Source organism: Streptomyces cyaneus, assembly GCF_004028635.1.
In the GTDB taxonomy this organism is placed as follows: domain Bacteria; phylum Actinomycetota; class Actinomycetes; order Streptomycetales; family Streptomycetaceae; genus Streptomyces; species Streptomyces cyaneus.
On sequence record NZ_RQJW01000009.1, the window covers coordinates 342,368 to 397,976 of the forward strand.

The following is a 55,609-nucleotide window of genomic DNA, read 5'->3' on the forward strand; positions in this document are numbered from 1 at the left end:
GCGAGCGCGCAGGGCAAGGCGTACCGCTGCCCGGGTTGCGACCAGCTGATCCCGGACGGCGTCCCGCACGTGGTCGCCTGGCCGGACCACGCGGGCGTCGACGACCGCCGGCACTGGCACAAGGCGTGCTGGAACGCGAAGGACCGCCGCACCACGCGGGTGCAGCGGTCCCGTAACGCGCCGAAGTTCTAGAGGTTCTGGCCGGACCGGCTCAGACGTCCCGCTTCTCCAGCAGGCCGTAGGCGCCGGCGAACGCGGCGGCCGTCACGCCGAGCATGATCCACAGCGGGTCCCAGCCGGACGGGCCGGAGTCGCTCAGGGACTGGGAGTAGAACACGCTGAGCTGGTTCGGGATCGAGTACTCGAACAGGGCCTGCTGCAGGTCCTGCAGCGACTCCGCGAACATGAACAGCGCGATGACCAGCGGTGCCAGCACGAGGCCGATCATGATCGTGATCGCGCCCGCCGAGTGCCGGATGATCGAGCCGACGACGAGCGAGAGCAGGCCGAGCAGCGCGATGTAGAGCGAGATGCCGACCGTGCCCTTCAGCCACTCCTGGCCGGTGGGCTCCCGCGCGTCCAGCATGGCCACGTCCACGAGGGCGACGAGGAGGGCCGACGCCAGCGTCACCACGAACGCGACCACGAAGAACACGATCGCCTTCGCCGCCAGCACACGGCCGCGGCTCGGGCACGCGGTCATCGTGGTTCGGATCATGCCGGTGCCGTACTCCGAGGCGGTGGTCAGCACGCCGAGCGTGATGATGCACATGCTGCCGAGCAGCAGCCCGAAGACGCCGAACGACAGCGGGTTCTCGTTGTTCAGGCTGCCGTCCGAGGAGTTGCCGGCGACCAGCGCGGCGGTCGCCAGGCCGAGGCCGACGACGAGCAGCACGAACACGCCGAGCGTCCACATCGTGGAGCGCACCGAGCGGATCTTCGTCCACTCCGAGGTGAGCGCGTGCCCGAGGTGCGTGCGCACGACAGGGATCGGCGAGGTGTAGGTGGGGTACGACGAGCCGGGTGCCGCCTGCCAGTTCGGTGCGGCGGTCTGCGGCATCGGGGGCTGGGGCGTGCTCATCGGGCGTCCTCGGGCTTGGTCGGGGCGGCAGGGGTGGCGGGTGCGGCGGGCGGCTGGGCCGGCTGGGCGGGGCTCTGCGGGGCCGGGGGCGCGGGCTGCGCCGGGGCCGCCGGAGCCGGGGCCGCCTGAGGCGCCTGGGGGGCCGTCTGCGCGTACGGGTTGGGCATCCCCGCGCCAGGCGCCGCCGAGGCGCCGTACGCCCCCTGCGGGCCCGGCTGTTGGCCCTGCGGTGCGGCGAACGGCTGCCCGCCCTGCTCGGGTGGCGGCGGGGCGTACCAGCCGGGCTGGCCCTGACCCGGGACCGGCATCGGCGGCTGCGCGCCCGGCGGCAGCTGCTGCATCAGCCCTGCCTTCTGGTCGACCGTCGAGCGGTAGTCGACCGCGCCCTGCGTCATCCGCATGTACGCCTCCTCCAGCGAGGCCTGGTGCGGCGACAGCTCCCACAGCCGTACGTCGCAGTCGTGCGCGAGGTCGCTGATGCGGGGGAGCGGCAGCCCGGTCACCCTGAGCGCGCCGTCCTGCTCGGGCAGCACATGCCCGCCCGCCTCGGTGAGCGCGGACGACAGCTTCTCGCGCAGCTGCGGCTCGGTGTCCGGCGTACGGACCCGGGCGAAGCCGGCGGAGTTCGCGGCGATGAAGTCCTTGACGCTCATGTCGGCGAGCAGCTGGCCGCGGCCGATGACGATCAGGTGGTCGGCGGTCAGCGCCATCTCGCTCATGAGGTGCGAGGAGACGAAGACCGTCCGGCCCTCGGCCGCCAGCGACTTCATCAGGTTGCGCACCCAGAGGATGCCCTCGGGGTCGAGGCCGTTGACCGGCTCGTCGAACAGCAGCACCTGGGGGTCGCCCAGCAGCGCGGCGGCGATGCCGAGCCGCTGGCCCATGCCGAGCGAGAAGCCCTTGGAGCGCCTCCTGGCCACGTCCTGGAGGCCGACCACGCCCAGCACCTCGTCCACCCGCCGGGCCGGGATGCCGGACAGCTGGGCCAGGGACAGCAGGTGGTTGCGGGCGGCCCGGCCACCGTGCACGGCCTTGGCGTCCAGCAGGGCGCCGACCTGGCGGGGGGCGTTGGGCAGCCTGCGGTACGGATAGCCGCCGATCGTCACCTGCCCCGCGGTCGGGTTGTCCAGGCCGAGGATCATCCGCATCGTCGTCGACTTGCCCGAGCCGTTGGGGCCCAGGAAGCCGGTGACGGCACCGGGCCGCACCTGGAAGGACAAGTTGTACACAGCGGTCTTGTCGCCGTAGCGCTTGGTCAGGCCGACTGCCTCGATCATGCTCCGCACCCATCGAAAGGTTCAGGACAGCGGGGCACACGCCCCCCGTAAGGGTTAGGAGGATACCGAGGCGCTGACGGTTCCACCCAAGGGCGAGTAAAACCTCGCGCCGACGGTGACCTCGGGCGTGCGCCGACCGTCCCGGGCCTCTCGCTAGGCGTCCCTCTTCTTGAGCGTGACGTATCCGCCCGCGAGCGCCGCGATCACCCAGAGCGCCATGATGCCGAGCCCGCCCCAGGGGCCGTACGGGGTGTCGTCGTCGATCGGGGCGACCACCTGCATGATCTTGCTGCCGGCCTGGTCGGGCAGATAGCGGCCGATCTTCTCGGTGGCCGGGACGTTGCCCAGGATGTTCGAGATCAGGAAGAAGAACGGCATCAGGATGCCCAGCGACAGCATCGGTGAGCGCAGCATCGCGGCGACGCCCATCGAGAACATCGCGATCAGGGTCATGTAGAGCCCGCCGCCGATCACCGCCCGCAGCACGCCGGGGTCGCCGATGGCCGCCTTGTGCTCGCCGAGCATCGCCTGCCCGAGGAAGAAGGTGACGAAGCTGGTGGCCATGCCGACGACCAGCGCGAGGCCGGTCGCCACCGCGATCTTGCTGAACAGGAAGGTGCCGCGCCGCGGCACGGCGGCCAGCGAGGTGCGGATCATGCCGGTGCTGTACTCGTTCGAGACGACGAGCACTCCGAACACGATCATCGCGAGCTGACCGAGGGTCATCCCGGCGAAGCTGACGAAGGTCGGGTCGAAGGACAGCTGGTCGCGTCGGCTCATGTTGTCGAACTCGTTCTTCGACAGGGCCGAGATCAGCATGCCGAGGGCGATCGTGACCACCACGGAGAGGGAGAGCGTCCACACGGTGGAGGCCACGGACCGGATCTTGGTCCACTCGGAGCGGATCACCTGGGTGGCTGCCATGTTCAGCTCCTCCTCCAGCCTTCGCCCCAGGGCCTCTGCTGCTCCGCGGGCGGCGCCCCGGAGTGCGCGTGGTACTCCACCGACTCCGCGGTCAGCTGCATGAATGCCTCCTCCAGCGAGGCCTGTTGCGAACTCAGCTCATGCAGCACCACCCCGTGCCGCGCCGCCAGCTCCCCGATCTGCTCCGCCTTGCCGCCGTCGACCTCGAGCGTGCCGTTGCCCGTCTCCACGGCCGTGATCCCGGCCGTGTGCAGCACGTCGAGCAGCAGCTCCCGCTGCGGGGTGCGGATCCGGACGTACGACTTCGAGTTCCGTGCGATGAAGTCGGCCATGGACGTGTCGGCGAGCAGCCGGCCCTGGCCGATCACGACGAGGTGGTCGGCGGTCAGCGCCATCTCGCTCATGAGGTGCGAGGAGACGAAGACCGTACGGCCCTGAGAGGCAAGGGATTTCATCAGGTTGCGGATCCAGTGGATGCCCTCGGGGTCGAGCCCGTTGACCGGCTCGTCGAACATCAGGATCCGCGGATCGCCCAGCAGCGCGCCCGCAATGCCGAGCCGCTGCCCCATGCCCATCGAGAAGCCCTTGGTCTTCTTGCGCGCGACCGCCGTGAGACCCACCGTCTCCAGCACCTCCCGCACCCGTTGCTGCGGAATGCCGTTGCTCTGCGCGAGGCACAGCAGGTGGTTGTAGGCGCTGCGCCCGCCGTGCCAGGCCTTCGCCTCCAGCAGGGCGCCGATGTAGGTCAGCGGGTCCTTGAGCTGGTCGTAGTGCTTGCCGTCGATACGGACATCGCCGGCGGTGGGGTGGTCGAGGCCGAGGACCATCCGCATGGTCGTGGACTTCCCGGCGCCGTTGGGGCCGAGGAATCCGGTGACGATGCCGGGTCTGACGGTGAAGGTGAGGTTGTTGACCGCCACCTTCTCGCCGTACCGCTTGGTCAGCCCCTCGAGCTCGATCATGCCGCCCACGCTAAAACGGGACAAAGCCCTCTGCCACCCCAGTGGCAGAGGGCTTTGCCAAAATTCAGCAGACGTGTGCCGGATCGTTACCGGGTCTGCTGGGCGGGAACCCCGCGGGAGATCGGCTCGTCCTCGGCCGGGGTGCCGGCGGCGGCCACCGCGGCGCCCGTGAGGGTCGCCAGCATCTCGCGGACGTTCGTCAGCTGAGCGTTGATCGAGTCGCGGCGGTTGGTGAGAGCCGCGAGCTCGCGCTCGGATTCCGAACGGATCCGGTCGGCCTTGGCGTTGGCGTCGGCCACGATGTCCTCGGCCTGACGCTGAGCCGTCTCCACCGTCTGGCGGGCGCGGCGCTCGGCGTCGGTGCGCAGCTTCTCGGCCTCCAGGCGGAGCTGCTCCGCGCGGTGCTCGATCTCCGCGAGGCGCTTCTCGGCCTTGGCCTGACGAGACGCCAGGTCGCGCTCGGACTGCTCGCGGCGCTTGGCGAGGTTCGTCTCGAAGTCGGCGGCGGCCTGCGCGGCCTTGGCACGGGTCTCCTCGAAGAGAGCGTCCGCCTCCTCACGCTTGGACTGCGCGTCCTTCTGCGCCTCGGCACGCAGCTGCGAGGCGTCGCTCTTGGCCTTCTCGACGATCCGGACGCCTTCGTCCTCGGCCTTGGCCTTGCGCTCCGCAGCGAACGATTCTGCGTCGTTGCGAACCTGCTGGGCCGCCGACTCGGCGAGCTCGCGGTGCTGCTCGGCGGCGCGGCGGGCCTCCTCGCGCAGATCCTTTGCCTCTTCCTCGGCGAGGCGGAGGATCTTCTCGACACGCGCGCCGAGACCGGCGTACGACGGCTCTGCGTCGGTTACCTGGGCCTGGGCGTTCTGCGTTTCGAGGTGGAGCTCCTCGATGCGCTTTTCCAGAGCGGTGATGCGGGCGAGAGCGCTGTCACGGTCGGAGACGAGCTTGGAGATTCGTTCGTCCACCTGAGCGCGGTCGTACCCACGCCGCACAAGCTCGAAGCCGTAGGGGGAAGTGTCGCTCATGGGGTTCCTGTCGAATGAGACCGGTGAGGTGATAAGTGGAATCCTAGGGGCCGAAGCGGTGTGTCATCGAGCGGATACGTGTTTGATCTGGAGAATGAGACCCCTTTTGAGTGGCTAACCGTCGGACGGCTTGCCAAAAACTTGGTCAAAGGCCCCAGGAGACACCGGAACCCGGCCGTTGCGCTAGCTCTCTGACGACTTGCCACCCGAACGGGGGGCACCCACCGTCGCACCGGCCTTGACCCCGCCGTCCTTGCCCGCGGTCGGTGCCTCGAAGGACTCCAAGGCCTCCAGGACGTCCTGCACGCGCGAGATTTCGGCGTTGATGTCCTCGCGGCGCCGGACGAGGACCTCCAGCTCGCGCTTGCCCTCCTCGACCGTGCGCCGGGCCTCGCGGATCGCCTCGGCCTTGAGCTCCTCGGCCTCCTTGATCAGCGTCGACCGCTTCTGCTCGGCCTCCTTCAGCAGGCCCTCGGCCTTCTTCACGGCGGCGATACGGACCTTGCCCGCCTCGGAGTTGGCCTCCGAGACCAGCTCCTTGGCCTTCGCCTGGGCCTTGGCCAGCTGCTCCTCGGCCGCCTTGATGAGCGCGTCGCAGCGGTCGCCGGCCGACTTCATCGTCTCGGCGGACTCGCGGCGGGCTCGCTCGTGCAGCTCCTCGATCTCGCTCGTGATCCGGTCGCGCAGCTCCTCGGCGCGCTCCCGGATCGACGTGGCGTCCCGGCGGGCGCCGACGAGCAGCTCGTCCGCGTCCGTGCGGGCCTTCTCCACCATGGAGTTGCCCTCGACCGTCGCCTCGGATACCAGCCGGTCGGCCTCCTTGCGGGCGGCGCCCACCATGGTGTCGGCCTGTCCCTCGGCGTCCGCGGTCGTCTTGTGCGCCTGCGCCTGCGCCTCGGTGAGCAGCTTGTCCGCCTCGGCCGTGGTCTCCGTGATGAGCTTGTCGACCTGCTCGGCCACGTCCTGGCGCCGCTTGTTGGCGTCCTTGCGGGCCTCGTCGAGGGTGCGCTCGGCCTCCTCGCGCGCGGAGGACACCAGTCGCTCGGCCTCCGCGGCCGCCTCGGCCTTGACCCGCTCGGAGTCGCTGCGGACCCGCTCGGCGTGCTGCTGCGCCGACCCGACCGTCGCCGCGGCCTCGGCGCGCAGCCGCTCCGCCTCCGACGTGGCGTCGCCGACCAGCTTCTCGGCCTTGGCGAGCGCGTCGGTGCGCACCCGGTCGGCCTCCGCGATGGTCTCCGACTGGAGCCGCTCCGCCTCGGACCGTGCCTCGGTGATGAGGGTGTCGGCCTGCGTCGCCGCGTCCGAGCGGATCCGGTTGGCGTCCTCACGGGCGTCCGCCCGGGTGCGCGACGCGGCCTGGTCGGCCTCGGCGATCGCGTCGGAGGCCTCCGTACGCACCCGCTGGGCGTGCTCGGCGGCGTCCGACCGCAGCCGCTCCGCCTCGGCGATCGCCTCCGCGACGGTGCGCTCGGCGAGGGACTTGGCGGCCTCGGACTCGTCGTTCGCCTCGCGCCGGATACGGCCCGCGTCCTCGCTGGCCCGCTCCCGCTCGGCGTAGGCGTCGGAACGGACCCGGTCCGCCTCCTCCTGCGCCTCCCGGCGGGTACGGTCCGCCGCGTGCTCGGCGGCACTGCGCAGCCCGGTGATCTCCTCCTGGGCCTGCTCGTGCAGCCCGGACACGGAGTCGCGGACCTGCTGGGCGTGCTGCTCGGCCGCCGACACCATCTCGGTGGCGCGCCGGTCGGCCTCCTCGACCAGCCGCACCGCCTCGGCCTGCGCCTCCTCGACCCGCTTACGGGCGGAGGCCAGCAGCTCCTCGCTCTGCTCGCGGGCCCGCTCGCGCTCCTGGTCGGCCTCCTGGCGGGCGGAACCGAGGAGTTCCTCGGCCTCGCGGCGGCGCCGGGCGGCCTCCTCCTGGGCGGCGGCCAGCGTCTCGGACGCCTCGGTGGCGAGCCGCTCGGCAGCGGCCTGCGCCTCCGCACGGAGGCGATCGGCGGTGTCCTGCGCCTCCGACTTCAGCCGCTCGGCCTCGGCCGCGGCCTCCGACCTGAGGCGTACGGCGATGGCCTCGCCCTCGGCACGCGACGCGGACGCGTCCGACGCGGCCTCGTCCCGCAGCCGGTCGGCCTCGTCCTCGGCCTGCTGCTGCAGCGTGCGGATCCGCTCGGCGGACTCCGAGCGCAGCCGGTCGGTCTCCTCGGCGGCCTCGCGCCGGATGCGCGCGGCCTCCTCGCGGGCATCGGTGAGCGCCTGCTCGGCCGCCGCGAGCCGCTGCTCGGCCTCGGCGTGAAGGCGCGTCAGCTCCTCGGCGGCCTCGGTGCGGCGGGCCTCTATGGCCCGCTCGGTCTCCTCGTGCAGCTCCCGCGCGGCCCGCTCGGCGTCGGACTTGATGCCCTCGGCCTGCTCGACGACCTCCTCGCGGTGCCGCTCGGCCTCCTGGCGGGTGCGCTGGAGGGTCTCCTCGGCCTGGCGGCGCAGCGTCGTCGCCCGCTCGATGGCCTCGGTGCGGACCTTCTCGCTGTCCGTCGTGGCCTTCTGGCGCAGCTCGTCCGCGTCCTGCCGGGTCTTCGCCAGCAGCTCCTCGGCGGTCTTGGCCGCCTCCTCGATCTGCTGGACGGCCTCCTTGCGGGCCTCCGCGCGGATCTTCTCGCCCTCGGCGACCGCCTCGGAGCGCAGCTGCTCGGCCTCGCCGCGCAGCCGGCGGGCTTCCTCCTGCAGCTCGACCGTCTTGGCGCGGTACTCCTTGGTGTCGTCCTTCGCCGCGCCCTTGAGCTGCTCGGCGATGTCGTGCGCCTCGGCGCGCAGCCGGTCCGCCTCGGCCTCGGCCTCCGTGCGGATCCGCTCGGCCTCCTCGGCGGCGGCCTTGGTGGTGTTCTGGGCGTCCTCCTGCGCCTTGTTGAGGACGTCCTCGGCGGTCTTGGCCGCCTTGGACAGCTGGGTCGCGCTCTCCTCGGCGGTGATCGTGCGGGCCTTCTCGGCGGCCTCGGCGACGATCTTCTCGGCCTCGGCGCGGGCGTCGGCGACGACCTGCTCGGCGTCCGACTTGGTGGTCTCGGCCTCCTTGGTGGCCTCGCTGACCAGGCGGGCGACCTGCTCCTTCGCCGTACGCATGCGCTGCTCGTTGGCCGACTCGGCGCTGGAGAGCGTCTTCTCGGCGGCCGTCTTGGCCTCGGCGACCAGCTTCTCGGCCTCGGACTGCGCCTTGCGCAGCGCCTCCTCGGCCTCCGCCATGCGCTGCTCGGCGGCCCGGCTGAGCTCGGTGGCCTGACGGCGGGCGGCGTCCGACTCGGTCGCGGTGGAGCTGCGCAGCTGCTCGGCGTGGTCGGTGGCCTCCTGGGCCTGCGTCGAGGCGGCGTTCAGCAGGCGCTCGGCGTCCGTGCGGGCGCGGCGCAGGATCTGCTCGGCCTCCGCGCGGGCCTCCTCGGCCGCACTCGTCAGGCGCTGGCGGGCCTCGCTGGTCAGGCGCTCGGCCTCGGCACGCGCGGCCGACATGGCCTGCTCGGCCTCGGCACGCGACTCGTCCAGGAGCCGGCGGGCCTGCGACTCGCTGCGGGCGCGCAGCTGCTCCGCCCACGCCACGTTCTCGTTGACGTGCGACTCGACGGTCTGGCGGCGCTCGGCCAGCTCCTGGTCGAGCTGCTGGCGGCGGGTCACCGCCTCCTGGTGCAGCTCGGCCTGCAGCCGGGCCGCGTTCTCCGCGTGCTCCTGCAGGATCCGCTGGGTCTGCGCGCGGGCCTGGCTGAGCTCCCGCTCGGCCTCCTGGCGCAGCTGGTCGGCCTGGACCTGGGCGTTGCGCAGCAACTGCTCGGCCTGATAGCCGATGTCACCGCCGTCGAAGGCCGGCCGGGACATGATGGTGCGCCGCGCCTCGTGCAACTTGGCGCGCAGCACCTCGACCTGGTAGCCGAGGTCCTCGGCGTGCTGGATCGCCTTTTCCCGCTCGGTCTTCAGCCGATCCATCTCGGCCTCGAACCGAGAGAGGTGGTCGACGTCAGCCGCCGGCTCTCGCTCCTGGCGTTCGTAGCCCCGCACTGCGCGGTCCCATCCGTCCCCTGGTCGCAAGTCTCTCCATACGGGCACCGTCCATCCGCCGAACGGGGCCCCCGGGGAATGGTGTCAGATCAACGGCGGAGCACGGGCTGTTGCCCCACCCTCGTCCCCCGAAACCCGGACCCCGGACGGTCCCCCCGTCAGGACGGAGGGGCCGGGTCACCCTGGAGTGAGCGGCGACCGCCCCCAACCCTACCGGCCCATATGTACGAGGGTCAGTGCTCAGGTGACTCAACAGGCGCCGAAGTGACCAGTTCTGTCAGTACGCCGTGGCAATCCTTCGGGTGCAGGAAAGTGATTCGTGACCCCATGGAGCCGCGCCGGGGCTCTTCGTACAGGACGCGTACGCCCTTGTCCTTGATGTCGGCGGCGTCGCCGTCCACGTCCGCCGTACCGAAAGCGATGTGGTGGACACCCTCGCCGTTCTTGTCGAGCCACTTCGCGACGGTGGAGTCCGGGCGCGTAGGCTCGAGAAGCTGCAGGTAGGAGGCGCCTCCGTCGGAGGTTTCGTTGATCTTGAGCATGGCCTCGCGGACGCCCTGCTCCTCGTTGACCTCGGAGTGGAACACCTCGAAGCCGTATGTGGCCCGGTAGAACTCGACGGTCTTGTCGAGATCGAAACAGGCGATTCCGATGTGGTCGATTCGCGTCAGCATGTTGTTCAGTGCAGCGCTCCCGAGGTGGTTACGCAACGTGCGCGCGATCACACCGACGGCCCGGTGACGGCACGGAGTGCCACTCAGTACATTCGAAGTAAACCCTCGTTCACTCCTCGGCAGTGCAGCCGGAAGGGGATCGCACCTCATGTCTGGAACGAACAGCACAACCTCGGTGATCGTCGCGGGCGCCCGTACGCCCATGGGACGGTTGCTGGGCTCGCTGAAGTCCTTCTCGGGAGCCGACCTCGGCGGCTTCGCGATCAAGGCCGCCCTCGACCGTGCGGGGATCGGCGGCGACCAGGTGCAGTACGTGATCATGGGCCAGGTGCTGCAGGCCGGCGCGGGCCAGATCCCGGCCCGCCAGGCAGCCGTGAAGGCCGGCATCCCGATGAACGTCCCGGCGCTCACCATCAACAAGGTGTGTCTGTCCGGCCTCGACGCCATCGCCCTCGCGGACCAGCTGATCCGCGCCGGCGAGTTCGACGTGATCGTCGCGGGCGGCCAGGAGTCCATGACCAACGCCCCGCACCTGCTGCCGAAGTCCCGCGAGGGCTTCAAGTACGGCGCGGTCGAGATGATCGACGCGATGGCGTACGACGGTCTGACCGACTCCTTCGAGGGCATCGCCATGGGCGAGTCGACGGAGAAGCACAACACCCGCCTCGGCATCCAGCGTCCCGAGCAGGACGAGATCGCCGCCCTGTCCCACCAGCGGGCCGCGGCCGCGCAGAAGAACGGCATCTTCGAGGCCGAGATCACCCCGGTCGAGATCCCGCAGCGCAAGGGCGAGCCGGTCGTCTTCAGCAAGGACGAGGGCATCCGCGCGGAGACCACGGCGGAGTCGCTGGGCAAGCTGCGTCCCGCCTTCTCGCGGGACGGCACGATCACGGCGGGTTCGGCGTCGCAGATCTCGGACGGCGCCGCCGCGGTCGTCGTCATGAGCAAGGCCAAGGCGCTGGAGCTCGGCCTGGACTGGATCGCCGAGATCGGCGCCCACGGCAATGTGGCGGGTCCGGACAACAGCCTCCAGTCCCAGCCCTCCAACGCCATCCTGCACGCCCTGAAGAAGGAGGGCCTGGAGGTCTCCGACCTCGACCTGATCGAGATCAACGAGGCCTTCGCCGCCGTCGCGGTGCAGTCAATGAAGGACCTCGGAGTGTCATCGGAAAAGGTGAACGTCAACGGCGGAGCCATCGCCCTGGGTCACCCGATCGGTATGTCGGGTGCGCGGCTCGTTCTGCACCTGGCCCTGGAGCTGAAGCGGCGGGGCGGCGGCGTGGGCGCGGCCGCGCTGTGCGGTGGCGGCGGCCAGGGTGACGCGCTGATCGTGCGGGTACCCAAGGCCTGAGTTCTCTTTGTAGGACCTCTCTGTGAACGGAGCTGTGATGCAGGACGTCTCCACCCTGGTGGCCCAGGCCAGGGAAGGCCGGCCGCGGGCCGTGGCCCGGCTGATCTCCCTGGTGGAGGGGGCGTCCCCGCAGCTGCGGGAGGTCATGGCGACGCTGGCCCCGCTGACGGGCAACGCGTACGTGGTGGGGTTGACGGGCTCACCGGGTGTCGGCAAGTCCACCTCGACCTCGGCGCTGGTGACGGCGTACCGAAAGCAGGGCAAGCGGGTCGGCGTCCTGGCCGTCGACCCGTCCTCGCCCTTCTCCGGCGGCGCCCTGCTCGGCGACCGCGTCCGGATGTCGGAGCACGCCTCCGACCCCGGCGTCTACATCCGCTCGATGGCGACGCGCGGCCACCTGGGCGGTTTGGCCTGGGCCGCCCCGCAGGCGATCCGCGTCCTGGACGCGGCGGGCTGCGACGTGATCCTGGTCGAGACGGTGGGTGTGGGCCAGTCGGAGGTGGAGATCGCCTCCCAGGCCGACACCTCGGTGGTGTTGCTGGCGCCGGGGATGGGCGACGGCATCCAGGCCGCGAAGGCGGGCATCCTGGAGATCGGCGACGTGTACGTCGTCAACAAGGCCGACCGCGACGGCGCCGACGCCACGGCCCGCGAGCTCAACCACATGCTGGGCCTCGGCGAGTCCCGCGGTCCCGGCGACTGGCGCCCCCCGATCGTCAAGACGGTCGCCGCACGCGCCGAGGGCGTCGACGAGGTCGTGGAAGCGCTGGAGAAGCACCGCGCCTGGATGGAGGAGCGCGGAGTCCTCACGGAACGCCGCCGCGCCCGCGCCGCCCGCGAGGTCGAGACCATCGCCGTCACCGCCCTGCGCGAACGCATCGCCGACCTGCACGGCGACCGCCGCCTCGGCGCACTGGCGGAGAAGATCGTCGCCGGCGAACTGGACCCGTACCGTGCGGCGGACGAGCTGGTGGCGGGTCTCACCCAGACCTGAGAGCCCTGCACCGCCCTGCTTTGCGCTCGGCGCGCTTGGCGAGGGCGGACGGCCCGCGGGTGCGGCCGGGGGTGGTGCGTGCGGGTGGCCGCGAGCGCGGGCTTGCATGCGTCGGGGTCCTTTCAGGTGTGCGGTCCCGGGTGGGCGTTGGCGGGTGGGGTGAGACCTGTTCGCGTGGCCGTACTCGGGTGGCCGTCTTGCGGGTGGGGGCAGTTCGTGCGGTTGGCTGCGGGCCGGCGGGGGTGTGGGTTGACGTCCCTTGCGAGGCTGCTGGCTGCAGGCGCGGGGCTCGTGGGGGCGTCAGCGTCCCTTCGGCCAGCTGGTCCCGAGCGCCGGCTTGCATGCGTCGCGGTCCCTTCAGACATGCGGCCCCGCGTGGGGGTTCGCCGGGGTTGGCCGAGGGGCGGCGGGGTAGGTCGGCGTCCGATGTGAGGCTGTCGGCTGCAGGTGTGGGGCTCGTCAGCGGGCTTCGGCTCGTCGGTCCCGCGCGGGCGGCACGCGGTTCGGTGGGGCACTTGCGCGGAGTTGGCTCGTGGGTGTGTGGGGCAGGCCGTCGCGCGTGGGGCTGGTGGATTCCGGAGTAGGGCTGGCAGGGCCTTCGGGGTAGTCGGCTTCCGGGCATTCTGCGTGGTCAACTTCCGCTTCCCGCTGCTAGGTTGAACCGCATGTATCTCCTCTTGGCATAGGGCACGCCTTGCCCGCGCGCGGTGGACGGCCGGTCGGTCGTGACCGGCGCGGCGATCAGGTGTCCCCTTTTTCGCCTCGAGTCGAGGAACTTCCGTGTCTTCCACGTCTGTCGTGCGGCCTTCGTATGCCGCCGTTCTGCGGATCCCGTACGCCCGCAACACCTTCGCCGCCGCCCTGCTCGGCAGGCTGTCGTACGGCGTCGTCCCGCTGGCCGTGATGCTCGCCGTGACCCGGGCCTCCGGGTCGTACGCGGTGGCGGGCGTCGTGATGGCGCTGTTCTCGGGGACCAGCGTCTTTCTGTCGCCCGCGAGGGCGGCCCTGATCGATCGGTTCGGGCCGCGCCGGGCGCTCGTGCCGATGGTCGCGGCCTATACCGCGCTGCTCGGGCTGTTGACGGTGATCGTCTGGCGGCCGGGGGTCGCCTCGCCGCTCGTGCTGGGCGCCGTGACCGCCGCCGCGGGCGCCTGCACTCCGCCGCTGGGGCCCACCATGCGGGCCGTGTGGGGCAGGATCGCCGGCGACCGGGCGTTGGTGCAGCGCGCCTACAGCCTGGACGCCGTCGCAGAGGAACTGCTCTTCGTCTCGGGGCCGTTGCTGGTCGGCGTGCTCGTCGGGTTCGCTCCGCCCGCGCTCGGGATCGCCGTCGGGGCGGTGCTGATCGCGGCGGGCACCGCGGGGTTCGTGTCGTCGCCCGTGGTGCGGGACCTGACGCCCGGCGCCGGGGAGGCCAAGCCGCGCGGCAGGAGTCGGCGTCGGGTGCTGCGCGGGCTCGGGCGGCCCGTGATCGCCGCCGCGGGCGTCGGGCTCGCGCTGGGCGCCGTCGAGCTGCTGGTCGTGGCGTTCACCGAAGGGCGCGGCCACGGCAGTGACAGCGTGGCCTGGGTGCTGGCCGCCCTGTCGGCCGGAAGCGCCGTCGGCGGGCTCGCCAACGGGGCCGTCGCGTGGCGTATTTCGGCAGGGCTGCGGCTCCCGTTGCTGGCCGCAGGGCTGGGGCTGGCCCTGCTCGGCGCGGGGTTGGCCCCGGGCCTCGGCACGCTCGCGTCGGCCATGGCGGTCGCCGGGCTCTTCGTGGCCCCGGCCATCACCACCGCGTACCTCATCGCCGACGAGGCCGCCGCGCCCGAGGCCCGGGTCCAGGCCGGGGCCTGGGTGAACACGGCCGTCAACGCCGGGGGTACGGCGGGCACCGCGGTCGCCGGGGTGCTGGTCGGACGGCTGTCGACGGGGTGGTGTTTCGCCGTGACCGGCGCGGTGGCGCTGCTCGCGGCCGTGGCAGTGGCGAGGGGCGCCACCCGTGACGGGGGCGCCCCTGAGGAAGCGGAGGAGATGCGGGACGGGGGTGCCGTCCAGGAGGCCTGAGGTCAGGCGTCGTCACCGTCGCGGTCGTCCTGGTCGTCGTCGTGGTCCTGGGTGACCTTGCCCGTCTTGAGGTCGACCTTCCACTCGCCCTTCGTGGTCTCCACGCTCCAGGCCGCCGGACCGTCGTCGTCCAGGTCGACGTCGGTGACGGTGCCCTTCGCCGCCGCGGCCTGGGCGGCCTCGCGGGCGTCCACGCCCGCGCCCTTCAGCGCGGCGAGGTCCTCGCGGCCGTCGTTGTCGTCGTCGGCGTCGCGCTGGGCGCCGAGGACCTTGCCGGTGCTCGGGGAGACCGAGACGGTGTACTCGGTGCCGTCGGACTTCACGACGTCCACGTCCCAGGCGTCCTTGCCGTCGTCGTCCAGGTCGGCGGCGACGGCCGTGCCCGGTGTGTGCTTCAGCGCGGCCGCGATCGCGTCGGCGGCGGTGACCTTGGAGGCGGCGGCTGCCGAACGGGCCTCGGTGGCGTCGTCGTCGGTGGCGTCGTCCGCGTCATCCCGGTCGTCGGCGACCCGGACGTTCGACTGCTGCTGCGTGGGCGCGCTGTCGTCGTCACCGGACGCGTAGGCCGCGACGGTGCCGCCTCCGATCAGTGCCGCGGCGGCGACGGTGGCGATGACGATGTTGCGCTTCATGGGGTTCCCTCCCGGGTCGTTGCGGTTCACAGCGTTCCGTGCGGCTTCGTGCCGCTTCGTGTCGCTTCGTGTCGCTTCGTTTCGACGGGAACCAATCTGCCGAAGCGACGCTGAGAGGAACCTGAAGCCCCCTGAAGAGATCTTCAGCTCCGCTTTGCCAGTCTTTACGCATGCGCCTGTTGATCGTGGAGGACGAGAAGCGGCTGGCCCTGTCGCTCGCCAAGGGCCTGACGGCCGAGGGGTACGCCGTGGACGTCGTCCACGACGGCCGGGAAGGGCTCTACCGGGCCTCGGAGGGGTCGTACGACCTCGTGATCCTCGACATCATGCTGCCCGGCATGAACGGCTACCGCGTCTGCGCCGCCCTGCGTGCCGCCGGTCACGACGTGCCGATCCTGATGCTCACCGCCAAGGACGGCGAGTACGACGAGGCCGAGGGGCTGGACACCGGCGCCGACGACTACCTCACCAAGCCGTTCTCGTACGTCGTCCTCGTCGCCCGCGTCAAGGCGCTGCTGCGGCGCGGGGGACAGGGCGCCGGGGCCTCTCCCGTGCACGTCCACGGTGACCTCAAGGTCGACACCGCCGCCCGCCGTGTCTTCCTCGGCGACGACGAAGTGACCCTCACCGCCAAGGAGTTCGCGGTCCTGGAGCAACTCGTGGTGCGGGCCGGGGAGGTGGTGTCCAAGGCGGAGATCCTGGAGCACGTCTGGGACTTCGCGTACGAGGGCGATCCGAACATCGTCGAGGTGTACGTCAGCACCCTGCGGCGCAAGCTGCGCGCCGGGCTCATCCGGACGGTGAGGGGCGCCGGTTACCGGCTGGAGAGAGTGGAGGCCGCGCGATGAGAGGCCGCCTCTTCGGCTCCGTCCGGTCCCGGGCGACGCTGGCCGCCACCCTCGTGGTCGCCGTGGCGCTGGTCGCGGCCGGGACCGCCGTACTGCTGTCGCTCCGGTCCAACCTGGTCGGACAGGCCGGCACGGAGGCGGAACACACCGCACGGGCTGTCGCCACCGACATCGCGATCAAGAGGCCTGACCAACCGCTGTCGGTGGACAAGGACGAACCCGTCCAGATCGTCGACGAGAACAACAACTTGCTCGCGGCCAGCGAGGACTTGGAGCGGATCAGCGGCACGGGCACCGACGCGGTGCGGCCACAGCCGCAGACCTCGCCCGGTGGGGCCGGCAGCGGTGAGGACTCCGACGACGACGCGGACGACGACTCCGCCCTGGAGCCGGGCGAGATCAGCGACCACACCACCTTCACCAGCGGCACCGCCACACTCGACGGCGAGAGCGACGACTACCGCTTCGCCAAGGTCCACGTCGAGGTCGAGGGCAGGGGCACGCTCACCGTGTACGCGGGCGCCCCGCTCTCCGCCGAACAGGGCGCCGTCAGGACGGCGCTGACCGTCATGCTGATCGGCTTCCCGCTGCTGCTCGGTGTCGTCGCGGCCGTCACCTGGCTGGTCACCCGGCGCGCCCTGCGCCCGGTCGAGGGCATCCGCAGCGAGATGGCCGCGATCACCGCCTCCGAGGACCTCGCGCGCCGCGTACCGGTGCCGGACACGCACGACGAGGTCGCCCACCTCGCGCTGACCACGAACGAGACGCTGGCGGCCCTGCAGACCTCGGTGGAACGTCAGCGCCGCTTCGTCGCCGACGCCTCGCACGAGCTGCGCAGCCCGATCGCGTCCCTGCGCACCCAACTCGAAGTGGGTGCCGCACACCCCGAGTTGCTGGACCTCGACGGCGCCGTGGAGGACACCGTACGACTGCAGGGCCTGGCCGCCGACCTGCTGCTGCTGGCCCGCCTGGACGCGGGGGAGCGGCCCGGTGAGACGCGGTTCGACCTCGGCGCGCTGGCCCGCGAGGAGGCCGAGGGGCGGGCCGGTGTGACGGTTCAGGCGCAGGTCGTGGAGGTGGCCGGGTCGCGGGGGCAGGTGGGGCGGGTGCTCACCAACCTGCTGGACAACGCCCAGCGGCACGCCCGCTCGGCGGTCACTGTGACCGTCCGGCGGGAGGAGAAGCGGGAGGAGAAGGGGGAGGGCGCCTGGGCCGTCGTGGCCGTCGCGGACGACGGGGACGGGGTGGCCGAGGCGGACCGGGAGCGGATCTTCGAGCGGTTCGTACGGCTCGACGAGGCCCGCAGCCGCGACGACGGTGGCGCCGGGCTGGGCCTGGCCATCGCCCGCGACGTGGCCGTACGGCACGGTGGCACGCTCGGCGTGGGCCGGGCGCCGGCGGGCGGAGCCCTGTTCGAACTCCGCCTGCCGCAGGCTCAGTAGGTACCGAGCGGGTCCGCCCGGGTCACGGGCGTCCCCGCTGACCGCGCAGGTGCTCCGCGATCGGCTTGAGGGCCTTGTCGAGCTCCGTCAGGGACTCGGGGGGCAGCAGATCGATGAAGTGCCTGCGCACGGACGCCACATGGTGCGGCGCGACCTTCTTCATCGTCTCCATGCCGTGCTCGGTGAGCACGGCGTAGAGCCCGCGGCGGTCGGACTCGCAGTTCTCCCGCCGGACCAGGTTCGCGTTCTCCATCCGGGTGATCTGGTGGGAGAGGCGGCTCTTGGACTGGAGGGTGGCCGACGCGAGGTCGCTCATCCGCATCCGGACGTCCTCCGACTCGGAGAGATTCACCAGGATCTCGTAGTCGTTCATTGTCAGGCCGAACGGCTGCAGGTCCCTTTCGAGCTGGTAGGTCAACAGCCTGTTGACCTCCAGGTGGGTGCGCCAGGCGCACTGCTCCGCATCGGTCAGCCAGCGGGTGGCCGTCTCGGTCTCCATAAATGAAGTCTACCTAAAATGTTGAAAGGCGAACTAGTGAGGGTTTTCTGTGACACATCTGTGTGCGCACACGTTCGATGTCACACTCCGCAGACTACCGCTCACAGCCCGAAGCGACGCTGGAGGTCTCCCAGCTGTCCGGGAAGGCGCGGTGTCCCGGCCGTTTGTGAAGGGCCTGTGTGGGGCCCGCCGGTACCGGGTACTCCGGGCTCCGGCGGAACGGCCCCCGTGGCCTGCTCGGCCATGAGGGTCTCGGTCGACTGGAGCAGGACCGTGCCGGCTCCGACGAACTCGAACTGATGCTCCTCTCCGGAGGCCCCGCCGAGGCCTGTCAGTGCACGTAGACCGCCCATCACGCCGGTCATGTAGCCATGGTCGTAGTGGTGGCACGGCGACGGGCAGTCGGCCCAGCCGACGAGTGCCTGCGGGTCCACCCGGATCGGGGGTTCCATGAACACCACTGGACCGTTAGATGCGGCCACGAACTTTCCGGTTCCGATGAGCGTCAGAAAACCCGGCACGATCGATTGCTTGAGCGCGAGACTTGGCTGAAAAGCGAGCAGGTTGCCCGAGCGAATGGTCAGGTTGCCGTCTTCGAGGTCGTACGAGTTCACGTCGAAGGCCCGGTCGGCCAGCAGCATCTTGCCCGAGCCCTCCGCCACGACCCAGTCGCTCGCGTGCAGAGGCGAATGAAAGGACGTACGGACAAGTCGGTCGAGTCGGCCGTGCCCGACGCCGTTGAAGTCGATCGAGCCGTAGTAGGCGATCATCTTCCCCTTCTGCAGGAACCACTGGCTCCCTTTGAGCTCCACGCAGAAGGTGTAGGCGTTGACGTTGTCGTCCGAGGGCAGCGTCGCCGGGTCGAAGACCGTGGGGCCGGCGGGGGTGCCGTAGCCGCCGGGGGTTCCGTAGGGGCTCACAACTTCTCCTCCGACGCCTGGACGTACACCGCACCGCTGCCGCTGAGCTCCAGCTGGAAGGCCTCGCCGGAGCCGCGGCCCACCATGTCGCGCCAGCCGAGCGCGGTGGACAGCTTGTTGCGTACGTCGCCGTGGTGGGCGACGTAGGCCTGGGGGTCGACGTGGACGGGCCGCTGCGGGGTGATCGGGATCTCGAAGACGCCGCCGTGCGCCATGACCGCCACGGCCCCGTGCCCCTTGAGGGTCGTGGTGAACAGCCCCTGCCCGCTGATCTGTCCCCGGACCATGCCCATGACGCCGCCCTGCGAGCCGAGGAACATGGTGCCCTGCTGGAGGGTGCCCTCGAAGGCGAGGAGGCGGTCGGCCTCGACGCACAGGGTGTCGCCGGAGAGGTTGATCACCTGGACGTGGTGGCCGCCGTGCCCGAAGAGGACGGTGCCGCTGCCCTCGACGGTCATCAGCGGGGTGTCCTCGTTCGCCACCCGGCGCCCGATCATCGACATGATGCCGCCCTGGCCACCGGCCGTGTTGGGGGTGAAGGACACCTCGCCCTTGTAGGCGAGCATCGCGCCGCGCTGGCTGAACAGCCGCTGACCGGGCAGGACGGTCGCCTCGATCATCTTGGAGTTGATCTCGCGGAAGGTCATCTCACACGTCCCCCGCGATCGTGTTCCGCTCGCTCGGCTGTACGTACACCAGCCCGTCCCCCTCGAACCGGATCTGGAAGGCCTCGCCGCCGCCTTCGCCCATGAGCGTGCGGAAGGTCACACCGGACTGGAAGGACTGCCGCAGATTCCCCTGGTGGGCCACATAGGCCCCCGGGTCGACGGTCAGCGGGTACTGCGAGCTGACCCGCAGCACGACCGCCGGCCCGTGCGACATGATCGCCGCCTGTCCGTGCCCCTCGACGGTGGTCGTGAACAGCCCATTGCCCTGCGAGGCGCCGCGCAGCCCCGTGAAGGACGTGCCGGTCCGCAGCCCCGCGTCGGTCGCGAGCAGGTTGCTCGACTCGACGTAGAGCTTGTCGCCCTGGAGGTTCACGAGGTTGATCTCGGAGGCCCGGTCCGCGAACCAGCACGTCCCCTGCCCCTTCACCTCCATCACCGTCATCTGCTCACCGGTGAGCCGCCGGGTCACCATCCCCCGGATGCCCTCACCGCCACCGCTCATCTTCTTGAAGGCCATCTGCCCGTCGTACGCGACCATCGAGCCGTTCTTCGCCTTGACGGCATCCCCGGTCATGTCGACGGCGAGCACCTTGCTGCCCTGAAGTCGGAACATCGCCACGCAGCGAAAGGTAGCCCGCGGTGACTGCCGCCAACAGGTCCTGGAGGTGGACATCACCCCTGACGGCACCCCGAGCCGAACCCTCTCCCGGCGTTTGCCACAATGGGTGAGCGTTTGTGCTTGCGTTCACAAGCTGATGCCGACCGTCGTCTCTCCCACCGAACCCCACCGAAGGTGACCCGTGGACATCAAGACCGCCACCGCCCTCCGCCGCCTCCGCCTCGTCTCGGCCCCCGAGGCGGTGTCGTTCCTGCTCCTGCTCGTCTGCTCGGTGCTGAAGCGGACCACCGACTTCAACGCGGTGCCCGTGATGGGCGCGGTCCACGGCATTCTGTTCATCCTGTACGTGATCTTCTGGGCGGACGCCTGGAACCGCACCAAGTGGTCCTTCAAGACCGCGGCGCTCTACTTCGTCCTCTCCGTCCTGCCGACCGGCGGCTTCTTCGCCGACCGCAAGCTGCGGCGTGAGGCCGAGGACGCCGTCATCGCCGCCCGCGCCCGCCAGGAAGGAAAGGTCAACGCATGATCGTCGCCTTCTCCGTGACGCCGCTCGGCGTCGGCGAGGACGTGGGGGAGTACGTCGCCGACGCCGTCCGCGTGGTGCGTGAGTCGGGTCTGCCCAACCGCACCGACGCGATGTTCACCTCCGTCGAGGGTGAGTGGGACGAGGTCATGGACGTCGTCAAGCGCGCCGTGGCCGCCGTCGAGGCACGGGCACCGCGGGTGTCGCTGGTCCTCAAGGCGGACATCAGGCCCGGCGTGACGGACGGTCTCACCTCGAAGGTGGAGACCGTGGAGCGGCACCTCGCCGAATAGGCAGCGGCGCTCCGCGGCATCGAGAGGTGGGGGCAGTACGTCGATGCCGCGGAGCGCTGTCGTGCCCAAGTCCGAGTGACGCACGGGCAGCGCGTGCGCGGGGTGCGCCCCCCCGGTCGCCCCGATTCCCGCTCGGCGCACGCTTTCACGGCCCGATCCCCCCGAAGTTCCGCGCGCCGACAGCCCCCCCTTCCACCGCAGACGGAACCCGTCCGCCCTCAACCCGCGCTCCGAGCACGGCACATGCCGTACCCCGAGGACGCCGCCCGGCCGAACGCCGGGCTCCGGCCGGAGCGGCGCCCACCCGCGCCCGCCCGAACAGCGCATCGGCGCCCGCCTCTTCGGGTTCGCCCCGGCACCCGCCTGACGCGGTGTCGGCAGTCGGCGGGCGCGCCTTCGCGGGCAGTTCCCTCAATTGGCCCGCGCGGCTCGCGGACCCCGTGGCCCTGACCCACGATGAAGCTCAGGGCCGAAACCCGCGTTCGCGCAGGTGAACAGGGACGGCCGCCGCTTGCTCCCGCGAAGGAAGGGTCCGCCGGATGACCACTTCGCCCTATACATCCCAGTCGGCATTCGACGGTTCCAGGATGCGCGTCATCCTGCTCGTCGATCTCCACGAAGGCGCCCAGCAAGAGTTCCTCGACGCGTACGAGCACATGCGTGAGCGAGTCGCGTCGGTTCCCGGTCACCTCGGTGACCAGTTGTGCCAGTCCCTGGAGAACCCGTCCCAGTGGGTCATCACGAGCGAATGGGCCACCGCCCCGCCGTACCTCGCCTGGGTGAACAGTGAAGAGCATCTCGAGACGGTCAGGCCCCTGCAGAGCTGCGTCCGTGAGCTGCGGTCGATGCGTTACGGCGTCGTCCGTGAGACCGGCCGGGCCCGCCCGGACGCCGGCGGACTCCAGACGGCCGTACGGGTGGGCGACGGTGTGACACGCCACGCCCTGACCTTCACCGTCAAGCCCGGCTCCGAGTCCAAGGTCCACGAGATCCTGGCCGGCTACGCGCCGCCCCAGGCCCGCGTCGACGACTCCACGCGGCTGCGCCGCACCACCCTGTTCATGCACGGCAACCGGGTCGTGCGCACCGTCGAGGTGGAGGGCGACCTGATGGCGGCGCTGCGCCACGTCTCGCGCCAGCCCGAGGTACGGGCCGTCGAGGAGGCCCTCAATCCGCATCTGGAGCAGCACCGGGACCTGTCCGACCCCGAGTCCGCGCGGGCCTTCTTCGCCCGCGCCGCCATGCCGGCCGTCCACCACGTGGCACGCGGCGGACCGGATCCGGACGGCCTCACGCGGCACGCCCTGTACTACCCGGCCCGCGCGGGCTGCGGTATGGCGCTGGCCCGGCTGCTCTCCCAACAGGACGAGACCGCGGCCGCCGACCCGGCCGGCCCCGTGCACCGCAGCACCGTCTTCCAGCGGGAGGACATCGTCGTCCGCCTCATCGACGTACGCGGTGACCCCGAGACCGATCCGGTCGGGGCGCTCGGCATCCACGGCCCGCGCAAGGCCGCCGTACTGGCCCGGCTGCTCGACGGTGGCGCACTCGGCGTGGCGGGACCGCCCACGGGTGAGCGGGAGGCGACCCGCCTTCTGGCGCACGCCGACATGGCGCTGATCACCGACCGCAGGGCTGCGCAGTCCTGACGGCACAGCGCAGGGACCAACACCCCACCGAACGACCTGGAGACAGACCATGGAGAAGATGCGCCCGCGCGTCGTGGACGTGAACGAGATCGAGCCCAACCGCAAGCGTGGTGGCGACCTGCGCACCCTGCTCACCCCTGTCACGGTGGGCGCCACGAGCGGCTTCATGGGCCTCGCCATCATGCGGCCCGGCGAACGCATCAGCGAGCACTACCACCCGTACTCCGAGGAGTTCGTGTACGTCGTCGAGGGCAGGCTGGAGGTCGACCTGGATGGCGAAACGTTTCCTCTCCGTGCCGACCAGGGCCTCATGATCCCCATCGACATGCGGCACCGCTTCCGCAACGTCGGTGACGAGGAAGCCCGGATGGTCTTCCATCTGAGCCCGCTGGCCCCGAAGCCGAGCCTCGGCCACGTCGACACGGAGGCTCCGGAGATCAGCGACGACATCAAGCCGTACCCGCTCGTCCAGGAGGAGAGCGGGCGGCCCGAACGGCGCGGGGTCCTGTCGTGACCCGGCGGGTGGCGGTGACCGGCATAGGCGTGGTCGCTCCGGGAGGCATAGGGGTGCCCGCGTTCTGGGACCTCCTCTCGGGCGGCCGTACCGCGACACGAGGCATCACCCTGTTCGACCCCGAGGGGCTGCGGTCCCGGATAGCCGCCGAGTGCGACTTCGACCCGCTCGCCCACGGACTCGAACCCGAGCTGGTCGAACGCGCCGACCGGTACATACAGTTCGCCGTCGTCGCCGCGACGGAGGCCGTGACCGACAGCGGCGTCGACCTCGCCGCGGAGGACCCCTGGCGCGTGGCCGTGTCCCTGGGCAGCGCGGTGGGCGGCACGACCCGGCTGGAGCAGGACTACGTCCTGGTCAGCGAAGGCGGGCAGCGCTGGGACGTCGACCACCGCGCCGCGAACCCTTACCTGCACCGCGCCTTCTCGCCCAGCACGCTGGCGTCGGACGTCGCGGAGCGGTTCGGCGCCCAGGGGCCGGTGCAGACTGTCTCCACCGGCTGCACCTCCGGCCTCGACGCGGTGGGCTACGCCTTCCACACCATCGAGGAGGGCCGCGCCGACATCTGCATCGCCGGGGCGTCGGACTCGCCGATCTCCCCGATCACCATGGCGTGCTTCGACGCCATCAAGGCCACCTCGCCCAACAACGACGACCCCGAACACGCCTCCCGGCCCTTCGACGCCCACCGCGACGGATTCGTCATGGGCGAGGGCGCCGCCGTCCTCGTACTGGAGGAACTGGAGCACGCCCGTGCGCGCGGCGCGCACGTGTACTGCGAGATAGCCGGCTACGCCACCTTCGGCAACGCCTACCACATGACCGGGCTGACCAGTGAGGGACTGGAGATGGCCCGGGCCATCGACGCCGCGCTCGACCACGCGCGCGTGGACCCCTCCGACATCGACTACGTCAACGCCCACGGCTCCGGCACCCGCCAGAACGACCGTCACGAGACCGCCGCGGTCAAGAAGTCCCTCGGCTCCCACGCCTACGACACACCCATGAGCTCGATCAAGTCCATGGTGGGCCACTCGCTCGGGGCGATCGGCGCGATCGAGGTCGTCGCCTGTGTACTCGCCCTGGCCCGGCAGGTGGTGCCGCCCACGGCGAACTACGAGACCCCGGACCCCGAGTGCGACCTGGACTACGTACCGCGCACCGCACGCCCGCGCAGGCTCGACAACGTGCTCTCCGTGGGCAGCGGCTTCGGCGGTTTCCAGTCCGCGGTGCTCCTGACGGGGCCGGGTGGGAGGACGAAATGAGTGATAGTGGTATACGCCCCCGGCACACCGCCGTCACGGGGATCGGTGTGGTCGCGCCCAACGGCCTGCACGCGGACACCTACTGGAAGTCCGTCAAGGAAGGCGCGAGCGTACTCGACCGGATAACCCGGGAGGGCTGCGAGCACCTCCCGCTCCGCGTCGCCGGTGAGGTCCGCGGATTCGACCCGTCGGCGCTCATCGAGGAGACCTTCCTCGTCCAGACCGACAAGTTCACCCACTTCGCCCTGGCTGCCGCCGACGCCGCCCTGCAGGACGCGGGGCTGAGCAGCACCGCCGCCGACTCCCCGTACTCCGTCGGCGTGGTCACCGCGGCCGGCTCCGGCGGCGGCGAATTCGGTCAGCGGGAACTGCAGAAGCTGTGGGGGAAGGGATCCCGGTTCGTCGGGCCCTACCAGTCCATCGCCTGGTTCTACGCGGCCAGCACCGGCCAGATATCCATCCGCAAGGGCTTCAAGGGCCCCTGTGGGGTGGTGGCCAGCGACGAGGCCGGCGGCCTGGACGCCGTCGCGCACGCCTCCCACGCCGTGCAGCGGGGAACGGACGTGGTCGTGGTCGGGGCGGCCGAGGCGCCGCTCGCCCCCTACTCGGGGGTCTGCCAGCTCGGATACCCCGAGCTCAGCACCGTCGAGGACCCGGCGCGCGCCTACCGTCCCTTCACCTCGGCGGCCTGCGGCTTCGTGCCCGCGGAGGGCGGTGCCGTGCTGATCGTGGAGGACCTGGAGCGGGCCCAGCGCCGTGCCGCGACCGTCCGGGCCACCGTGGCGGGGCACTCCGCCACCTTCACCGGCGCCTCGCACTGGGAACAGTCACGGGAGGGGCTCGCGCACGCCATCCGCGGTGCCCTCGACGAGGCCGGCTGCGCACCGGAGGAGATCGACGTGGTCTTCGCCGACGCGCTGGGCGTCCCGGAGGCGGACCGCGCCGAGGCCCTCGCCCTCGCCGACGCCCTCGGCCCGCACGGCACCCGGGTGCCCGTCACGGCCCCCAAGACCGGCATCGGGCGGTCCTACTGCGGGGCACCCCTGCTGGACATCGCGGCCGCGGTGCAGGCCATGGAGCACGGGCAGATACCGCCGACCCCGAACGTCTTCGACGTCTGCCACGACATCGACCTGGTGACCGCCACGGCGCGCCCGGCCGAGCTCCGCACGGCCCTGATCCTCAGCCGGGGACTCATGGGCTCCAACTCGGCGCTCGTGCTGCGTGGCGCTCCGCTGGAAGGGCGGTGATCGACCGCGGGCCGGTGGGGGCTGGTCGCGCCCACGCGGCAGAGCCGCATATCGACAGGGCCCCGCGCCCCTGAAGGGGCGCGGTACCGCACCGGACTTCACCAGGGCCGCTCAGAACCCTCCGCACCCGCACGACAAGGAGAACGCGTATGACCACCGAAGTCACCCAACTGACCGTCGGGGAACTGGCCACGCTGATGAAGCAGGCCGCCGGCGTGACCGTCGACCCGCAAGACCTCGAGAGCCGGGCGGACGCCCCCTTCGCCGAGTTCGGGCTGGACTCGCTCGGCCTCCTCGGCATCGTGGGCGAGCTGGAGAACCGGCACGGCCGGGCGCTCCCCACCGACGCGGAGCGCTGCAAGAGCCCCCGCGCCTTCCTCGACCTCGTCAACGGCGCACTCGCGACGGGAGCCTGAAGTGGCCGGACACACGGAGAACGAGATCACCATCGCCGCACCCGTCGACCTCGTCTGGGACATGACGAACGACCTGGACAGATGGCCCAAGCTGTTCAGCGAGTACGCGTCCTGCGAGGTGCTGTCCCGCGAGGGCGACAAGGTGACCTTCCGCCTGACCATGCACCCCGACGAGAACGGCAAGGTGTGGAGCTGGGTCTCGGAACGGGTCGCCGACCGAGAGAAGCTCATCGTCCGGGCCCGCAGGGTCGAGACCGGCCCGTTCGAGTACATGAACATCGTCTGGGAGTACGAGGAGACCCCCGACGGCACCCGGATGCATTGGACGCAGGACTTCGCCATGAAGCCCGACGCCCCGGTCGACGACGCCGGGATGACCGACATCATCAACCGCAACTCGCCCATCCAGATGGCCCTCATCCGCGACCGCATCGAGGAGGTCTCATGCACCACGCCCTGATCGTCGCCAGGATGGCCCCGCAGTCGGCCCCGGACATCGCCGACGTCTTCGCGGACTCCGACCGCGGCGAACTCCCGCACCTCGTCGGGGTGACCCAGCGCTCCCTGTTCCAGTTCGGCGATGTGTACATGCACTTCATCGAAGCCGAGCAGGACCCCGGACCAGCCATCGCGAAGGTGGCCGGGCACCCCGAGTTCGTCGACATCAGCAGGCGGCTGGAAGCGTTCGTCAGCCCGTACGACCCGCAGACCTGGCGGAGTCCGAAGGACGCGATGGCGCGGCGCTTCTACCACTGGAAAAGGCACTGAGCAGAGGAACAGAGCAGAGGCACTGAACGAAGACTGAACGAAGAACGCCGCCGCCCGCGCTGAACCAAGCGCGGGCGGCGGCCTTCGGGCAGTGGCTTTCTCGTGCAGCCGGTCACCGACGCGCGAGCGCCGGCATCAGCCGCAGGGCGTTCTCCCGGTTGATGCCCTCGAGTTGCTCCGCCGAGAGGAACGGGTCGCTGTCCAGCGCGGGCGTCACGCTGTCGGCGATGACATGCGCGGGGGTGGGCGGCCAGTCCGTGCCGAAGAGAATGCGGTCGGGGTCCACCGTCGTCAGCAGGGTGGGCGTGGCCGAGGGGGACATGGGGCCCGCCGTGTCGAAGTAGAACCGGTGCAGGTAGTCACGGACCCGGCCGGGCTCGACGGCGGGGGTGATGCGCCCGCCGAAGAGTTCGAGCCGGGTGGCCATGTAGGGGAGGAAGCCTCCCCCGTGCGGCAGGATGAAGCTGAGGTTCGGATAGCGGTCCAGGGTGCCGTTCCTGATGAGGTTGATGGCCGCACGCGTGGTGTCCATGAGGAAGTCGCACACGAAGGGCGGCATGCCCGGCAGTCCCGCACCGCCGTCCTTCCCGGCCGGTACGTCCATGGGGTGCGTGCTGATGACCGCGGACCGGTCGTTCAGCTCCTGCAGGAGGCGGTCGTGCGACTCGTCCCCGAGTACCGCGCCTTCCACGCTCGTCCGCGTGCTCACCCCGATGGCTCCGAGCTCGTCGAGGCCGTAGCGCACGCTCCACGAGGAGAGCTCCAGGTCGTCGAGGAACACGGGAGTGAAGAACGCGAAGCGCGCGGGGTGGCTCGCCACGACGTCGGCCGCCGCCCGCAGGGCGACGCGCGCGCTCTCCTGGCGCTCGGCACGCTCACGGAGCCGGCCCAGCATCGCGACGGTCATGACGGACGTGCCGATGCCGTTCTTGTCCATGACCTCCAGTGCCGTGTCCAGGTCCCAGCGTGTCCACCAGGGCAGCTTCTCGCGGTTGACCACCCCTCGTTCCTCCGCCCAGTCCAGCCAGGCGGGAGCAGTGAAGTGGTGGTGGACGTCGACGCGTCCGGAAAGGGCCATAACAACGTCCTCGGTGTGGGTGGTTCAGCGGGGGTCGGGCAGGGCAGGGGGGCGGCGGAGCGTCAGCCGCGGCAGAGCACGGACTGCAGCACCTTCGTCAGCACGCGATCGGCGTCCGGCATCGCCGCGTCCGCTCGCCAGGCGACGAAACCGTCGGGGCGTACGAGTACGGCACCGTCCTCGGCCGTGCCGTGCAGCTCCGCCCAGTCGGCGTCCGGTTCGGGGGTGAGGTCGTGGTCGGGTCCCGTGCCCACGAGATACGCCTCGACCGGGACGCCCAGGCTCAGGGAGGCCTTCTCCACAGCGGTCCGCCACTTCTGCCCCCCGGACCCGGCGAGCAGCACGAAGGAACGCTCGTACAGGTCGAGCGTGGAGATCCTGCCGCGCCCTGTCATCACCCACATATGGGGCGCACGGCTCCCCGGCTCGCCGCCCAGCTGGAAGGCGTCGGGGACGATCGGCCGTTGCGCGGGGGCGTCCACCACCGCCGGGGACTCGTACCGGTAGCACAGGGCGACGGTCATCAGGTCCCCCGGGTCGTTGTTGCGTCCGGCGGCGGGACTGAATCCCGGGTGCTCCTCGTCGGCTGCCTGGACGCACGCCCGGGTGCCGGTCGCGAGGGCGACGGGCCGTCGTTCACGCTCGTAGGTGTCGAGCAACTCCATGCCCGCCCAACCGCGGAGCACCGAGGCCAGTTTCCAGGCGAGGTTGTGGGCGTCCTGGATTCCGGTGTTGGAGCCGAACGCCCCGGTGGGCGGCATCTCATGGACCGCGTCGCCGGCCAGGAAGACCCGGCCCTCGCCGTAGCTGTCCGCGACCCGCTTCGACGCGTGCCAGGGCGCCCGCCCCGTGATCTCGACGTCGATGTCCTGGACGCCGACGGCGGCGCGGATGTGCGCCGTCAGCCTCTCGTCGGTGAAGTCCTCCAGCTCTTCGCCCCGGTCGGGATACCAGGGAACGTGGATCACCCACCGCTCCTCGTTGTCCACCGGCAGCAGCGCACCTTCGCCCTGGGGGTCGGTGACGTAGCAGACGACGAATCGTTTCTCTCCGACGTACTCCTTGAGCGTCCTGCTACGGAACGTGACGCTGACGTTGTGGAACAGCTCGCCCGGCCCCGACTGGCCGATCCCCAGCTGGTTGCGGATGGGGCTCCTCGGGCCGTCGGCGGCCACCAGGAAGTCGGCGTTCACCGTGTAGGTCTCACCGGACTCCCGGTGCCGGATCCGGGCCTGGACGCCCTCGCCGTGCTGGGTGAAGGAGAGCATCTCCGAGTTGAAGCGGATGTCGGCACCCTGCTCGGTGGCGTAGCTCAGCAGGACCGGTTCGAGATCGTTCTGGCTGCACAGGCACCAGTCCGAGGAGCTGACCCGGGAGACGTCCATGCCGCCGGAGATGTCCCCGACGATCCAGCGGCGCTGCTGCCCGGTGAGGGTGTCCACCTGGAGAATGCCGTCGTTTCCGGCGAGGGTGCGGGCCGCCTCCCGGATACGTGACTCCAGGCCGGCCGTCCGGTAGATCTCCATGGTGCGCACGTTGTTGCCGCGGCCACGCGGATGTGTCGATGTCGCGGCATGGCGCTCCACGAGCATGTGCTCGATACCGAGGCGCCCCAGGAAAACCGAAGTGGAAAGACCCACCAGGGATCCGCCGACGATGAGAACTGGTACAGATTCCGCTTCGTGTCCGCTCACGTCGACGATGTTTACCAGGCCGGACTGCCACACACACGTCATATGACGACCCGACCCATATGGCTCAGTGCCGTTTGCGGCGCGGTGTCGCCCGGGAAACGGTGGCACTGACCGACGGAATCCGACCGCCGGAAATCCACGCCTACCCCGGGGATCCAGTCATGACGCAAGCGTTCGCATCCGAGGAATCCGAGGCACTGTCGTCCGAAGCCGCCGCGGCCGCCGCCTCGTCCTGCAGCCGGGAGTTCCGGGCCAACCCGCATCCCGTGTACGCGGCGCTGCGGGAGCAGGCGCCCGTGTGCCCGCTGTCGCCGCCGCACGGCGTGGAGACGTACCTGATCACCCGCTACGACGACGCGCGCGCCGCCCTGGCCGACCCCCGGCTGAGCAAGGACATGTACGGCGCCATCGACGCCTACCACCGCATCTTCGGTGACTCGTCGATCGCGCTGGACGACAACATGCTCTTCTCGGACCCTCCGAAGCACACCAGGCTCAGGAGAATCGTCGGGAGCACCTTCACACCGAAAAGGGTGGAATCGCTGCGTGCACGCGTGCAGGAGATCACCGATGATCTGCTGGACCAATGCCCGACGTCCGGTTCGGTGAACCTGCTTCCGGAGTTCTGTTTCCCGCTTCCGCTGCACGTCATCTGTGAACTGCTGGGCGTCCCGGAAAATGAACGCAAACAGGCTCAGGAATGGTCCGCCACCGTCGCGCAGACCGGTTTCGGACCGGAGGCGAGAAAGGCGCTGGAAGTCGCCGAGGGGAATCTGCGCGACTATCTCGTGGACCTGTGCGCCCGAAAGCGCAGGGAGCCGGAATCGGATCTGCTCAGCGCTCTCGTCACGGCCCAGGACCAGGAGGGCTCGCTCACCGACCACGAACTCGTCTCCACGGCGTGGGTGCTCCTCTTCGCGGGCCACAAGTCGACGGCGTACCAGATCGGCAACGCCGTCTACCACCTGCTCAGCCGGCCGGACCAGAAGCGCCTGGCGCTGCGGGACGCGGCCGCCATGAACGCGGCCATCGAGGAGATCTTCCGGTTCGAGACCTCCGTGGAGAACTCCACGTTCCGCCACGCGAAGGAAGACATCGTGATCCGCGACCAGCTCATCCCCAAGGGGGCGCTCGTCCAGATCTCCATCACCGGAGCCAACCGTGACCCGGAGATGTTCGCCGCGCCGGACGAGATGGACGTCCAGCGCCCGAACGTGCAGGCCACGCATCTCGCCTTCGGGTACGGCCCGCACTACTGCATCGGCGCACCGCTGGCCCGCCTGGAGATGCAGACCGCCCTCACCTCGCTCTTCGCGCGATTCCCCGACATGGCCCTGGCCGGGGCGCCTGAGGACGCGCGCTGGCTGACCGTGCCGTTCCCCGCGTTCCGTGGGCTCGCGGAACTCCCGGTCGTCCTCGACCCGTCATGACGGGCGGCTCCTCGGCCCCGGAGCGGGTGCGCGTCATTCGGCTGCTGCGCGTGCGCCCGGGGATGGAAGCGGACTTCGTGAAGTCCTACAAGGCCGTACTCGCGGGGGCCGCGCGATTCCCCGGACACCTCGGTGAACAGCTCTGCCGTTCCCTGGACGATCCCGCTCAATGGCTGCTCACCAGCGAGTGGGACAGCCTCGAAGCCATCCAACGGTGGCGCACCGGCCCCGAGCACGAGACCTTGGTCGAGCCGATGAACGCCTGTCTGCACGACGATCGGTGGACGGCCCTGTTCCAAGTGAAGGAGTCGGTGGCCGGCTGAGCTGCCGGACCGAAAGGCGAGACGGGGCTGACCAGCATGTGACCGGCCGGTAAGGTCGGTCCCGTGCCGAAGCCGCTCAGTCTTCCCTTCGATCCCATCGCCCGCGCCGACGAACTCTGGAAGCAGCGCTGGGGCAGCGTGCCGTCGATGGCCGCCATCACCTCGATCATGCGCGCGCACCAGATCCTGCTCGGCGAGGTCGACGCGGTGGTCAAGCCGTACGGACTGACGTTCGCGCGGTACGAGGCGCTGGTGCTGCTCAACTTCTCCAAGGCCGGCGAACTGCCGATGTCCAAGATCGGCGAGCGGCTGATGGTGCATCCCACGTCCGTGACGAACACCGTCGACCGGCTGGTCAAGTCGGGCCTGGTCGACAAGCGCCCCAACCCCAACGACGGACGTGGCACGCTCGCCTCCATCACCGACAAGGGCCGCGAGGTCGTCGAGGCGGCCACCCGCGACCTGATGGCCATGGACTTCGGTCTCGGGGTGTACGACGCCGAGGAGTGCGCGGAGATCTTCGCGATGCTGCGCCCGCTGCGGGTGGCGGCACACGACTTCGAAGAGGGCTGACCTCCAAGAAGACGCCCCGGGGCCCCGGGCAAGATCTCCCGGAACGGGTGGTTACGCTCGTACGCATGAAAAAGAGCGTCCTGACCCGCTACCGGGTGATGGCCTACGTCACCGCCGTCATGCTCCTCGTGCTGTGCACCTGCATGGTGTTCAAGTACGGCTTCGACATGGGCGAGGACGTCACCTTCGCCGTCTCCCAGGTCCACGGCTTCCTCTACATCATCTATCTGGTGTTCGCCTTCGACCTCGGCTCCAAGGCCAAGTGGTCGTTCGGCAAGCTGCTGTGGGTGCTGCTCTCCGGGACGATTCCCTTCGCCGCCTTCTTCGTCGAGCGCAAGGTCACCCGCCAGGTCGAACCCCTGGTCAGCGAGCCGGTCCCGGCTGTCGCCAAGGCCTGACGAAGCCTGACGCAACCGCCGTACGGACGCGTACGGCGGATCTGCCATCGACATTTACTTGGACGTCCTAGTAAATTCGAAGGTATGGACGCTGACGCCATCGAGGAGGGCCGCCGTCGCTGGCAGGCCCGGTACGACGCCGCGCGCAAGCGCGACGGTGACTTCACCACGCTCTCCGGGGATCCCGTGGAGCCGGTGTACGGGCCCCGGCCGGGAGACAGGTACGAGGGCTTCGAGCGGATCGGCTGGCCCGGGGAGTACCCCTACACGCGCGGGCTGTATCCGACCGGCTACCGAGGGCGGACGTGGACCATCCGGCAGTTCGCCGGGTTCGGGAACGCCGAGCAGACCAACGAGCGCTACAAGATGATCCTCGGCAACGGCGGAGGCGGTCTCTCGGTCGCCTTCGACATGCCGACGCTCATGGGCCGCGACTCCGACGATCCGCGCTCGCTCGGCGAGGTCGGGCACTGCGGTGTCGCCATCGACTCGGCCGCCGACATGGAGGTCCTGTTCAAGGACATCCCGCTGGGCGATGTGACGACGTCCATGACCATCAGCGGTCCGGCGGTTCCCGTCTTCTGTATGTACCTGGTGGCGGCGGAGCGGCAGGGCGTCGACCCGGCCGTGCTCAACGGGACCCTCCAGACCGACATCTTCAAGGAGTACATCGCCCAGAAGGAGTGGCTCTTCCAGCCCGAGCCGCACCTTCGCCTCATCGGCGACCTCATGGAGTACTGCGCGGCCGGGATCCCCGCCTACAAGCCGCTGTCCGTCTCCGGCTACCACATCCGTGAGGCCGGATCGACGGCCGCGCAGGAGCTGGCGTACACGCTGGCGGACGGGTTCGGATACGTCGAGCTGGGGCTGTCGCGCGGGCTGGACGTGGACGTCTTCGCCCCCGGCCTGTCCTTCTTCTTCGACGCGCACGTCGATTTCTTCGAGGAGATCGCCAAGTTCCGTGCGGCCCGGCGTATTTGGGCGCGGTGGATGCGGGACGTGTACGGGGCGCAGAGCGAGAAGGCGCAGTGGCTGCGCTTCCACACCCAGACCGCCGGTGTCTCGCTGACCGCCCAGCAGCCGTACAACAACGTCGTGCGTACGGCCGTGGAGGCGCTGGCTGCCGTACTCGGCGGGACCAACTCGCTGCACACCAACGCCCTCGACGAGACCCTCGCGCTGCCCTCCGAGCAGGCCGCGGAGATCGCCCTGCGTACGCAGCAGGTCCTCATGGAGGAGACCGGGGTCGCCAACGTGGCCGATCCGCTGGGCGGTTCGTGGTACGTCGAGCAGCTGACCGACCGGATCGAGGCCGACGCCGAGAAGATCTTCGAGCAGATAAAGGAGCGTGGGCTGCGGGCGCATCCCGACGGCCGGCACCCCATCGGGCCGATCACGTCCGGGATTCTGCGGGGGATCGAGGACGGCTGGTTCACCGGGGAGATCGCGGAGTCCGCGTTCCGCTACCAGCAGGCGCTGGAGAAGGGTGACAAGAGGGTCGTGGGGGTCAACGCCCACACCGGCTCCGTCACCGGCGACCTGGAGATCCTGCGGGTGAGCCACGAGGTGGAGCGCGAGCAGGTCCGGGTGCTGGGCGCCCGCAAGGACGCCCGGGACGAGGGTGCCGTGCGGGCCGCGCTCGACGCGATGCTCGTCGCCGCGAGGAACGGCGGCAACATGATCGAGCCCATGCTGGACGCCGTACGGGCCGAGGCGACCCTGGGCGAGATCTGCGGGGTGCTGCGCGAGGAGTGGGGGGTGTACACCGAGCCGGCGGGGTTCTGAGCGTCCTGGGCGTTCTGAGCGTCCTGGGCGTGCCGAGCTACGAGTCTCCGGTGAGGCCCAGGAGCAGCACGCGCGTGAAGCTGCGTACCCACTCCTCGTCCGCCGGCTCCGCGCTCACCAGGGTGCGGTGCACCACCGCGCCCGCCACCACGTCGAAGATCAGGTCCGCGGTGCGTGCGGCTTCCTCCGGATCCGTCTCCGGAGGAAGCTCGCCGCGTTTCTGGGCCCGGGAGCGGCCCTGGAGGACCAGGCGTTTCTGCCGGTCGACGATGGACCGGCGGATGCGCTCGCGCAGGGCGTCGTCCCGCGTCGACTCCGCCACCACCGCCATCAGCCCGCTCTTCGCCTCCGGGCGGGCCAGGATCGCCACGAACTGCAGGACGACGCCCTCGATGTCGGCGGCCAGCGAGCCCCGGTCGGGGAGCTCCAGCTCGTCGAAGAGTTCCGCGACCGCGTCCACCACCAGTTCGTTCTTGCCGGACCAGCGGCGATAGAGCGTCGTCTTCGCAACCCCGGCGCGCGTCGCCACGTCTCCCAGGGTGAGCTTGGACCAGCCCACCTCGACCAGCGCCTCCCGCGTCGCGGCGAGGATCGCCGTGGCCGCGGCGGCGCTGCGCGGGCGGCCGGGGCGGGCGGTGGAGGTGCTGCTCTGCATCCCACGACCATATCCCCGCGATATCGGGGGATTCTGTGAGGTCGTGAGGGAGATCACCGGGGCGGGGTGTTCGGGAGGCACTCGATGCCATTACGCTACGACTCGTAGCGAAAGCTCGCGATGGACGTACGCGAGCGTCAACACGCACGACGTGGGGTGGGGACCCGGCGTCGAAACAGCATCAGGCCGGACCGGCTTTCACAGTGCTTTTCACGTGTGCGCGGGGAACGGGGGAGGATAGACGCATGCAGCCACGGAACATGTCCATGAGCGGAGTCGTCGACCTCGCCGCGGTGAAGGCGGCCCAGGAGGCCAAGGCGAAGGCGGAGCAGGCGCGTGCCGAGGCCGCCCGGCAGGGCGGGGGAGGGGCCGTGTCGCCCGCGGACCTCGTCATCGATGTGGATGAGGCGGGCTTCGAGCGGGACGTACTTCAGCGGTCCACCGAGGTACCCGTCGTCATCGACTTCTGGGCCGAGTGGTGCGAGCCCTGCAAGCAGCTGAGCCCGGTGCTGGAGCGGCTCGCCGTCGAGTACAGCGGCCGGTTCCTGCTCGCCAAGATCGACGTCGACGCCAACCAGATGCTGATGCAGCAGTTCGGCGTCCAGGGGATTCCCGCCGTCTTCGCCGTCGTCGCCGGTCAGGCGCTGCCGCTCTTCCAGGGGGCGGCCGGGGAGGCGCAGATCCGCGAGACGCTGGATCAGCTCGTCGCCGTAGCCGAGCAGCGGTTCGGTCTCACCGGCCTCACCGTCGACCCCGACGCCGAGCCCGGTGGCGCCCAGGCCGCTCCCGCCGCGCCGGCCGGCCCGTACGACGCCCTGCTCGAGGCCGCCGTACAGGCGCTGGACGCGGGCGACTTGGGCGGTGCCGTCCAGGCGTACAGGAACGTACTGAGTGAGGACCCGGCGAACACCGAGGCCAAACTCGGGCTCGCCCAGGCCGAGTTGCTCCAGCGGGTGCAGGGCGCCGACCCGCAGCAGGTGCGCAAGGAGGCCGCCGAGAAGCCGGCCGACGCGCGGGCGCAGATCGCCGCCGCCGACCTGGATCTGGTGGGCGGGCATGTCGAGGACGCTTTCGGGCGGCTCATCGAGACCGTGCAGCGCACGGTGGGTGACGACCGGGACGCCGTACGGCTTCGGCTGCTGGAGCTGTTCGAGGTCGTGGGCGCCGATGATCCACGGGTGGCGGCGGCGCGCAGGGCGTTGGCGCGCGCGCTGTTCTGACCGGGGCTTCAGGCGGGGCGGCGGCCCCGTTCTGACCAGTCACTAAACGCGCAGGCACGTGTTGCCCGAGTGAAAGATCTGCCGAGAGAGCATCAATGCGGCCGCGCTTTACCAAATCTTGGTAATCGCGGCCGCAGTTACTTCGGGTAAGTCGAAGGCGTCGTTCTGTCGGATTCTGTCCAGCGATTCTTGGATTTGTCCGGTCGCTTGACGCCACCCTGTGTGGCTGTCCGAGACCGACGGGTCGTTGTTCGGTTATCCGGCCGTTACTACTGAGTAACGAAGCCCCTTGTGCGGGCGGCGAGAATGCACCACGATCGGCCACGCTCGGTCCTTTCCCGTACCCCGACAGCCGGTTGGGTCGCGGGAGTTCCTGGGTCCCCACCGAGCAGAGTCGGCGGCAGTGGCGCCGGCTCTTGGGCAGGGGGGTCTTCGCTCATCCGGCGAAGCCTGTCCAGCAAGGTTGTGCGTGATGCGTGTCAGGCGCGACCAGTGGTTGTCGCTCGGGGGTGATCGCCGGTGATTCGGGCGCGGTTCGCGCCACCGAGCGCAGGCGCTCTCCTTCCCGAGGACGTAGCACTTCTCCCATCCCTGCCCGGCTGAGCCGTCAAGTCGACAGTGGCAGCCAGGGCCAGGAGATGTACGTCCGAGAAGGAGGAAATATGGAGTCCCAGGTGCGTGGCGGGACCAGATGGAAGCGGTTCGCTGTGGTCATGGTGCCCAGCGTCGCCGCTACGGCTGCGATAGGTGTCGCCCTCGCGCAGGGCGCTCTCGCCGCGTCGTTCAGTGTCTCCGGCCAGTCGTTCAAGGTTACGACCGACAAGCTCGTCGGTACGGGTTTCTCGCAGTACGGCGCTCTTGACGAGGGCTACACGCTCACCGGCAAGAAGACGGTTCACCCCGTCGCCGTCTCGGGCTTCAAGTCCGCGACGATCAACAGCCTCTGCCAGTCCGTGGTCACCCCCGACGTCCCGCTGCTCGGGAGCGTCAGCCTGATCCTGCGGGCGGGTGAGGACCCGAACAAGCCGGTCGAGGCCAAGAACCTGTACATCGACGTGGCCGACCTCGAGGCCGACGCCACGTTCGAGAACATCGACATCGGTGTGGCTGCCAAGGACGCCAGCAAGGGTCCGGGCATGAAGGGTGGCGGCGAGCAGGCCAACCCCTTCGGGTTCGCCCAGCAGGCCGACAAGGCCACGCTGGTCGGCGTGAAGCAGACGGCGTGGGCGACCACCGCCGGAACCTTCAAGCTCAGCGGTCTGAAGATGTCGCTGTCGACGGGTGTCAAGGAGTGCTACTAAGCACTCTGTGACGGGCGGGGGAGCCGATGGCGCCCCCGCCCGTCCACTCTCCGCCCGCTTTCTTCACAAGCGGTCACACGCACTACAACTCACCACCACCGCACCACCATCACGGCAAAGCCGCAGCAGGGAGCTGTTTTCCATGAGCGCCGAGACTCCTGCCGTATCCGGCCAGTTCACCCACAGGAGGACGCAGTTCCGCGCCTGGCGGGGTACGCGGCCGTTCTGGGCCGGTCTGTTCGTCATGCTCGGCGGACTCCCCATCGCCTACTTCCCGTACGCGAACCTCCAGATCGGTCACCTGACGCTGGCCATGCAGACCGCGGGAGGCTCCAGCTCCCTGATCATCGGTGTGCTGCTCGTCGTCCTGGGCTTCACTCTCTGGTTCCAGAAGCACGTCCGCACCTTCGCGGGCGTCGCGGCGATTTTGCTGGCGCTTGTCTCCATCCCGCTGTCCAACCTCGGTGGCTTCCTCATCGGCTTCCTCTTCGCCCTCATCGGCGGGGCGATGGCCGTCTCGTGGGCCCCGGGCGCGCCGCCCGAGTCGGAGCAGGCGCTGGGGGACGTGACGGGAGCGGGTGGCGCTCCGGAAGGCCTGGACCCTGACACCACGGTCCTCAAGCCCGTCCAGGACACGGCCGAGTTGGGCAAGTCGAACGATCTGTCAGGAACGAGCCCGGCGAACGGGGCGAACGGGAGGCACAGTGCCGGCTGACGAGGTGACCCACGGGACTGAGGTGGACAAGTCCCGTGTGAGAACCGGGCCGCGTCACGCGGCGCCCAAGAAGCCGCTGTTCACCAGGTTCCACATGCCGGCCGGCAAGGCGATAGCCCTGGCAGCGATGCCCACGGCGGTCCTCATGGGGATGGGTTTCACGCCCACCCTCGCCCAGGCCGACAGCAACAACGCGACGAAGCCGACGTCCAACAGCCTCACGGCCGACGAGTACAAGGACTGCGTGGCGGCCCTGGAGGACGGTGCCTCCGCGTCCCCGGGCGCAGATGAGTCCACGGACAGCGACGAGGCGGCGCAGCCGACCCCGTCGCCGTCGGCCTCCGCCGGCGAGGACTCCTCGGGCTCGTCCGACTCCTCGGACGGTTCGGGAACTTCGGACTCTTCGGATTCCTCGGGATCTTCGGGCTCCGCGGGCGACTCCTCTTCGTCGGATTCAGGTTCCGACGACGGGGCCGAGCCGACGCCGACGCCGTCCGCGAGCAAGACGAGCGAGGCCCAGTCCGGCGACACCACCACGCCGAGCCCCTCGGCGTCCGAGAGCGGCGGCAACCTGCTGGAGGACATCGGCGACGCGATCACCGACGTCTTCACGGGTGGCTCCGCCGCCGAGGAGAGCGCGAGCCCGACGCCGACGCCCTCCGCGAGCGCGAGCGAGGAGGCGTCCTCCGGCTCCTCGGACGCCGCGGACTCCGCCGGCAAGGACACCTCCGAGGCCTCCGACCCCGTCAAGGAGACCGCCGAGAAGGTCACCGACACGGTGAAGGACACCGTCGACGGCGCCACCGACAAGGCGTCCGAGGCGGCGAAGGACACCACCGAGGCGGCTGCCGAGGCCACGGCCACGCCCAGCCCCTCCGCGAGCTCCGGCACGGACCCCGAGGACTGCCCGGCCGCCACGGACGAGGAGGGCGGCATCGACAACACCGTGCCGCTGCCCGACGACGCGTGGTTCCTGGACGCCAGCTCGCTGCTGCTGAAGGGTGCCGACTACCAGGGCATCGTCAAGGTGAAGACGGCCAACGGCTCCACCAAGAAGGTGCTGAAGTACGTCGTCTCCGACGGCGTCGACATCGGCGACCTGCACCAGACGGTGAAGGACAAGCAGTCCGGCAAGACCTACCACGTGCAGGCGGCCGAGGGCTCGACGTCCACCTTCCGCAACGGCAAGGTCGTGATGTACACGGAGAGCATCTCCGGCAACCTGCTGGGCCTGATCCCGGTGACGTTCGACCCGGAGCACCCGCCGCCGCTGAACATCCCGCTGATCTACTTCACCAAGGTGAAGGTCGTCCAGGCCGGCCAGTTCGGCGGCACCCTGCACGTGCCCGGGCTGCACTCCTACATCACCGACTGAGCCGGGCGTCTCAAGCGGACGCCCCCACAAGCCCGTTCGGGAGCCGCACACCGGCTGTGGCCCGGTCCTCCATGTTTGGGGGCCGGGCCACAGCTGTGCACGGCTCACGTTGAAGCTCCTTGTCGAGCCCCTTCAACGAACGTCGGCCCCCTGGTCTCCCTCCGCATGCAGGAAGGGATGCCCCCCTTGCGTTCCAGACCCCCGGGGGGTGCCCGTGCCCTCGCCGATGCCGCAGGAGGCTGAAGTGACCAGGCACCGAGAGGTGTACTGCGTCGACCACGAGGGCGACTTCGGCCTCAGCGGGTTCGCCGGGGCACTGAGCTCACCGACCGGCCCGCGCCGCGACGCGCCGACGGTGCCGGCCCTCGCCGCGCAGAAGGCGCGTGACGACGAGGACGTCCAGCTCGGCAGGGACGTACGGCTCCTGCTGGAGTCACCGCTGCCGGACGAAACGATCCGCACGGTGTGGCTGGCCGCCGTACGAGAGCGCTTCGACCTCGCAGACCAGGGTCTGGACATGCGCACCTGGCTGCACGAGATCGCCGGGGTGTGCCCGGCGCGCGACCGCGGTGGACGGGGGAGGAACCCGTCGTGCCGGAGGCGGAGTTGCGCGAGTCGGTCCTGGCCGAGATCAGGTCGGCGTCGCCCGCGCTGACGCGCGCCGTCCCGGAGCGGGACCTCGCGCCCGCCCTCGGACAGGTCGTCGCCGAGGTCGACGCCGACCTGGGTTTCCGCCTGTTCCTGCGGGCTCTCAAGGCCTACGGCTCGACGGTGGCCGAGGACCAGTACCACCGGCTGCTGGCCATCGGCGAGCGGCTTGCCCACCCCCTCACCGCCGTCTTCGAAGGACTGGACGTGCGGTGGCCGCCGCTCGACCCCGGCCGGCGGGACTTCGAGTTCGGTTTCGGGCTGCCGGGGCTCTCCCGGATGTTCGACGGGGAGTGAGACAGCTGGCGGCGACTCAGCCCTTTCCGACGACACGGTCGCGGCCCTGTGGCGCACCGCCGCACGGCGTGAGCGCGCCGTCGACGCGTCCGACCCGGCCTACCCGCCCTTCGTGTCACCGCCCCGCACCGACCTGACGGACCAGGTCGCTCGGGAGGTCCAGGACCTCACCCAGCCGCTGAACCGCGCGACGGGGATCGACGGCACGGCCGCAACGCTGGAGCGCATCGTGACCGCGATCGACTCCGGCCTCGGTTTCCGGTTCCTCCTGCGCATCGTCGAGGCGTACGAGATCCCCGTCACGGAAACCTTGTACACCCGATACCGGGCGCTGGGAGAACGGTTTGGCTACGACGGGAGCCAGATCACCGACGCGGTGGAGGAACTCGTCGAACACGACTGAGACGACCACGTCGACGCCCGAAGGCCGAAGGCCGAAGACCGCAGGAGAGACGTCTTGAGAACCCAGTTGAAACTGACCCGCGACGGCGACGCGTTCATCGCTCGGCTCGCGCCCTCCCAGGCGTCGGCGATGTACGAGGCGCTGAGCTATCTGCGCGGACGGGACCACGGTGACACGGAGCTGATCCTCCTGGTGGGCGCGGGCCGGGAGGCGGTCGATGCCCTCCTGGAACGTCTGGCCGGACGGCACACGGAGTCACGCGACTTCCGCCTCACCCTGGAGGAAATCCACATGGTGCACAGCGCGCTGACCGCCGCGCCCACCATGTTCATCGAGCGCGGTGGCCTCTTCGCGCAGGAGCCGTTCCACATCCGCCTGGGCTTCTACCGGGAGAACTTCGACGCCCTGGCGTACGCCGTCGTCCGGGCGGTGGCCGAGGCGTGACACCCGGCTGATGCCAGTGAGCGCGCAAAACGGCGAGGGCGCCCCCTGTCACAGGGAGCGCCCTCCGTGCCGTACGACGGCCTTGCCAGGCCCGTGCGGTCAGTCCCGCGCACCGCCACCGAGGTGGTGGACGCGGACCATGTTGGTGGTGCCGGGAACACCGGGCGGGGAACCAGCGGTGATGACCACGATGTCGCCCTCGTTGAAGAGTCCGAGCTTGACGATCTCCTGGTCCACCAGGTCGACCATCTCGTCTGTGCTGTTCACGAACGGCACGACGTGCGGCTCCACACCCCAGCTGAGCGTCATCTGGTTGCGGGTGGACTCGTCCGTGGTGAACGCGATGATCTGCTGGGCGGCGCGGTAGCGGCACAGGCGGCGGGCGGTGTCACCGGACTGGGTGAAGGCGACCAGGCCCTTGCCGCCGAGGAAGTCGGCGATCTCGCAGGCCGCGCGGGCCACCGAACCACCCTGCGTGCGCGGCTTCTTGCCGGGCACCAGCGGCTGCAGGCCCTTGGACAGCAGCTCCTGCTCGGCAGCGGTGACGATCTTCGACATCGTCTTGACGGTCTCGATCGGGTAGGCGCCCACCGAGGACTCCGCCGACAGCATGACCGCGTCGGCGCCGTCCAGGATCGCGTTGGCCACGTCGGAGGCCTCGGCGCGGGTCGGACGGGAGTTGGTGATCATCGACTCCATCATCTGGGTCGCCACGATCACCGGCTTGGCATTGCGACGGCACAGCTCGATGAGCCGCTTCTGCACCATCGGGACCTTCTCGAGCGGGTACTCGACGGCCAGGTCGCCACGCGCGACCATCACGCCGTCGAACGCCATCACGACGTCCTCCATGTTGGCGACCGCCTGCGGCTTCTCCACCTTGGCGATGACCGGGACGCGGCGGCCGACCTCGTCCATGACCTTGTGCACGTCCTGCACGTCGTTGGCGTCCCGCACGAAGGACAGCGCGACCAGGTCGCAGCCCATGTTGAGCGCGAAGCGCAGGTCCTCGACGTCCTTCTCGGACAGCGCCGGCACGTTCACGGCCGCGCCGGGCAGGTTGATGCCCTTGTGGTCGGAGACGACGCCGCCCTCGATGACGATCGTCTTCACCCGGGAGCCGTCGACCTCGGTGACCTTCAGCTCGACGTTGCCGTCGTTGATGAGGATCTGGTCGCCCTTGGTGACGTCGCCGGGCAGGCCCTTGTAGGTCGTCCCGCAGATCTGCTTGTCGCCCGGGACGTCCTCGGTCGTGATGACGAACTCGTCACCGCGCTCCAGCTCGACCGGCCCCTCGGCGAAGGTCTCCAGACGGATCTTCGGACCCTGGAGGTCGGCGAGCACACCGATGGCCCGCCCGGTCTCCTGGGCGGCGGCACGCAGGCGCTCGTACCGCCCCTGGTGGTCCTCGTGGGTGCCGTGGCTGAAGTTGAAGCGGGCCACATTCATGCCCGCCTCGATCAACGCGACGAGCTGTTCATGGGAGTCGACCGCGGGGCCGAGAGTACAAACGATTTTCGAACGGCGCATGGGACGATCCTATCGGTTTGTTTCGCTACGGAATATTCCGTCTGGCGGAAGATACAAATGAGCCGCGCTTTGCTCAGCCGTGTTACTCAGCCGTTGCCCTTCCCGACCAGTGCGTAGGTCTGCGTCGCGATCTCCAGTTCTTCATCCGTCGGCACCACGGCAACCGCGACCCGTGCGCCCGCCGGCGAGATCAGCCGCGCCTCGTCACCGCGTACGGCGTTCAGCTCGGCGTCCACCGCGAGGCCCAGCTGCTCCAGGCCCGCCACGGCGGCCTCCCGCACCGGCGCCGCGTTCTCGCCGACTCCGGCCGTGAACGCGATCGCGTCCACCCGGCCGAGCACCGCGTAATAGGCGCCTATGTACTTCTTCAGTCGGTGAATGTAGATGTCGAAGGCCAATTGCGCCCGCTCGTCACCTTCGTCGATCCGTCGGCGGATCTCCCGCATGTCGTTGTCGCCGCACAGGCCGATCAATCCGCTCTTCTTGTTGAGAAGAGTGTCGATTTCCGCGATGGACATTCCGCCAACACGCGCCAAATGGAAGATGACGGCGGGATCCATGTCACCGGAGCGCGTACCCATCACGAGCCCCTCCAATGGCGTCAGCCCCATGGAGGTGTCCACGCACTTCCCGCCCCGCACGGCGGACGCGGACGCGCCGTTTCCGAGGTGCAGCACGATGACGTTCACGTCCTCGGGCGCCTTGCCCAGCAGCTCGGCGGTGGCCCGGGAGACGTACGCGTGCGAGGTGCCGTGGAAGCCGTACCGGCGTATCCGGTGTGCGTCGGCGGTCTCGACGTCGATGGCGTAGCGGGCGGCAGACTCCGGCATCGTCGTGTGGAACGCGGTGTCGAAGACGGCGACCTGGGGCAGGTCCGGGCGCAGCGCACTGGCCGTGCGGATCCCGGTGAGGTTGGCCGGGTTGTGCAGCGGGGCGACCGGGATCAGCCGCTCGATCTCGGCGAGCACGGCGTCGTCGATGACGGTCGGCTCGGTGAAGTGCTTGCCGCCGTGCACCACCCGGTGGCCGATCGCGGCCAGCTCGGGCGAGTCCAGCCCGAGGCCGTCCTTGGTGAGCTCCGCCGAAACGGCCTTCAGGGCGGCCTCGTGATCGGCTATCGCCCCGGTCCACTCGCGACTCTCGCCGCCGCTCGCCAGCGGGGTGTGCTTGAGCCGGGAGGTCTCCTCGCCGATGCGCTCGACGAGGCCCACGGCCAGCCGGCTGCTGTCGCGCATGTCGAGCAGCTGGTACTTCACCGACGAGGAGCCGGAGTTGAGGACGAGGACGCGGGACGAGCTCACTGGGCGGTTGCCTTCTCGCTGGGGAACGGGGCGGGGGACGCGGGGGAAAGGGTGGGGGACTGGGCCTGGATCGCCGTGATGGCGACGGTGTTGACGATGTCCTGGACCAGGGCGCCCCGGGACAGGTCGTTGACCGGCTTGCGCAGACCCTGCAGCACCGGCCCGACGGCGATCGCGTTGGCCGAGCGCTGCACGGCCTTGTAGGTGTTGTTACCTGTATTGAGGTCCGGGAAGATCAAAACCGTTGCCTGCCCGGCGACTTCCGACTCCGGCAGCTTGGTCGCGGCGACCGACGGCTCCACGGCGGCGTCGTACTGGATGGGCCCCTCGATCTTCAGGTCGGGCCGCCGCGTCCGCACCAGCTCGGTCGCCTCGCGCACCTTGTCGACGTCGGCGCCCGAACCGGACGTACCCGTCGAGTACGACAGCATCGCGATCCGCGGCTCCACCCCGAACCGCTCGGCCGTGGTGGCCGACTGGATGGCGATGTCGGCCAGTTGCTCGGCGTTCGGGTCGGGGTTCACGGCGCAGTCGCCGTAGACGAGGACCCGGTCGGCGAGGCACATGAAGAAGACCGAGGAGACGATGTCGGCGTCCGGATTGGTCTTGATGATCTCGAAGGCGGGCCGGATGGTCGCGGCCGTGGAGTGCACGGACCCCGACACCATGCCGTCCGCGAGGCCCTCCTGCACCATCAGCGTGCCGAAGTAGTTCACATCGGAGACGACGTCGTACGCCAGCTCCACCGTGACCCCCTTGTGGGCGCGGAGCCCCGCGTACTGCTCGGCGAAGGCGTCGCGCAGCTCGCTGGTGGCCGGGTCGATCAGCTGGGTCTCGCCGAGGTCGATGCCGAGGTCGGCCGCCTGCTTGCGGATCCGGTCCACCGGCCCCAGGAGCGTGAGGTCGCAGACGTTGCGCCGCAGCAGCACCTCGGCGGCGTGCAGGACGCGCGGTTCGGTGCCCTCGGGCAGCACGATGCGCCGCATGTTCGAGCGGGCCTGCTCCAGCAGCTTGTGCTCGAACATCATCGGCGTGACGCGGTCGCTGTTCGGCGCCGAGACCCGCTTCAGCAGGTCGCCGGTCTCGACGTACCGCTCGAACAGGCCGAGGGCGGTCTCCGCCTTGCGCGGGGTGACCGCGCTCAACTTCCCCTCCAGGGAGAAGAGCTGCTCGGCGGTGGGGAAGCTGTAGCCCGGCACCGAGAGCACCGGGGTGCCCGGGGCGAGGCGGGCGGCGAGGGTGAGGACCTCGTCGCCGGGCCGCTCGTCCAGGGTGAGCAGCAGGCCGGCGATCGGCGGGGTGCCGGCGCTGTGCGCGGCCAGCGAGCCGACGACCAGGTCGGCGCGGTCGCCCGGCGTGACGACCAGGCAGCCCGGGGTCAGGGCGGTCAGGAAGTTCGGCAGCATCGCGCCGCCGAACACGAAGCCGAGGGCGTCACGCGCGAGCCCCGAGTCGTCGCCGAGCAGGACCTTCGCGTCCAGGGACTGGGCGATCTGCGAGATGGTCGGCGCGGACAGGGCGGGCTCGTCCGGGACGACGTAACAGGGCACGGGCAGCCGCGACCCAAGCCGCTGGGCGATCTCGTCCCGGTCGGCCCGGGCGACCCGGTTGGTGACCATGGCGAGCACGTCACAGCCCAGTCCCTCGTATGCCCGATAGGCGTTGCGCGTCTCGGCCAGCACGGACTCGGCGCTCTGCTTGCGCCCGCCCACGACCGGTATCACGGATGCGCCGAACTCGTTGGCGAGCCGGGCGTTGAGGGACAGCTCGTCCGGGAGCTGGGTGTCGGCGTAGTCGGTGCCGAGGACCAGTACGACGTCGTAGTCGCGGGCGACGACATGGAACCGGTCGACGAGCGTGGACACCAGCTCGTCGGTCCCGCGCTCGGCCTGGAGGGCGGACGCCTCGTGGTAGTCCATGCCGTAGACCGTCGCCGGGTCCTGGGAGAGGCGGTAGCGAGCGCGCAACAGCTCGAACAGGCGGTCGGGGGAGTGATGCACCAGCGGCCGGAACACCCCCACCCGGTCGACCTGCCGGGTCAGGAGCTCCATCACCCCCAGTTCGACCACCTGGCGGCCGTCGCCGCGGTCGATGCCGGTCACGTACACGCTGCGCGTCACGCGTGCTCTCCGTTTCGTCTGTCGTTCGTCCGTCGGCGGCTTGGCGGAGCCTTTGTGTGTTCCGGTGTGGTGTTCCGGTCCAGGGTCGCAAAATCGCCCAGTGGGGTGAGCGAAACCCTCTTGACAATACCCTTGGCGGTGGATAAGGCGCCCGTCAGGATCCAGGGTCGGACAGGGGCCTGGTGGACGTGAAACAATCGGATTGGCTCACCGGTATCAACAGCGAGCAGGAGACACAGCACGATGCGTATCGGAGTTCTCACCGCAGGCGGCGACTGCCCCGGCCTGAACGCCGTGATCCGGTCGGTCGTGCACCGAGCGGTCGCGCAGTACGGCGACGAGGTGATCGGCTTCGAGGACGGCTACTCGGGCCTGCTGGACGGTCACTACCGCAGCCTCGACCTGGAGGCGGTCAGCGGCATCCTGGCCCGCGGCGGCACGATCCTGGGCTCGTCGCGACTGGAGCGCGACCGCCTGCGCGAGGCGTGCCAGAACGCCGCCGACATCGCACGCGACTTCGGCATCGACGCGCTGATCCCGATCGGCGGTGAGGGGACCCTGACGGCGGCGCGCATGCTGTCGGACGCGGGCCTGCCGGTGGTCGGCGTCCCGAAGACCATCGACAACGACATCTCGTCGACGGACCGGACGTTCGGCTTCGACACGGCGGTCGGTGTCGCCACGGAGGCCATGGACCGCCTGAAGACGACGGCGGAGTCCCACCAGCGGGTGATGGTCGTGGAGGTCATGGGCCGACACGCGGGCTGGATCGCGCTGGAGTCCGGCATGGCGGCGGGCGCGCACGGCATCTGTCTGCCCGAGCGCCCCTTCGACCCCGCCGACCTGGCGAAGATGGTCGAGGAGCGCTTCGCGCGCGGCAAGAAGTTCGCGGTGATCTGCGTCGCCGAGGGAGCCCACCCCGCCGACGGCACCATGGACTACGGCAAGGGTGAGATCGACCAGTACGGCCACGAGCGCTTCCAGGGCATCGGTACGGCGCTGGCGTTCGAGCTGGAGCGCCGGCTCGGCAAGGAGGCCAAGCCGGTCATCCTCGGCCACGTCCAGCGCGGCGGCGTCCCCACGGCGTACGACCGCGTCCTCGCCACCCGCTTCGGCTGGCACGCGGTGGAGGCCGCGCACCGGGGCGAGTTCGGCAGGATGACCGCGCTGCGCGGGACCGACGTCGTGATGGTGCCGCTGGCGGAGGCGGTGACCGAGCTGAAGACGGTGCCGAAGGACCGGATGGACGAGGCGGAGTCGGTGTTCTAGCACCGGGCCCAGTCGCCGCATGCGTACGGCCCGGATCCGGGGTCGGGCGGCTCAGGCGGTGCTTCCCCCGACCTTCGCCCAGAAGCGCTCCACGATCCGGTCCAGGAACTCGCGGCCGGCCGCGCTGGAGTCACTGCCTGCGTCGCCCCAGCTGAGCGTGGCGGTCATCTGCCCCTGGTAGTCCTGGTGCAGCTCCTGGAGGACGTCCTCCAGCAGACGCCGGTCCAGGGGCACCATCTTGCCGACCGGCCGCACGTACGCCTGCCAACGCGTCGACACGGCACTGCGCAGCAGCTCGCCGAGGGTCCTGTCACGGCCGGTGACGGTGATGAAGTCCGGAAGCGTCAGGCCGAGGACATCGGCGAGGGCGGCGGACTGGCGGTCGGTGCCCTGCCAGTCGTCGTTCTCCTCCATGCCGAGATATGCGACGAGCTCGTGCCCGACGGTACGGGCCACGTCCTCGGGCGCCAGACCACGGGCGATGCGGTGCTCGCGCAGTGTCCGCGGCTTGCCGAGCAGCTCACTGGGCGAGCACCACAGCACACCCGCGAGGGCGGTGAGCTCGTTGCTGTTGGGGGAGGCGAGCTCACGTTCCCAGGCGACGACGAGGTCCTCGGTGACGTAGGGAAGTCCGTACGAGGCCCGCATGCCGTAGGCGACATGTTCGGGCCCCATGTTGAGGCCGGCCCGCAGGCGACGGGCGGCCGGGGCGTTGAACGGGGGAGTGGGTGGGTTCCGGCGGCTTGAGCGGTTGGGGGGCTGGTTCGGTTGGACTGGGGGTCGGCGCACGGGCCACAACGTAGGCCGGTCGAGGTGGGGTGACTACGGTCTGTTCAGCCAGGATCACGGATTGTAGGAAGCTACGGCTACTGGCGGGTTCGTTGCTGGTTGGTGATCGCCGGTGCGGCGGGCGGGGTGGTGCCGTGGGCGATGCCGAGGTGGTCGATGGGGGCTACGGCGGATAGTGGCATTTGATGAATGGCAAGCTCAGTGGGCATATTCGCGCGAGTCGGGCGGTGCCGATCTCCTTGTGGATTGCGGGCCCGCGTGCCGCTGGAAGAACGCGGGGTCGGCTGTGCGAGCGGATATCGAAATCGAGTGCGGCATGGTCGACGGTGAATCGGTCGCTCGAAGGCGGCCCATACGCGGCTCGATCCCGACGCTCTGCCTGCCCTGCCCTGCCCTGCTCCGCTCGCCGACCGGCTCACCCCTTGACCGCCCCGCTCAACGCAAACCCCCCACCCATGCGCCTCGCCACCATCACATAGAGCAAAATCACCGGCGTCGAGTAAATGATCGAAAACGCCGCCAGCTGCCCGTACACCACCGTCCCCCGATTTCCGAAGAACTCATTGATGCTCACGGCAGCCGGCATCTGGTCCGGCGTGAGGAGCAGCATGAAGGGCACGAAGAAGTTGCCCCACATCATCACGAACGAGAACACCGTCACCACCGCCACCCCCGGCCCCATCAGCGGCAGCACGACCCGCACCAGCGACTGAAGCGACGACGCGCCGTCCGTCCAGGCCGCCTCCTCCAGTTCCTTCGGCACTCCGTCCATGAAGTTCTTCATCAGCCAGATGGCGAAGGGCAGTTGAGAGGCGGCGAAGAAGAAGATCGTGCCCTGCATGGTGTCGATCAGGTTCACCTGCACGAACAGGGCGTACACCGGGACCATGATCGCCGTGATCGGCAGGCTCGTCGCGAAGAGGATCGTGAGGAGGAAGGGTCGGTTGAAGCGGGACCTGAACCGCGAGAGCGGGTAGGCGGCGAGGGCGGCGCAGGCCACCGTCAGGAGCGTCCCCCCGCCGCACAGGAGCAGACTGTTGAGCAAGGGCGTGAAGGTGATGTCCGGGGTCAGGACGGCGTCGAAGTTGTCCAGGGTCACGCCGTCGGGGAGCTTCACCTGGAGGTTCGCGTTCGTGTCCAGGGAGGAGAGGATCACCCACACGAGTGGAAGCACGAAGGCCGCGGCCACTGCCAGGAGGCCGGCGTCGGCGGCCAGGCGGTGGGTGGTGCGTCGGGAGGAGAGAGTGCGGGGCATGGCGTCAGACCTCCGTTCGCAGCAGACGCAGGTAGACCACCGAGAACAGTGACCCCACCACCAGGAGCAGCAGGGCGACCGCGGTGCCGTAGCCGATCATGCTCTTCTGGAACGCCTCCTCGTACATGAAGAGCGGGAGCGTCTGGCTCTTGCCGCCCGGGCCGCCCCTCGTCATCACCCAGATCAGGCCGAAGACGGACAGGGTCTGGAGGGTGATCAGCATGAGGTTCGTGCCGATGGAGCGGCGGATCATCGGGAGCGTGATGTGCCACATACGGCGCCAGCCGCCCGCGCCGTCGACCTCGGCCGCCTCGGTGATCTCCTTGGGGATCTCGTTCAGGGCCGCCGAGTAGACCAGCATGGAGAAGGCCGTGCCCCGCCAGACGTTCGCAAAGGACACCGCCAGGATCGGCAGGGTGAACAGCCAGTTCTGGGTGGGGAGTTGGAGCCAGTCCAGGATGGCGTTCAGGGTGCCTTCGCGCCGGAAGAAGGCGTAGAGGAGGAAGCCGGCGACGACCTCGGGCAGGACCCACGCCGTGATGACGATGGCGCCCACCAGCGTGCGTACGGGTTTTGACGCGCGCTGCATCAGGGCGGCCAGGGCCAGGCCCAGGGTGTTCTGGCCGAGCAGGGCGGAGATGACGGTGAAGACGAGGGTGAGCCAGACCGCGTTGCGGAACGCCTCGTCACCGAACGCCGTACGGAAGTTGTCGAAGCCGACGAACGAGTCCTCGGCCTGGCCGGTGAGCTGGAGGTCGGTGAAGGCGATGTAGGCGCAGTAGGCGATCGGGCCGGCGAGGAAGAGAAGCAGCAGGACGACGGCCGGGGTGACCGGGAGAGCGCGGGTGAGGGAGCGGGCCCGCGTCATGCGTGGGAGCCCGGCTCTTGAAGCCTCATGTCGTGAGCACCCATGTCGTGAGCGCTCATTTCTCGATCACCTGGTTGTCCGCTGCCGTCTTCAGCTCCTCGTCGTAGCCCTTCGCCGCGTCCTCGACCGACATGTCGCCCGTCGTCACGCCCTCCATGGCCTCCTGGACGGCTGTGGACACCTTCGGGTACGCCGGGTAGGCGGGGCGGTAGTGGGTGCTCGCGACGAGGTCCGTGAAGAACTTGATGCCGGGTTGGGCGTTGACGTACGACGGGTCCTTCGCCACGTCGTTGCGTACCGCGATGCCGGAGTTGGCGACGTACCACTTCTGGGCGTTCGTCTTCGTCTGCATCGTCTTGATGAACTCGAAGGCGAGGTCGGGGTTGCCCGCCTTGGCCGGGATCGACCAGGTCCAGCCGCCGGACATGCTCACCTTGCCGGGGGCCTGGCCGTTCTGCGTGGGCATGGCCGCGAGGCCGAGTTCGTCGGACCACTCGGGCCACTCGTGGCCGCTGCCGGGGAGCCAGTCCTGCGGGAGCCAGGAGCCGTCGAGGGCGATGGCGAGCTTGCCCTGAGGGAGCCACTCGCCGCGGACGCGGGTCATGACGTTGGGGTCGAGGGCGTCGGACACGTCCGGGCCGAGCTTCTCCTTGTAGACGGTCTCGACGAAGGTGAGGGCGTCCTTGAAGCCCTGGCTGCCGGCGACCCACTTCTTTGCGGACTTGTCGTACAGGGGGTCTGTGTTGCCGTCATTCGTGGTGCCGTAGAGCAGCATCTCGAAGGTCTGCATGGTGGCGGCTTCGCCGACGGGTTTGCCCGTGTAGACATTGAGGGGGATGACGTCGGGGGCTTTTTGCTTGATGGTGCGGGCGGCGTCCAGGACGTCGTTCCAGGTCTTCGGCTGCCAGTCGGTGGGCAGGCCGGCCTTCTTGAAGATGTCCTTGCTGAACCACAGGCCCCGGGTGTCGGTGCCGTCCGGAATGCCGTACGTCTTGCCGTCCTCGCCCTTGGCGGCTTCCTTGGCCGTGTCGATGAACTGGTTCCAGTCCTGCCACTTGGCGAGGTAGGGGTCCAGGGGCTTCAAGTACCCGCTGGTGATGTCCGAGTTGATGAGGAAGGTGTCCTCGTAGACCAGGTCGGGGGCGGTCTTGGGGGAGCGGAGCATCTGCTGGAGCTTGGTGTAGTACTCCGAGTCCGGGGCCTTGATGGGGACGAACTCGACCTTCTTGCCGGGGTTGGCCTTCTCGAACTGCTTCTTGATGTCCGCGAGGTAGGTGTCCATCACCTTGATGGAGTTGTCCGTGGACTGTTTGAAGGAGACCTTGAGGGTGTCGGGGTCGCTGCCGGAACTGCTGCAGGCTGCGAGGGAGGCGGCGGTGAGGGCGAGGGCGGTGGTGATCAGGGCGGCGGTGGGGCGCACGGGCATGACCTCCTGCGGGCTCACTTCGTTGTGGCGCGGGGATGGCTGCCTGGTGAACGTAGGTTGACTGGTCTAGTCAGGTCAATGCGTCTGCGGCGAATTGGGCGTGGGCGGCTTCGGTGGGGGCGTTGGCTTGGGTGTAGGCGTGGGCTGCCTGGAGGTAGTAGGCGCGGGCTTCGTCGGGGTGACCGACGGTCTGGTGGCCAAGGGCCAAGTTGTAGAGGGCCCCGCCCGCCCTGTACCAGTCCTCGAAATCCCGGTGGCTGTCCGAGGCATTGGCGAACGCTTCGATGGCCTCTTCGAAGCGGCCTGCCTCTGCCAGGGCGACGCCTAGGTTGTTCCACGCTATCCCTTCGCGGTTGCGGTCTTCGACGGCTTGGTACAGGTCGCGGGCATGAGTGAAGGCGTCAATGGCCTCCCACACCTGGCCTGCTGCGTGCAGCGCAGAGCCGAGGTGATTCCATGTGTTGCCCTCGCCTCGACGGTTGTCGGTGGCCCGGAAGAGGACGCGGGCATGGATATCGGCGTCTATGGCTTCCTCGATTCGACCCGCCTCCTCCAGGGCGACACCGAGGCTTTCCCACGCGATGGCCTCGCCGTGGAGGTCTTCGGCGGCCTGGAACAGGTCACGGGAACGCATGTGGGCGTCGATCGCTTCCTCCACTCGACCGACCTTGAGGAGGGCGGTACCGAGTCGGTCACATGCGTTGGCCTCACCGAGACGGTCCCCTGCGCGGTGGGCGGCCTCCTGGGCGGTACGGGCGACAGCGATCCACTCGTCGTGGTAGCGGCGCCAATCCAGATACCTCACCAGGCGCACGGCCAGCCTCACCCCGTTGTGCGTGTGCCGGTCCTCCCGCGTCCACTGAACTGCCGCCACCAGCCCAGCCCGCTCGCTGTCAAGCCATGCCAGCGCCTGCGCACGGCTTGTGAACCTCTCCGGTTGTGGCATTCCCGGCACCCAGTTCAACCGGTCATCAGCCGATGCCGCCCACTGGTGGTAGAACTCCAGCACCCGCTCGCGCGCTGTCTCCCCCTCCTCCCGGAAGACTGTATCCGCGGCCACCACACCCATCCCGAACGCCCGCACGAGGTCATGCAACCGCCACCGCACACCCCCACCCGACTGCACCACCGTCAGTAGACCTGCCGCGCCCACATCCTCCAGCAGGCCCACGGCGACATCCATGTCCAGGCCGGTCAGCGCGGCCACGGCCTCCGTGCCCGTCTCGGCGCCCGGGGCCAGGGCCAGCAGACGCAGCAACCGGGCCTGCTCGGGCGGCAGGCGGCGGTACGACGTCTCCAGAACCGGCCGGAGAGTGAGGGAACGGCCGTACTGGTCGGCGCCCCGGCTGCCGTGGTCAAGGACGGCAAGTGTGTCTCCGACTCTCTTGATCTCGGCCACCAGCGAGGCGATGTCACGCCGGCGACGTCGACGGAGCATCGCGGCGGCGATCTGGAGCGCGAGGGGCAAGTGACCGCACAGCTCGGCCAATTCGTGCAACGCCTGTGGTTCGCGCGCCGGGCGGTCGTCGCGTTCGTCGGCGGCGCGGAGGGCTCGGGTAACGAGGGCGGCGGAGTCGTCCCCGGCGAGTGTCTCAAGGTCGATGAGACGTATGGGCAGCGCGTCCGGCCGATCCCGGGAAGTGATGAGAACCCGGTGGTGGTCCGTGCCGGGCAGAAGGGAGAGGAACTGGGACGGGTCCGAGGCGTTGTCCAGGATCAGCAACGTCCGGTTCTGCCGCTCGGAGAGGAGCCTCCGATAGGCGTCGTACTGACGCGCAACCGCCTGCGGCAGCTCCGCACCCTGCACACCCATCGCATCGAGCAGCGCCAGCACCGCCTGATCCGCCGTCACCGGATCGTCGTCGTACCCCCGCAGATCCACGAACAGCGTCCCACCGGGAAACCACCCCTCCGCACAAGCCCGATGCGCCGCCTCCACCGCCAACGCCGTCTTTCCGATGCCACCCATCCCCGTGACAGCGAAGATGAGTACAGGAAGCGCGGCCGAATCATCCGAATCACTCGAATCAGGCGCGAGTTGGGCCAGCAACCGCTCCAGTTCCGCCGAACGCCCCGTGAAGCCGAGCGGCCGCGGCGGCAGCGTCGCACTCGCGCGCGGAACCGGTCCGTGGACAGTCCCCCTACCGCTGGCCTCCGGTCCGCTTGCCGACGACAGTCCCGTAGAAGGTCCCGCCCCGCAAGTCGATGTGATCGCCCCCGTAATGGGGCCCCTCCTCGGAGTCGGCGGAAGCAGCGGAACCGGAGCGCCCGGACGCCCCGCCCCGCGGCCGATGCTTTCGCAGTACCGCCACCGCCACCGCAGCCGCCTGCGCAGCAGCCCGTTCCTGTGACCCCGAGGCGTCGGCCTTGCGCTTTTCCGCGTTGGCGAGGTCGCTGATCCCCCGGATCACCAGGGCGTCCAACTGCCCGTTCAGATGCGCCGCGTGGGCCGCGCCAGAACCCTCCATCTCGATCGCTGCGGCGTCGTTGTAGTGCTCGCGGAGATGCTTGGCGATCTCCGACCTGGCGTCCGCCAGGACCACGTCACCGGCGGCGATCGGCTTGAAGTGCGCCCGCACCTCCGCCATGTCCCGTACGGCGGAACGGGCGGCCTGCACCAGTGCGTTCGAGCCCGGCCAGGCCTCGGGGCGGACGAGGAAGCCCTTGGTGGTCTGCTTGCCGCCGTGGATGCCGTACACCTTTGTGCCGACCACGACATCACCGATCCCGATGTCCTCCTTGAGGCTGCCCGCCACCCCGACGAAGAGCACGGCTTGTGGATTCAGCCAGGAGACGATCTGTGTCGTGAGAGTGGCGGCGTTCACCGGGCCCTCGCCCAGTTCGGCGATCGCCACGGTCCAGTCCGTACCCTCCAGGCGGCCGCGCTCGACGCGGGTTCCGTGCTTGTCGTGGACGAGTTCCTCACGGTCCACGATGTGCGACCGCACGGCGGCGTATTCGAGCGCGAGCGCGGTGAGGACGACAACGCTGGGAGAGGTCTCGGACACCCCCTTAAGGTACTGCCAAGTGACCAGCCCAGGCGGGTCGTTGGCCCAGGGGAAGGGATCGCCGTCATGACCGGGACGGAGCGCGACGTCACCGTCGGACAGCTGCTGCTCGCCGAGTACCAGAGCGTGAAGGACGAACAGAAGGCCCGCATCGGGTTCCGGGACAACCTGCTGTACGTCACCCTCGCGGTCGTCGCCGCCGTCATCGCCGCGGCGGCGCAGGCCAAGCAGACGTCGATGCTGCTCGCGTTGCCGCCGGTGTGTGTCGTGCTCGGGTGGACCTATCTGGTCAACGACGAGAAGATCTCGGCGATCGGGAGGTATGTGCGGGGCGAGCTGGGGCCTCGGCTCGCTCGGCTCGCGGGCTCGGAGGGCGCCTTCGGGTGGGAGCACTTCCATCGCGGGGACCCTCGGCGCGTGTCCCGGAAGGTCTTGCAGCTCGTGGTCGACCTGCTCGCCTTCTGCTTCGTACCGCTGGGCGCGCTCGTCGTGTACTGGGCCGGCGGCGACACCTCGCCAGGGCTCGTGGTCCTGTCCGTGGCCGAGGCGGTCACAGTGGCGGTGCTGGGCTGGTACCGCGTCATATACGCGGTGCCGTTCCGTCCGACGGACGGCGGGCAGTGACTCAGCGGCGTTCGCCCCGCACCCATCGGTACACCAGCTCCGGTCTCCCGACCTGTCCGTAGACCGGCTTCCGCTCGGCTCTCCCCGCCTCCACCAGGTGTTCCAGGTATCGCCGAGCTGTGATCCGCGAAATCCCCACCGCCTCGGCGACCCCGGCCGCCGTAAGCCCCTCGACGGCCTCCCGCACAGCCCCCGTCACCCGCTCCAGCGTCGGCCCGCTCAGCCCTTTCGGCAACGCCGCAGGACCCGGCGCCCGCAGCGCCGCCAGCGCGCGGTCCACCTCGTCCTGGCCGCTCGCCTCTCCGACCGCGGCGTGGAACTCGGCGTACCGCACCAGCCGATCGCGAAGCGTCGCGAAGGTGAAGGGCTTCAGTACGTACTGCACGACCCCCAGCGACACCCCCTCCCGCA

At 69.8% G+C, this 55,609-nt stretch carries 55 protein-coding genes (2 of these 55 cut by a window edge); 30 read left to right on the forward strand and 25 right to left on the reverse strand.

The genetic code is table 11. The features are described from left to right. A protein-coding gene (locus EHO50_RS31915; protein WP_128434700.1) for an ATP/GTP-binding protein crosses the window boundary here: on the forward strand, nt 1–192 show its 3' portion. 150 nt of this gene lie to the left of the window's left edge; only the last 192 of its 342 coding nucleotides appear in the window; its start codon lies off the left edge, out of view; its stop codon occupies nt 190–192. A 19-nt stretch (nt 193–211) separates the two neighbouring features. Here EHO50_RS31915 and EHO50_RS31920 read toward each other — a convergent pair whose 3' ends face one another. From EHO50_RS31920 to mce, 7 genes are all read right to left on the reverse strand, one after another. Next, nucleotides 212–1,081 carry an ABC transporter permease gene (locus EHO50_RS31920; protein ID WP_128434701.1) on the reverse strand — a complete coding sequence of 290 codons (870 nt, stop codon included), beginning with the start codon at nt 1,079–1,081 and terminating at the stop codon, nt 212–214. Beyond that, on the reverse strand, nt 1,078–2,358 hold the full coding sequence (locus tag EHO50_RS31925; RefSeq protein ID WP_128434702.1) for an ABC transporter ATP-binding protein: 1,281 nt from the start codon (nt 2,356–2,358) through the stop codon (nt 1,078–1,080). The genes EHO50_RS31920 and EHO50_RS31925 overlap by 4 nt, the downstream gene beginning before the upstream one ends. A 153-nt stretch (nt 2,359–2,511) precedes the next feature. Continuing rightward, a complete protein-coding gene (locus EHO50_RS31930; RefSeq protein WP_164904998.1) occupies nt 2,512–3,282 on the reverse strand; it encodes an ABC transporter permease in 771 nt (256 codons plus the stop codon). Between the two features lie 2 nt (nt 3,283–3,284). After that, entirely contained in the window at nt 3,285–4,244 is a 960-nt protein-coding gene (locus EHO50_RS31935; protein ID WP_164904999.1) for an ABC transporter ATP-binding protein, read from the reverse strand. 86 nt (nt 4,245–4,330) lie between these two features. Then, a complete protein-coding gene (locus EHO50_RS31940) occupies nt 4,331–5,266 on the reverse strand; it encodes a coiled-coil domain-containing protein (protein ID WP_126395108.1) in 936 nt (311 codons plus the stop codon). Nucleotides 5,267–5,449: 183 nt separating this feature from the next. Further along, complete coding sequence (gene scy, locus EHO50_RS44210; protein WP_164905000.1) at nt 5,450–9,298, reverse strand: polarized growth protein Scy; 3,849 nt, start codon at nt 9,296–9,298, stop codon at nt 5,450–5,452. 233 nt (nt 9,299–9,531) lie between these two features. After that, a complete protein-coding gene (gene mce, locus EHO50_RS31950) occupies nt 9,532–9,972 on the reverse strand; it encodes a methylmalonyl-CoA epimerase (protein WP_093906564.1) in 441 nt (146 codons plus the stop codon). A 148-nt stretch (nt 9,973–10,120) separates the two neighbouring features. Here mce and EHO50_RS31955 point away from each other — a divergent pair, with 148 nt between their 5' ends. From EHO50_RS31955 to EHO50_RS31965, 3 genes are all read left to right on the forward strand, one after another. After that, nucleotides 10,121–11,323: an acetyl-CoA C-acetyltransferase gene (locus EHO50_RS31955; protein ID WP_128434705.1), complete on the forward strand. Its 1,203-nt coding sequence runs from the start codon at nt 10,121–10,123 to the stop codon at nt 11,321–11,323. A 37-nt stretch (nt 11,324–11,360) separates the two neighbouring features. Beyond that, entirely contained in the window at nt 11,361–12,317 is a 957-nt protein-coding gene (gene meaB / locus EHO50_RS31960) for a methylmalonyl Co-A mutase-associated GTPase MeaB (protein WP_128434706.1), read from the forward strand. 780 nt (nt 12,318–13,097) lie between these two features. Beyond that, the gene (locus EHO50_RS31965) at nt 13,098–14,363 is read left to right on the forward strand and encodes an MFS transporter (protein ID WP_128434707.1); all 1,266 of its coding nucleotides are present in this window, start codon (nt 13,098–13,100) and stop codon (nt 14,361–14,363) included. Nucleotides 14,364–14,365: 2 nt separating this feature from the next. Here the strand turns inward: EHO50_RS31965 and EHO50_RS31970 are convergent, their stop codons facing one another. Beyond that, complete coding sequence (locus tag EHO50_RS31970) at nt 14,366–14,995, reverse strand: PepSY domain-containing protein (protein ID WP_128434708.1); 630 nt, start codon at nt 14,993–14,995, stop codon at nt 14,366–14,368. A gap of 170 nt (nt 14,996–15,165) precedes the next feature. Between EHO50_RS31970 and EHO50_RS31975 the strand changes: the two genes are divergently transcribed. Further along, complete coding sequence (locus EHO50_RS31975) at nt 15,166–15,843, forward strand: response regulator transcription factor (RefSeq protein ID WP_128434709.1); 678 nt, start codon at nt 15,166–15,168, stop codon at nt 15,841–15,843. Then, complete coding sequence (locus tag EHO50_RS31980) at nt 15,840–17,285, forward strand: sensor histidine kinase (protein ID WP_128434710.1); 1,446 nt, start codon at nt 15,840–15,842, stop codon at nt 17,283–17,285. The genes EHO50_RS31975 and EHO50_RS31980 overlap by 4 nt, the downstream gene beginning before the upstream one ends. 22 nt (nt 17,286–17,307) lie before the next feature. Here the strand turns inward: EHO50_RS31980 and EHO50_RS31985 are convergent, their stop codons facing one another. The 4 genes from EHO50_RS31985 to EHO50_RS32000 form a co-directional block, all read right to left on the reverse strand. After that, nucleotides 17,308–17,784, reverse strand: a complete 477-nt coding sequence (locus EHO50_RS31985) for a MarR family winged helix-turn-helix transcriptional regulator (protein ID WP_128434711.1) — start codon at nt 17,782–17,784, stop codon at nt 17,308–17,310. Nucleotides 17,785–17,885: 101 nt separating this feature from the next. Next, on the reverse strand, nt 17,886–18,704 hold the full coding sequence (locus EHO50_RS31990) for an AIM24 family protein (protein WP_128434712.1): 819 nt from the start codon (nt 18,702–18,704) through the stop codon (nt 17,886–17,888). Next, nucleotides 18,701–19,351, reverse strand: coding sequence for an AIM24 family protein (locus tag EHO50_RS31995; RefSeq protein WP_128434713.1), 651 nt, complete (start codon nt 19,349–19,351; stop codon nt 18,701–18,703). Before EHO50_RS31995 ends, EHO50_RS31990 begins: the two co-directional genes overlap by 4 nt. A gap of 1 nt (nt 19,352) precedes the next feature. Next, on the reverse strand, nt 19,353–19,985 hold the full coding sequence (locus EHO50_RS32000) for an AIM24 family protein (RefSeq protein WP_128434782.1): 633 nt from the start codon (nt 19,983–19,985) through the stop codon (nt 19,353–19,355). Nucleotides 19,986–20,172: 187 nt separating this feature from the next. Between EHO50_RS32000 and EHO50_RS32005 the strand changes: the two genes are divergently transcribed. From EHO50_RS32005 to EHO50_RS32045, 9 genes are all read left to right on the forward strand, one after another. Next, nucleotides 20,173–20,517, forward strand: coding sequence for a DUF3817 domain-containing protein (locus tag EHO50_RS32005; protein WP_128434714.1), 345 nt, complete (start codon nt 20,173–20,175; stop codon nt 20,515–20,517). Beyond that, nucleotides 20,514–20,807 (forward strand): MTH1187 family thiamine-binding protein, encoded by a 294-nt coding sequence (locus EHO50_RS32010; RefSeq protein ID WP_062715249.1) that lies wholly within the window; start codon nt 20,514–20,516, stop codon nt 20,805–20,807. The genes EHO50_RS32005 and EHO50_RS32010 overlap by 4 nt, the downstream gene beginning before the upstream one ends. Nucleotides 20,808–21,346: 539 nt before the next feature. After that, entirely contained in the window at nt 21,347–22,456 is a 1,110-nt protein-coding gene (locus EHO50_RS32015) for a SchA/CurD-like domain-containing protein (protein ID WP_128434715.1), read from the forward strand. Nucleotides 22,457–22,505: 49 nt separating this feature from the next. Further along, nucleotides 22,506–22,970: a cupin domain-containing protein gene (locus EHO50_RS32020; protein ID WP_128434716.1), complete on the forward strand. Its 465-nt coding sequence runs from the start codon at nt 22,506–22,508 to the stop codon at nt 22,968–22,970. Continuing rightward, nucleotides 22,967–24,235 carry a beta-ketoacyl-[acyl-carrier-protein] synthase family protein gene (locus tag EHO50_RS32025; protein WP_128434717.1) on the forward strand — a complete coding sequence of 423 codons (1,269 nt, stop codon included), beginning with the start codon at nt 22,967–22,969 and terminating at the stop codon, nt 24,233–24,235. Before EHO50_RS32020 ends, EHO50_RS32025 begins: the two co-directional genes overlap by 4 nt. Further along, nucleotides 24,232–25,485, forward strand: a complete 1,254-nt coding sequence (locus tag EHO50_RS32030) for a ketosynthase chain-length factor (RefSeq protein WP_128434718.1) — start codon at nt 24,232–24,234, stop codon at nt 25,483–25,485. The genes EHO50_RS32025 and EHO50_RS32030 overlap by 4 nt, the downstream gene beginning before the upstream one ends. A gap of 149 nt (nt 25,486–25,634) precedes the next feature. Further along, nucleotides 25,635–25,901: an acyl carrier protein gene (locus EHO50_RS32035; protein ID WP_128434719.1), complete on the forward strand. Its 267-nt coding sequence runs from the start codon at nt 25,635–25,637 to the stop codon at nt 25,899–25,901. Between the two features lies 1 nt (nt 25,902). Beyond that, nucleotides 25,903–26,361: an SRPBCC family protein gene (locus EHO50_RS32040; protein ID WP_128434720.1), complete on the forward strand. Its 459-nt coding sequence runs from the start codon at nt 25,903–25,905 to the stop codon at nt 26,359–26,361. After that, nucleotides 26,346–26,669 (forward strand): TcmI family type II polyketide cyclase, encoded by a 324-nt coding sequence (locus EHO50_RS32045; RefSeq protein WP_128434721.1) that lies wholly within the window; start codon nt 26,346–26,348, stop codon nt 26,667–26,669. Before EHO50_RS32040 ends, EHO50_RS32045 begins: the two co-directional genes overlap by 16 nt. Before the next feature lie 112 nt (nt 26,670–26,781). On the opposite strand, the gene EHO50_RS32050 is transcribed toward EHO50_RS32045, so the two are convergent. Continuing rightward, complete coding sequence (locus EHO50_RS32050) at nt 26,782–27,747, reverse strand: amidohydrolase family protein (protein WP_128434722.1); 966 nt, start codon at nt 27,745–27,747, stop codon at nt 26,782–26,784. A 62-nt stretch (nt 27,748–27,809) separates the two neighbouring features. Further along, the gene (locus EHO50_RS32055; protein WP_128434723.1) at nt 27,810–29,483 is read right to left on the reverse strand and encodes an FAD-dependent oxidoreductase; all 1,674 of its coding nucleotides are present in this window, start codon (nt 29,481–29,483) and stop codon (nt 27,810–27,812) included. 119 nt (nt 29,484–29,602) lie between these two features. Between EHO50_RS32055 and EHO50_RS32060 the strand changes: the two genes are divergently transcribed. From EHO50_RS32060 to icmA, 5 genes are all read left to right on the forward strand, one after another. Next, nucleotides 29,603–30,871, forward strand: coding sequence for a cytochrome P450 family protein (locus EHO50_RS32060; protein WP_128434724.1), 1,269 nt, complete (start codon nt 29,603–29,605; stop codon nt 30,869–30,871). Continuing rightward, nucleotides 30,868–31,194 carry an antibiotic biosynthesis monooxygenase family protein gene (locus EHO50_RS32065; protein ID WP_128434725.1) on the forward strand — a complete coding sequence of 109 codons (327 nt, stop codon included), beginning with the start codon at nt 30,868–30,870 and terminating at the stop codon, nt 31,192–31,194. The genes EHO50_RS32060 and EHO50_RS32065 overlap by 4 nt, the downstream gene beginning before the upstream one ends. A 63-nt stretch (nt 31,195–31,257) precedes the next feature. After that, entirely contained in the window at nt 31,258–31,767 is a 510-nt protein-coding gene (locus EHO50_RS32070) for a MarR family winged helix-turn-helix transcriptional regulator (RefSeq protein ID WP_128434726.1), read from the forward strand. Between the two features lie 65 nt (nt 31,768–31,832). Next, nucleotides 31,833–32,165 carry a DUF3817 domain-containing protein gene (locus tag EHO50_RS32075; RefSeq protein WP_128434727.1) on the forward strand — a complete coding sequence of 111 codons (333 nt, stop codon included), beginning with the start codon at nt 31,833–31,835 and terminating at the stop codon, nt 32,163–32,165. A gap of 84 nt (nt 32,166–32,249) precedes the next feature. Then, nucleotides 32,250–33,950 (forward strand): coenzyme B12-dependent isobutyryl-CoA mutase large subunit, encoded by a 1,701-nt coding sequence (icmA, locus tag EHO50_RS32080; RefSeq protein WP_128434728.1) that lies wholly within the window; start codon nt 32,250–32,252, stop codon nt 33,948–33,950. 37 nt (nt 33,951–33,987) lie between these two features. Here the strand turns inward: icmA and EHO50_RS32085 are convergent, their stop codons facing one another. Further along, nucleotides 33,988–34,605 (reverse strand): TetR/AcrR family transcriptional regulator, encoded by a 618-nt coding sequence (locus EHO50_RS32085; RefSeq protein WP_128434729.1) that lies wholly within the window; start codon nt 34,603–34,605, stop codon nt 33,988–33,990. Between the two features lie 245 nt (nt 34,606–34,850). Here EHO50_RS32085 and EHO50_RS32090 point away from each other — a divergent pair, with 245 nt between their 5' ends. From EHO50_RS32090 to EHO50_RS32130, 8 genes are all read left to right on the forward strand, one after another. After that, entirely contained in the window at nt 34,851–35,825 is a 975-nt protein-coding gene (locus tag EHO50_RS32090; RefSeq protein WP_128434730.1) for a tetratricopeptide repeat protein, read from the forward strand. Nucleotides 35,826–36,487: 662 nt separating this feature from the next. Then, on the forward strand, nt 36,488–37,126 hold the full coding sequence (locus tag EHO50_RS32100) for a DUF6230 family protein (protein WP_128434731.1): 639 nt from the start codon (nt 36,488–36,490) through the stop codon (nt 37,124–37,126). 142 nt (nt 37,127–37,268) lie between these two features. Further along, nucleotides 37,269–37,841, forward strand: coding sequence for a DUF6114 domain-containing protein (locus EHO50_RS32105; protein WP_128434732.1), 573 nt, complete (start codon nt 37,269–37,271; stop codon nt 37,839–37,841). Further along, entirely contained in the window at nt 37,831–39,216 is a 1,386-nt protein-coding gene (locus tag EHO50_RS32110) for a hypothetical protein (protein WP_128434733.1), read from the forward strand. The genes EHO50_RS32105 and EHO50_RS32110 overlap by 11 nt, the downstream gene beginning before the upstream one ends. A gap of 244 nt (nt 39,217–39,460) precedes the next feature. Continuing rightward, nucleotides 39,461–39,871 carry a hypothetical protein gene (locus EHO50_RS32115; RefSeq protein ID WP_128434734.1) on the forward strand — a complete coding sequence of 137 codons (411 nt, stop codon included), beginning with the start codon at nt 39,461–39,463 and terminating at the stop codon, nt 39,869–39,871. Then, a complete protein-coding gene (locus tag EHO50_RS32120) occupies nt 39,808–40,161 on the forward strand; it encodes a hypothetical protein (protein WP_128434735.1) in 354 nt (117 codons plus the stop codon). Before EHO50_RS32115 ends, EHO50_RS32120 begins: the two co-directional genes overlap by 64 nt. 112 nt (nt 40,162–40,273) lie before the next feature. After that, nucleotides 40,274–40,564, forward strand: a complete 291-nt coding sequence (locus EHO50_RS32125) for a hypothetical protein (RefSeq protein ID WP_128434736.1) — start codon at nt 40,274–40,276, stop codon at nt 40,562–40,564. A 54-nt stretch (nt 40,565–40,618) separates the two neighbouring features. Continuing rightward, on the forward strand, nt 40,619–41,008 hold the full coding sequence (locus EHO50_RS32130) for a hypothetical protein (RefSeq protein WP_128434737.1): 390 nt from the start codon (nt 40,619–40,621) through the stop codon (nt 41,006–41,008). A 99-nt stretch (nt 41,009–41,107) separates the two neighbouring features. Here the strand turns inward: EHO50_RS32130 and pyk are convergent, their stop codons facing one another. The 3 genes from pyk to pta all read right to left on the reverse strand — a co-directional run bounded on the left by pyk (nt 41,108) and on the right by pta (nt 45,959). After that, a complete protein-coding gene (pyk, locus tag EHO50_RS32135) occupies nt 41,108–42,538 on the reverse strand; it encodes a pyruvate kinase (RefSeq protein ID WP_128434738.1) in 1,431 nt (476 codons plus the stop codon). 86 nt (nt 42,539–42,624) lie between these two features. Then, nucleotides 42,625–43,839, reverse strand: coding sequence for an acetate kinase (locus EHO50_RS32140; RefSeq protein ID WP_128434739.1), 1,215 nt, complete (start codon nt 43,837–43,839; stop codon nt 42,625–42,627). After that, complete coding sequence (gene pta, locus EHO50_RS32145) at nt 43,836–45,959, reverse strand: phosphate acetyltransferase (protein ID WP_128434740.1); 2,124 nt, start codon at nt 45,957–45,959, stop codon at nt 43,836–43,838. The genes EHO50_RS32140 and pta overlap by 4 nt, the downstream gene beginning before the upstream one ends. A gap of 243 nt (nt 45,960–46,202) precedes the next feature. Between pta and EHO50_RS32150 the strand changes: the two genes are divergently transcribed. After that, nucleotides 46,203–47,228, forward strand: coding sequence for an ATP-dependent 6-phosphofructokinase (locus EHO50_RS32150; RefSeq protein WP_128434741.1), 1,026 nt, complete (start codon nt 46,203–46,205; stop codon nt 47,226–47,228). A 51-nt stretch (nt 47,229–47,279) separates the two neighbouring features. Here EHO50_RS32150 and EHO50_RS32155 read toward each other — a convergent pair whose 3' ends face one another. The 6 genes from EHO50_RS32155 to EHO50_RS32180 form a co-directional block, all read right to left on the reverse strand. Beyond that, nucleotides 47,280–48,026 (reverse strand): helix-turn-helix domain-containing protein, encoded by a 747-nt coding sequence (locus EHO50_RS32155; RefSeq protein WP_425472292.1) that lies wholly within the window; start codon nt 48,024–48,026, stop codon nt 47,280–47,282. A 406-nt stretch (nt 48,027–48,432) separates the two neighbouring features. Next, nucleotides 48,433–49,272 carry a carbohydrate ABC transporter permease gene (locus EHO50_RS32160; protein ID WP_128434743.1) on the reverse strand — a complete coding sequence of 280 codons (840 nt, stop codon included), beginning with the start codon at nt 49,270–49,272 and terminating at the stop codon, nt 48,433–48,435. Between the two features lie 4 nt (nt 49,273–49,276). Beyond that, a complete protein-coding gene (locus tag EHO50_RS32165; RefSeq protein ID WP_128434744.1) occupies nt 49,277–50,140 on the reverse strand; it encodes a carbohydrate ABC transporter permease in 864 nt (287 codons plus the stop codon). Nucleotides 50,141–50,195: 55 nt separating this feature from the next. Beyond that, nucleotides 50,196–51,566, reverse strand: a complete 1,371-nt coding sequence (locus EHO50_RS32170; RefSeq protein WP_128434745.1) for an extracellular solute-binding protein — start codon at nt 51,564–51,566, stop codon at nt 50,196–50,198. Between the two features lie 70 nt (nt 51,567–51,636). Then, nucleotides 51,637–53,535, reverse strand: coding sequence for a tetratricopeptide repeat protein (locus EHO50_RS32175; RefSeq protein WP_128434783.1), 1,899 nt, complete (start codon nt 53,533–53,535; stop codon nt 51,637–51,639). 172 nt (nt 53,536–53,707) lie between these two features. Then, on the reverse strand, nt 53,708–54,574 hold the full coding sequence (locus EHO50_RS32180) for a 5'-methylthioadenosine/S-adenosylhomocysteine nucleosidase (protein ID WP_128434746.1): 867 nt from the start codon (nt 54,572–54,574) through the stop codon (nt 53,708–53,710). 66 nt (nt 54,575–54,640) lie between these two features. On the opposite strand from EHO50_RS32180, the gene EHO50_RS32185 reads away from it, so the two are divergent. After that, entirely contained in the window at nt 54,641–55,198 is a 558-nt protein-coding gene (locus EHO50_RS32185; protein ID WP_128434747.1) for a hypothetical protein, read from the forward strand. A 1-nt stretch (nt 55,199) separates the two neighbouring features. On the opposite strand, the gene EHO50_RS32190 is transcribed toward EHO50_RS32185, so the two are convergent. Beyond that, nucleotides 55,200–55,609 carry the 3' portion of a response regulator gene (locus tag EHO50_RS32190; RefSeq protein WP_128434748.1) on the reverse strand. It continues 289 nt past the right edge of the window, so the window shows 410 of its 699 coding nt (coding positions 290–699); its start codon lies off the right edge, out of view; it ends in the stop codon at nt 55,200–55,202.

What these genes read in the sequence shown, in the direction of transcription:
- EHO50_RS32010 (WP_062715249.1), top strand. Translation starts at nt 20,514, where the DNA reads ATGATCGTCGCCTTCTCCGTGACGCCGCTCGGCGTCGGCGAGGACGTG.
- EHO50_RS32050 (WP_128434722.1), bottom strand. Translation starts at nt 27,747, where the DNA reads ATGGCCCTTTCCGGACGCGTCGACGTCCACCACCACTTCACTGCTCCC.
- icmA (WP_128434728.1), top strand. Translation starts at nt 32,250, where the DNA reads ATGGACGCTGACGCCATCGAGGAGGGCCGCCGTCGCTGGCAGGCCCGG.
- meaB (WP_128434706.1), top strand. Translation starts at nt 11,361, where the DNA reads ATGCAGGACGTCTCCACCCTGGTGGCCCAGGCCAGGGAAGGCCGGCCG.
- EHO50_RS32175 (WP_128434783.1), bottom strand. Translation starts at nt 53,535, where the DNA reads ATGGGTGGCATCGGAAAGACGGCGTTGGCGGTGGAGGCGGCGCATCGG.
- EHO50_RS31975 (WP_128434709.1), top strand. Translation starts at nt 15,166, where the DNA reads ATGCGCCTGTTGATCGTGGAGGACGAGAAGCGGCTGGCCCTGTCGCTC.
- EHO50_RS31925 (WP_128434702.1), bottom strand. Translation starts at nt 2,358, where the DNA reads ATGATCGAGGCAGTCGGCCTGACCAAGCGCTACGGCGACAAGACCGCT.
- pyk (WP_128434738.1), bottom strand. Translation starts at nt 42,538, where the DNA reads ATGCGCCGTTCGAAAATCGTTTGTACTCTCGGCCCCGCGGTCGACTCC.
- EHO50_RS32170 (WP_128434745.1), bottom strand. Translation starts at nt 51,566, where the DNA reads ATGCCCGTGCGCCCCACCGCCGCCCTGATCACCACCGCCCTCGCCCTC.
- EHO50_RS31940 (WP_126395108.1), bottom strand. Translation starts at nt 5,266, where the DNA reads ATGAGCGACACTTCCCCCTACGGCTTCGAGCTTGTGCGGCGTGGGTAC.
- EHO50_RS32055 (WP_128434723.1), bottom strand. Translation starts at nt 29,483, where the DNA reads ATGACGTGTGTGTGGCAGTCCGGCCTGGTAAACATCGTCGACGTGAGC.
- EHO50_RS32075 (WP_128434727.1), top strand. Translation starts at nt 31,833, where the DNA reads ATGAAAAAGAGCGTCCTGACCCGCTACCGGGTGATGGCCTACGTCACC.
- EHO50_RS32165 (WP_128434744.1), bottom strand. Translation starts at nt 50,140, where the DNA reads ATGACGCGGGCCCGCTCCCTCACCCGCGCTCTCCCGGTCACCCCGGCC.
- EHO50_RS31980 (WP_128434710.1), top strand. Translation starts at nt 15,840, where the DNA reads ATGAGAGGCCGCCTCTTCGGCTCCGTCCGGTCCCGGGCGACGCTGGCC.
- EHO50_RS31920 (WP_128434701.1), bottom strand. Translation starts at nt 1,081, where the DNA reads ATGAGCACGCCCCAGCCCCCGATGCCGCAGACCGCCGCACCGAACTGG.
- mce (WP_093906564.1), bottom strand. Translation starts at nt 9,972, where the DNA reads ATGCTGACGCGAATCGACCACATCGGAATCGCCTGTTTCGATCTCGAC.
- EHO50_RS32090 (WP_128434730.1), top strand. Translation starts at nt 34,851, where the DNA reads ATGCAGCCACGGAACATGTCCATGAGCGGAGTCGTCGACCTCGCCGCG.
- EHO50_RS32065 (WP_128434725.1), top strand. Translation starts at nt 30,868, where the DNA reads ATGACGGGCGGCTCCTCGGCCCCGGAGCGGGTGCGCGTCATTCGGCTG.
- EHO50_RS31935 (WP_164904999.1), bottom strand. Translation starts at nt 4,244, where the DNA reads ATGATCGAGCTCGAGGGGCTGACCAAGCGGTACGGCGAGAAGGTGGCG.
- EHO50_RS32000 (WP_128434782.1), bottom strand. Translation starts at nt 19,985, where the DNA reads ATGTTCCGACTTCAGGGCAGCAAGGTGCTCGCCGTCGACATGACCGGG.
- EHO50_RS32060 (WP_128434724.1), top strand. Translation starts at nt 29,603, where the DNA reads ATGACGCAAGCGTTCGCATCCGAGGAATCCGAGGCACTGTCGTCCGAA.
- EHO50_RS32030 (WP_128434718.1), top strand. Translation starts at nt 24,232, where the DNA reads ATGAGTGATAGTGGTATACGCCCCCGGCACACCGCCGTCACGGGGATC.
- EHO50_RS31970 (WP_128434708.1), bottom strand. Translation starts at nt 14,995, where the DNA reads ATGAAGCGCAACATCGTCATCGCCACCGTCGCCGCCGCGGCACTGATC.
- EHO50_RS32185 (WP_128434747.1), top strand. Translation starts at nt 54,641, where the DNA reads ATGACCGGGACGGAGCGCGACGTCACCGTCGGACAGCTGCTGCTCGCC.
- EHO50_RS32045 (WP_128434721.1), top strand. Translation starts at nt 26,346, where the DNA reads ATGCACCACGCCCTGATCGTCGCCAGGATGGCCCCGCAGTCGGCCCCG.
- EHO50_RS31985 (WP_128434711.1), bottom strand. Translation starts at nt 17,784, where the DNA reads ATGGAGACCGAGACGGCCACCCGCTGGCTGACCGATGCGGAGCAGTGC.
- EHO50_RS32100 (WP_128434731.1), top strand. Translation starts at nt 36,488, where the DNA reads ATGGAGTCCCAGGTGCGTGGCGGGACCAGATGGAAGCGGTTCGCTGTG.
- EHO50_RS32020 (WP_128434716.1), top strand. Translation starts at nt 22,506, where the DNA reads ATGGAGAAGATGCGCCCGCGCGTCGTGGACGTGAACGAGATCGAGCCC.
- EHO50_RS32015 (WP_128434715.1), top strand. Translation starts at nt 21,347, where the DNA reads ATGACCACTTCGCCCTATACATCCCAGTCGGCATTCGACGGTTCCAGG.
- EHO50_RS32105 (WP_128434732.1), top strand. Translation starts at nt 37,269, where the DNA reads ATGAGCGCCGAGACTCCTGCCGTATCCGGCCAGTTCACCCACAGGAGG.
- EHO50_RS32150 (WP_128434741.1), top strand. Translation starts at nt 46,203, where the DNA reads ATGCGTATCGGAGTTCTCACCGCAGGCGGCGACTGCCCCGGCCTGAAC.
- EHO50_RS31995 (WP_128434713.1), bottom strand. Translation starts at nt 19,351, where the DNA reads ATGACCTTCCGCGAGATCAACTCCAAGATGATCGAGGCGACCGTCCTG.
- EHO50_RS32035 (WP_128434719.1), top strand. Translation starts at nt 25,635, where the DNA reads ATGACCACCGAAGTCACCCAACTGACCGTCGGGGAACTGGCCACGCTG.
- EHO50_RS31930 (WP_164904998.1), bottom strand. Translation starts at nt 3,282, where the DNA reads ATGGCAGCCACCCAGGTGATCCGCTCCGAGTGGACCAAGATCCGGTCC.
- EHO50_RS32085 (WP_128434729.1), bottom strand. Translation starts at nt 34,605, where the DNA reads ATGCAGAGCAGCACCTCCACCGCCCGCCCCGGCCGCCCGCGCAGCGCC.
- EHO50_RS31955 (WP_128434705.1), top strand. Translation starts at nt 10,121, where the DNA reads ATGTCTGGAACGAACAGCACAACCTCGGTGATCGTCGCGGGCGCCCGT.
- EHO50_RS32160 (WP_128434743.1), bottom strand. Translation starts at nt 49,272, where the DNA reads ATGCCCCGCACTCTCTCCTCCCGACGCACCACCCACCGCCTGGCCGCC.